Origin of the sequence: Arthrobacter sp. 49Tsu3.1M3 (assembly GCF_900168135.1) — a bacterium.
Classification (GTDB): Bacteria; Actinomycetota; Actinomycetes; order Actinomycetales; family Micrococcaceae; genus Arthrobacter.
In genome coordinates this window covers 1-57,189 of the sequence record NZ_FUZD01000005.1, presented here as the reverse complement: position 1 = coordinate 57,189, position 57,189 = coordinate 1, and the positions used below count along the sequence as shown (strand labels likewise).

General features: G+C 67.5%; 50 protein-coding genes (1 of these 50 only partly in view). 31 read left to right on the top strand and 19 right to left on the bottom strand.

What is annotated here, in order from left to right; all coding sequences use genetic code 11:
• A protein-coding gene (locus tag B5X90_RS08260) for a LacI family DNA-binding transcriptional regulator (protein WP_079551852.1) crosses the window boundary here: on the bottom strand, positions 1–203 show its beginning. It extends 793 nt beyond the left edge of the window; 203 of the gene's 996 nt are visible here — the first part of the coding sequence; its start codon is at positions 201–203; the stop codon falls past the left edge of the window.
• A 165-nt stretch (positions 204–368) separates the two neighbouring features.
• On the opposite strand from B5X90_RS08260, the gene B5X90_RS08255 reads away from it, so the two are divergent.
• The 5 genes from B5X90_RS08255 to B5X90_RS08235 all read left to right on the top strand — a co-directional run bounded on the left by B5X90_RS08255 (position 369) and on the right by B5X90_RS08235 (position 7,168).
• Positions 369–1,481, top strand: coding sequence for a substrate-binding domain-containing protein (locus tag B5X90_RS08255; RefSeq protein WP_079551850.1), 1,113 nt, complete (start codon positions 369–371; stop codon positions 1,479–1,481).
• 114 nt (positions 1,482–1,595) lie between these two features.
• On the top strand, positions 1,596–2,642 hold the full coding sequence (locus B5X90_RS08250; RefSeq protein ID WP_079551847.1) for an ABC transporter permease: 1,047 nt from the start codon (positions 1,596–1,598) through the stop codon (positions 2,640–2,642).
• Positions 2,639–3,433, top strand: a complete 795-nt coding sequence (locus tag B5X90_RS08245) for an ATP-binding cassette domain-containing protein (protein WP_079551845.1) — start codon at positions 2,639–2,641, stop codon at positions 3,431–3,433. The genes B5X90_RS08250 and B5X90_RS08245 overlap by 4 nt, the downstream gene beginning before the upstream one ends.
• Before the next feature lie 122 nt (positions 3,434–3,555).
• The gene (locus B5X90_RS08240) at positions 3,556–4,515 is read left to right on the top strand and encodes a carbohydrate kinase family protein (RefSeq protein ID WP_079551843.1); all 960 of its coding nucleotides are present in this window, start codon (positions 3,556–3,558) and stop codon (positions 4,513–4,515) included.
• Positions 4,516–5,215: 700 nt separating this feature from the next.
• Entirely contained in the window at positions 5,216–7,168 is a 1,953-nt protein-coding gene (locus tag B5X90_RS08235; protein WP_079551840.1) for a glycogen debranching N-terminal domain-containing protein, read from the top strand.
• Here B5X90_RS08235 and B5X90_RS08230 read toward each other — a convergent pair.
• Positions 7,121–7,903 carry a phosphatase PAP2 family protein gene (locus B5X90_RS08230; RefSeq protein ID WP_079551837.1) on the bottom strand — a complete coding sequence of 261 codons (783 nt, stop codon included), beginning with the start codon at positions 7,901–7,903 and terminating at the stop codon, positions 7,121–7,123. The genes B5X90_RS08235 and B5X90_RS08230 overlap by 48 nt on opposite strands.
• A 92-nt stretch (positions 7,904–7,995) precedes the next feature.
• Positions 7,996–8,595 (bottom strand): YdeI/OmpD-associated family protein, encoded by a 600-nt coding sequence (locus tag B5X90_RS08225; protein WP_079551834.1) that lies wholly within the window; start codon positions 8,593–8,595, stop codon positions 7,996–7,998.
• Positions 8,596–8,687: 92 nt separating this feature from the next.
• Between B5X90_RS08225 and B5X90_RS08220 the strand changes: the two genes are divergently transcribed.
• Positions 8,688–9,470, top strand: a complete 783-nt coding sequence (locus B5X90_RS08220; protein WP_079551831.1) for a hypothetical protein — start codon at positions 8,688–8,690, stop codon at positions 9,468–9,470.
• A 187-nt stretch (positions 9,471–9,657) separates the two neighbouring features.
• Here B5X90_RS08220 and B5X90_RS08215 read toward each other — a convergent pair whose 3' ends face one another.
• Positions 9,658–10,191 (bottom strand): GNAT family N-acetyltransferase, encoded by a 534-nt coding sequence (locus B5X90_RS08215; RefSeq protein ID WP_079551829.1) that lies wholly within the window; start codon positions 10,189–10,191, stop codon positions 9,658–9,660.
• Between the two features lie 101 nt (positions 10,192–10,292).
• On the bottom strand, positions 10,293–10,769 hold the full coding sequence (locus tag B5X90_RS08210) for a winged helix-turn-helix transcriptional regulator (RefSeq protein ID WP_079551826.1): 477 nt from the start codon (positions 10,767–10,769) through the stop codon (positions 10,293–10,295).
• Between the two features lie 127 nt (positions 10,770–10,896).
• On the opposite strand from B5X90_RS08210, the gene B5X90_RS08205 reads away from it, so the two are divergent.
• Both B5X90_RS08205 and B5X90_RS08200 read left to right on the top strand, forming a co-directional pair.
• Positions 10,897–11,613 carry an SDR family oxidoreductase gene (locus tag B5X90_RS08205; protein WP_079551823.1) on the top strand — a complete coding sequence of 239 codons (717 nt, stop codon included), beginning with the start codon at positions 10,897–10,899 and terminating at the stop codon, positions 11,611–11,613.
• A gap of 138 nt (positions 11,614–11,751) precedes the next feature.
• Complete coding sequence (locus B5X90_RS08200; RefSeq protein ID WP_079551820.1) at positions 11,752–12,750, top strand: SLAC1 family transporter; 999 nt, start codon at positions 11,752–11,754, stop codon at positions 12,748–12,750.
• A gap of 159 nt (positions 12,751–12,909) precedes the next feature.
• On the opposite strand, the gene B5X90_RS08195 is transcribed toward B5X90_RS08200, so the two are convergent.
• Genes B5X90_RS08195 through B5X90_RS08175 form a run of 5 tightly spaced genes read right to left on the bottom strand, consistent with a single transcriptional unit; the run spans position 12,910 to position 20,376 of the window.
• Complete coding sequence (locus tag B5X90_RS08195; RefSeq protein ID WP_079551818.1) at positions 12,910–14,172, bottom strand: M20 family metallo-hydrolase; 1,263 nt, start codon at positions 14,170–14,172, stop codon at positions 12,910–12,912.
• Positions 14,173–14,181: 9 nt separating this feature from the next.
• Positions 14,182–15,942: an amidohydrolase gene (locus B5X90_RS08190; RefSeq protein ID WP_079551815.1), complete on the bottom strand. Its 1,761-nt coding sequence runs from the start codon at positions 15,940–15,942 to the stop codon at positions 14,182–14,184.
• Positions 15,943–15,961: 19 nt separating this feature from the next.
• Entirely contained in the window at positions 15,962–17,389 is a 1,428-nt protein-coding gene (locus B5X90_RS08185; protein WP_079551813.1) for a gamma-aminobutyraldehyde dehydrogenase, read from the bottom strand.
• Positions 17,390–17,401: 12 nt separating this feature from the next.
• Positions 17,402–19,042 (bottom strand): thiamine pyrophosphate-dependent enzyme, encoded by a 1,641-nt coding sequence (locus tag B5X90_RS08180; RefSeq protein WP_079551810.1) that lies wholly within the window; start codon positions 19,040–19,042, stop codon positions 17,402–17,404.
• Entirely contained in the window at positions 19,039–20,376 is a 1,338-nt protein-coding gene (locus B5X90_RS08175) for an MFS transporter (RefSeq protein WP_079551807.1), read from the bottom strand. Before B5X90_RS08175 ends, B5X90_RS08180 begins: the two co-directional genes overlap by 4 nt.
• A gap of 223 nt (positions 20,377–20,599) precedes the next feature.
• Here B5X90_RS08175 and B5X90_RS08170 point away from each other — a divergent pair, with 223 nt between their 5' ends.
• From B5X90_RS08170 to tgt, 8 genes are all read left to right on the top strand, one after another.
• Complete coding sequence (locus tag B5X90_RS08170) at positions 20,600–21,793, top strand: PucR family transcriptional regulator (protein ID WP_079551804.1); 1,194 nt, start codon at positions 20,600–20,602, stop codon at positions 21,791–21,793.
• Positions 21,794–21,871: 78 nt separating this feature from the next.
• The gene (locus tag B5X90_RS08165; protein WP_256860123.1) at positions 21,872–23,110 is read left to right on the top strand and encodes an MFS transporter; all 1,239 of its coding nucleotides are present in this window, start codon (positions 21,872–21,874) and stop codon (positions 23,108–23,110) included.
• Positions 23,107–23,577: a RidA family protein gene (locus B5X90_RS08160; protein WP_079551802.1), complete on the top strand. Its 471-nt coding sequence runs from the start codon at positions 23,107–23,109 to the stop codon at positions 23,575–23,577. Before B5X90_RS08165 ends, B5X90_RS08160 begins: the two co-directional genes overlap by 4 nt.
• Positions 23,574–24,212 carry an RraA family protein gene (locus B5X90_RS08155; RefSeq protein WP_256860122.1) on the top strand — a complete coding sequence of 213 codons (639 nt, stop codon included), beginning with the start codon at positions 23,574–23,576 and terminating at the stop codon, positions 24,210–24,212. The genes B5X90_RS08160 and B5X90_RS08155 overlap by 4 nt, the downstream gene beginning before the upstream one ends.
• A 44-nt stretch (positions 24,213–24,256) precedes the next feature.
• Positions 24,257–24,796, top strand: a complete 540-nt coding sequence (locus B5X90_RS08150; protein WP_079551800.1) for an NUDIX hydrolase family protein — start codon at positions 24,257–24,259, stop codon at positions 24,794–24,796.
• Between the two features lie 120 nt (positions 24,797–24,916).
• Positions 24,917–26,038: a DUF6707 family protein gene (locus B5X90_RS08145; protein ID WP_079551798.1), complete on the top strand. Its 1,122-nt coding sequence runs from the start codon at positions 24,917–24,919 to the stop codon at positions 26,036–26,038.
• A gap of 52 nt (positions 26,039–26,090) precedes the next feature.
• A complete protein-coding gene (locus tag B5X90_RS08140; RefSeq protein ID WP_079551795.1) occupies positions 26,091–26,816 on the top strand; it encodes a hypothetical protein in 726 nt (241 codons plus the stop codon).
• 33 nt (positions 26,817–26,849) lie between these two features.
• A complete protein-coding gene (gene tgt, locus B5X90_RS08135) occupies positions 26,850–28,160 on the top strand; it encodes a tRNA guanosine(34) transglycosylase Tgt (RefSeq protein WP_079551793.1) in 1,311 nt (436 codons plus the stop codon).
• A gap of 182 nt (positions 28,161–28,342) precedes the next feature.
• Here tgt and B5X90_RS08130 read toward each other — a convergent pair whose 3' ends face one another.
• Together B5X90_RS08130 and B5X90_RS08125 are read right to left on the bottom strand one after the other, a co-directional pair.
• Entirely contained in the window at positions 28,343–29,362 is a 1,020-nt protein-coding gene (locus B5X90_RS08130; RefSeq protein WP_079551791.1) for a sugar phosphate isomerase/epimerase family protein, read from the bottom strand.
• Positions 29,359–30,537, bottom strand: a complete 1,179-nt coding sequence (locus tag B5X90_RS08125; protein ID WP_079551789.1) for a Gfo/Idh/MocA family protein — start codon at positions 30,535–30,537, stop codon at positions 29,359–29,361. The genes B5X90_RS08130 and B5X90_RS08125 overlap by 4 nt, the downstream gene beginning before the upstream one ends.
• 154 nt (positions 30,538–30,691) lie before the next feature.
• Here B5X90_RS08125 and B5X90_RS08120 point away from each other — a divergent pair, with 154 nt between their 5' ends.
• Both B5X90_RS08120 and B5X90_RS08115 read left to right on the top strand, forming a co-directional pair.
• Positions 30,692–31,705, top strand: coding sequence for a LacI family DNA-binding transcriptional regulator (locus B5X90_RS08120; RefSeq protein ID WP_079551787.1), 1,014 nt, complete (start codon positions 30,692–30,694; stop codon positions 31,703–31,705).
• A gap of 290 nt (positions 31,706–31,995) precedes the next feature.
• Positions 31,996–32,937: a type IV toxin-antitoxin system AbiEi family antitoxin domain-containing protein gene (locus tag B5X90_RS08115; protein WP_079551784.1), complete on the top strand. Its 942-nt coding sequence runs from the start codon at positions 31,996–31,998 to the stop codon at positions 32,935–32,937.
• Between the two features lie 199 nt (positions 32,938–33,136).
• Here the strand turns inward: B5X90_RS08115 and B5X90_RS08110 are convergent, their stop codons facing one another.
• Together B5X90_RS08110 and B5X90_RS08105 are read right to left on the bottom strand one after the other, a co-directional pair.
• Entirely contained in the window at positions 33,137–33,832 is a 696-nt protein-coding gene (locus B5X90_RS08110) for a queuosine precursor transporter (RefSeq protein WP_079551781.1), read from the bottom strand.
• Between the two features lie 268 nt (positions 33,833–34,100).
• Positions 34,101–35,549, bottom strand: coding sequence for an MFS transporter (locus tag B5X90_RS08105; RefSeq protein WP_079551779.1), 1,449 nt, complete (start codon positions 35,547–35,549; stop codon positions 34,101–34,103).
• 165 nt (positions 35,550–35,714) lie between these two features.
• Here B5X90_RS08105 and B5X90_RS08100 point away from each other — a divergent pair, with 165 nt between their 5' ends.
• Both B5X90_RS08100 and B5X90_RS08095 read left to right on the top strand, forming a co-directional pair.
• Positions 35,715–36,611, top strand: coding sequence for a hydroxymethylpyrimidine/phosphomethylpyrimidine kinase (locus B5X90_RS08100; protein ID WP_079551777.1), 897 nt, complete (start codon positions 35,715–35,717; stop codon positions 36,609–36,611).
• A 31-nt stretch (positions 36,612–36,642) separates the two neighbouring features.
• Positions 36,643–37,005 (top strand): iron chaperone, encoded by a 363-nt coding sequence (locus B5X90_RS08095; RefSeq protein WP_079551775.1) that lies wholly within the window; start codon positions 36,643–36,645, stop codon positions 37,003–37,005.
• A gap of 145 nt (positions 37,006–37,150) precedes the next feature.
• Here B5X90_RS08095 and B5X90_RS08090 read toward each other — a convergent pair whose 3' ends face one another.
• From B5X90_RS08090 to B5X90_RS08080, 3 genes are all read right to left on the bottom strand, one after another.
• On the bottom strand, positions 37,151–38,422 hold the full coding sequence (locus B5X90_RS08090) for a serpin family protein (RefSeq protein WP_256860120.1): 1,272 nt from the start codon (positions 38,420–38,422) through the stop codon (positions 37,151–37,153).
• 116 nt (positions 38,423–38,538) lie between these two features.
• Complete coding sequence (locus B5X90_RS08085; RefSeq protein ID WP_079551771.1) at positions 38,539–40,287, bottom strand: pyruvate dehydrogenase; 1,749 nt, start codon at positions 40,285–40,287, stop codon at positions 38,539–38,541.
• 172 nt (positions 40,288–40,459) lie between these two features.
• The gene (locus B5X90_RS08080) at positions 40,460–41,944 is read right to left on the bottom strand and encodes a helix-turn-helix transcriptional regulator (protein ID WP_026266594.1); all 1,485 of its coding nucleotides are present in this window, start codon (positions 41,942–41,944) and stop codon (positions 40,460–40,462) included.
• A gap of 169 nt (positions 41,945–42,113) precedes the next feature.
• Here B5X90_RS08080 and aceA point away from each other — a divergent pair, with 169 nt between their 5' ends.
• Both aceA and aceB read left to right on the top strand, forming a co-directional pair.
• Positions 42,114–43,445, top strand: a complete 1,332-nt coding sequence (gene aceA / locus B5X90_RS08075) for an isocitrate lyase (protein ID WP_018774359.1) — start codon at positions 42,114–42,116, stop codon at positions 43,443–43,445.
• A gap of 215 nt (positions 43,446–43,660) precedes the next feature.
• Positions 43,661–45,325, top strand: coding sequence for a malate synthase A (gene aceB / locus B5X90_RS08070; protein WP_079551769.1), 1,665 nt, complete (start codon positions 43,661–43,663; stop codon positions 45,323–45,325).
• Between the two features lie 212 nt (positions 45,326–45,537).
• Here the strand turns inward: aceB and B5X90_RS08065 are convergent, their stop codons facing one another.
• On the bottom strand, positions 45,538–46,722 hold the full coding sequence (locus B5X90_RS08065) for an MFS transporter (protein ID WP_079551766.1): 1,185 nt from the start codon (positions 46,720–46,722) through the stop codon (positions 45,538–45,540).
• 137 nt (positions 46,723–46,859) lie between these two features.
• A complete protein-coding gene (locus B5X90_RS08060; RefSeq protein WP_079551764.1) occupies positions 46,860–48,071 on the bottom strand; it encodes an ROK family transcriptional regulator in 1,212 nt (403 codons plus the stop codon).
• 182 nt (positions 48,072–48,253) lie between these two features.
• Between B5X90_RS08060 and B5X90_RS08055 the strand changes: the two genes are divergently transcribed.
• The 9 genes from B5X90_RS08055 to B5X90_RS08015 all read left to right on the top strand — a co-directional run.
• Positions 48,254–49,351 (top strand): Gfo/Idh/MocA family protein, encoded by a 1,098-nt coding sequence (locus B5X90_RS08055; RefSeq protein WP_079551761.1) that lies wholly within the window; start codon positions 48,254–48,256, stop codon positions 49,349–49,351.
• A complete protein-coding gene (locus tag B5X90_RS08050) occupies positions 49,348–50,199 on the top strand; it encodes a hypothetical protein (protein ID WP_256860119.1) in 852 nt (283 codons plus the stop codon). Before B5X90_RS08055 ends, B5X90_RS08050 begins: the two co-directional genes overlap by 4 nt.
• Before the next feature lie 114 nt (positions 50,200–50,313).
• Positions 50,314–51,639, top strand: coding sequence for an ABC transporter substrate-binding protein (locus tag B5X90_RS08045; protein ID WP_018774365.1), 1,326 nt, complete (start codon positions 50,314–50,316; stop codon positions 51,637–51,639).
• Positions 51,640–51,650: 11 nt separating this feature from the next.
• Entirely contained in the window at positions 51,651–52,610 is a 960-nt protein-coding gene (locus B5X90_RS08040; protein ID WP_079551759.1) for a carbohydrate ABC transporter permease, read from the top strand.
• Positions 52,610–53,503 (top strand): carbohydrate ABC transporter permease, encoded by an 894-nt coding sequence (locus tag B5X90_RS08035; RefSeq protein ID WP_079551757.1) that lies wholly within the window; start codon positions 52,610–52,612, stop codon positions 53,501–53,503. The genes B5X90_RS08040 and B5X90_RS08035 overlap by 1 nt, the downstream gene beginning before the upstream one ends.
• Positions 53,504–53,590: 87 nt before the next feature.
• Entirely contained in the window at positions 53,591–54,346 is a 756-nt protein-coding gene (locus tag B5X90_RS08030; protein ID WP_079551755.1) for a sugar phosphate isomerase/epimerase family protein, read from the top strand.
• Positions 54,343–55,485, top strand: coding sequence for a Gfo/Idh/MocA family protein (locus tag B5X90_RS08025; protein WP_079551753.1), 1,143 nt, complete (start codon positions 54,343–54,345; stop codon positions 55,483–55,485). Before B5X90_RS08030 ends, B5X90_RS08025 begins: the two co-directional genes overlap by 4 nt.
• A 9-nt stretch (positions 55,486–55,494) precedes the next feature.
• Complete coding sequence (locus B5X90_RS08020; protein ID WP_079551751.1) at positions 55,495–56,679, top strand: Gfo/Idh/MocA family protein; 1,185 nt, start codon at positions 55,495–55,497, stop codon at positions 56,677–56,679.
• A gap of 1 nt (position 56,680) precedes the next feature.
• Positions 56,681–57,189 (top strand): sugar phosphate isomerase/epimerase family protein (locus B5X90_RS08015; RefSeq protein WP_143264687.1); only part of this gene is annotated, 509 nt, incomplete at its 3' end.

Here is a 57,189-nt window from a genome sequence, read left to right as displayed (position 1 = left end):
ACGCTGGGCAGCAGGAGGCCGATCGAAAGCGTCTGCCGCCCGGCCCGCCGGAGACTCCCGGCCGCCATGTCCAGCTGGTAGTTGAGCTGCTGGGACGCGCCCAGCACGCGCTGCCGGGTGGCTTCGGAGACGCCCGGCTCGTCGTTCATCACGCGGGAAACCGTCTTGATGCCCACTCCTGCCAATGCTGCGACGTGGCGCATCGTGGGGCGATTCTTCCCGGGGTCCGCTTGGTAACGATTAGACATCGTTGTCATCACATCGTCCTTCATCATCGAATTTTCATTGACTCTACCTTGTGACGCTGATTACATGATGCCTGACATCGTTGTCAGGCATTGGAAAGTGCCACGAAAACAGGAGATTCAATGTTGAGTTCCAAAGCACCGCGCACCATGACCCACCGCCTGCTCGCCATGGGCGCAGTTCTGACCCTCGGCACCCTCAGCCTTGCCGCCTGCGGCGGAACCCCCGCGGCCAACCCCGGCAGCTCGGCCGCCGAAAAAGTCGGTGTCTCCCTGATCGTGAAGACGACGACCAACCCGTTCTTCGTCGCCATGGAGGACGGGGCGAAGAAGGCGGCCGCGGACGGAGGCGTGGACCTGAAGCTCGCGGCCGGCAAGGCTGACGGCGACGAGGATACCCAGATCCAGGCCATCGAGAACGCCATCTCCAAGGGCGACAAGGGCATCCTGATCACCCCCAACGGCCCCTCCGTAGTGGACGCACTGAAGAAGGCCAAGGACGCCGGGCTCTTCGTCATCGCCCTGGACACCCCGCCGGATCCCGCCGACGCCGCCGACATCACGTTCGCCACGGACAACTTCGCCGCCGGGGAACTGATCGGCAAATGGACGGCAGCCCAGCTGGACGGGAAGAAAGCGACCATTGCCCTCGTCGATCTCTTTGACGACAAGGTCGTCTCAGTTGACTACAACCGGGACCAGGGCTTCCTGACCGGCCTCGGTATCGACACCGCGGACAAAAAGAAGAACGGCGATGAAGCCAAGACCGGCAAGTACACCGGCGGCAAGGGCGGCGACTACGAGATCGTCGGCAGCCAGGCCTCCCAGGGCGCCGAAGACGGCGGACGCACCGCCATGGAAACCCTCCTGGCCAAGAACCCGAACATCAACGTCGTCTACACCATCAACGAACCCGCAGCAGCGGGTGCCTTCGAGGCACTGAAGGCCGCCGGCAAGGAAAAGGACGTGCTGGTCGTCTCGGTGGACGGCGGCTGCACCGGCGTGAACAACGTCAAGTCCGGCGTCATCGGCGCCACGGCACAGCAGTACCCGGTCAAGATGGCCGAACTGGGCGTCAAGGCCATCGTTGACCTCGCCAAGACCGGCCAGAAGCCGGCGAACTCGCCGGGGCTGGACTTCTACAACACCGGCGTCGAGCTCGTCACGGACAAGCCGGCCGACGGCGTCAAGAGCATCACCACCACCCAAGCCTCCGACATCTGCTGGGGAAAGTAACCCCCCGGCTTCACTGCGGGGCGGGGAGTCCGGAGCCCGCTGCCGGCCTCCCCGTCCCGCACCTACCGAGCTAGGGCCGCCCCTAGCAACCATCACGGAAGATCAGGACCAATCGTGACCCAGCAACAGACCGCCGGCCCGCCCAGCGCCGGGCATGCCGACCTGGCGGAGGAATTCCTTGACCGCCAGACACCGCTCAGCCGGATACGCAATATCCTCCACCGCTACCCAGCCGTCAGCCCTGCCCTTGTACTTCTCATCGCCGTGGTGGTGTTCGGCCTCCTCAATGACAGGTTCCTGCGGGTTGAAAACCTCTCCCTGATTACCCAGCAGGTCTCCGTCGTCGGCACCCTGGCCATCGCCCAGACCCTCATCATCCTCACCGCCGGCATCGACCTCTCCGTCGGCGCCGTGATGATCCTCTCCTCCATGGTCATGGCCCAGCTTGCCGTCAACAACGGACTGCCCGCACCTATTGCCCTGCTCGCAGGCCTCGTTGTCGGACTCGCCGCCGGAGCCCTGAATGGGTTCCTGGTCACCAGGTTCCGTCTCCCGCCGTTCATCGTCACCCTCGGCACGTTGAACATCTTCATCGCCCTGACACTGCTCTATTCCAACGGAGCGACAGTGCGTGGCTCGGCCATGCCGCCCCTGCTGACCTGGACCGGCACCACCTTCCCGCTCGGCCCTGTGCGGATCTCCACCGGCGTCGTCATGATGCTCCTGCTCTACATTGTTGTTGCCTTCATTCTGGGCAAGACGGCCTGGGGCCGGCACGTCTACGCCGTGGGCGATGACAAGGAAGCCGCCCGCCTGGCCGGCATCCCTGTCAGCCGGGTGCTCATGAGCGTCTACCTCGCTGCCGGCGCCGTCCTGGCCGCCGGCGCCTGGATCCAGATCGGGCGGACCAACGCCGCCAGCCCCAACGCCGGCGTAGACCTGAACCTGGACTCCATCACCGCCGTCGTCATCGGCGGAACCAGCCTCTTCGGTGGCCGCGGCTCCATCTGGGGATCGCTCCTCGGGGCCCTGATCGTCGGCGTCTTCCGCAACGGTCTCTCCCTTGCCGGGCTCGACGTTTTGTACCAGACCCTCGCAGTGGGCGTCCTGATCATCCTCGCTGTGTCCATCGACCAGTGGATCCGAAAGGTCAAGTCATGACCATGACAGAATTTACAGCCCCGCACGTCACCACCCGCGAACCCATCCTGCGGGCCCGAAACCTCGTCAAGACCTTCGGCCGCGTCGTGGGCCTCGACGGAGTCAGCCTCGACCTCTACCCCGGCGAAGTCCTCGCGATCATCGGCGACAACGGTGCAGGTAAATCAACCCTGATCAAGTGCCTCACCGGCGCCGAAGTCCCGGACACCGGCGAACTCTTCGTCTCAGGACAGCAGGTGCACTTCAAGCGCCCCCAGGACGCCCGGGTCCACGGCATCGAAACCGTGTACCAGAACCTCGCCGTCTCACCGGCCCTCGACGTCGCCTCGAACTTGTTCCTGGGCCGGGAGGAAAGGCGTGCGGGACTCCTCGGGAGCGTGTTCCGGATGCTTGACACCAAAGGTATGCGCCGGAAGGCCAAGGAAGAGCTGACCCGGTTGGGCATCTCCACCCTGCAGGACGTGACAGTGCCGGTGGAGAACCTTTCCGGCGGCCAGCGCCAGGCTGTCGCCGTGGCCCGCGCCGCAGCGTTCGGTTCAAAGGTCGTTGTGCTGGACGAACCGACGGCGGCACTTGGCGTCCGGGAATCGAACCAGGTCCTCCAGCTGGTTCGGGACCTCCGCGACCGCGGCCTGCCGGTCATCTTGATCAGCCACAACATGCCCCACGTCTTTGACGTAGCGGACAGGATCCACATCCAACGCCTGGGCAAGTGCGCGGCCACCATCACCCCCCAATCACACACCATGACCGACGCCGTCGCGATCATGACCGGCGCAGCCACCGCCTGACGGCCGGCTGGTACCCTCCCGCTCTACCGGAGCCCCCTTTCTCCGTCCGCGGACCTCCCCAGGTCCGCGGACGGATCCACACCGGGGGTTCCCGTCATCAGCAAACCCACGAGAGACAGACCATGGATTACCTCACAACAGCCCGGCAGGACGCTCATCAGACACTCGACGTCATGGTCGTAGGCGAAGCGCTGATCGACGTGGTCACAACGTCGCACGACACGGTGGAGCACCCAGGCGGCTCACCGGCCAACGTCGCCTACGGACTTGGCCGCCTCGCCGTCACCACAGGTCTGCTCACCGCCATCGCCCCGGACGCGCGTGGGATTTCCATCGAAAACCACCTCCGCAGCGCAGGCGTCTTACTTTTGCCCGGATCAAAATCCCTCACCAGGACGGCATCGGCAACAGCAACCCTTGAACCCGACGGCTCCGCCAGGTACGACTTCGACATCTCTTGGGACCTTGCCCCGACAACCCCCGCCTACTTCCCAAAAATACTGCACACTGGATCCATCGCCACCTTCCTTAATCCCGGTGCCGGCGCCGTGAAATCCCTGCTCGAACAGGCCCACAGACACTGCATGATCACCTATGACCCGAATATCCGGCCAGCCCTGCTCGGCAGCCACAGGGAAGCCTTGGCCATCTTCGAAGAGCTCGTGCCCTTAACCGACGTCGTCAAACTCAGCGATGAAGACGCCCACTGGCTGTACCCCCAAAAAAGCCTGGACAAAACCGCAGCACACATCCTCGGGCTGGGCGCGGGACTTACCGTCATCACCAGAGGCGCCGACGGCTCACAATTCACCACCCCTGCCGCTAACATCAGCATTCCCGCTGTGAAGTCCAAAGTTGCTGACACTATCGGCGCCGGGGACTCATACATGTCCGCCCTGATCCTGGGCTTTCTCACCCGAGGAACCGAAGGCTTCGCCCCGGCTGTCCTGGAGCAGCTTGGGCACACCGCAGCTGCAGCCGCGGCCATTACCGTACAGCGCCCGGGAGCGAACCCCCCGAACCTGAAAGAACTCAACATGGCCATCGCGGCCCATTCCGGCGCCCAATACGTGGCTTCTTGACGCACTTCATCGATCGATTGGCGACACCTACTGGCCATAAGGAGACTGCCCTGACGTCGCTTTCACCAGTCACGTGCGCCGTACGGCAAGAACCGTCGTGCATTTTTCAGCAGTCGCCCAAACCAGACCCCACGGGCGCGCTACGTAAGGCGGTCCGGCCGGCACTCGATTGTGGGCGTCTCCCGGCATCTCAAATACGATCGCTTTCGGTGCATCTGCCCGGCACGGAATCTATACGTCTGCCCATGGGCACGACTGGCCTCCAGCCGTATGATGCGGCCATGTTCCGGCATCCACCGGCACCGTGCCAAGCGGTAGTGCCGCGCCCTGTCACGGCGCCTATGTTGCTGACGTTGACACGAGTGTTCCCGGAGAGCCAACCCCTGAAGCGGCCGCGGTGGCGTGGGCTAAGCCGGTAAACGCGCCTTCCGGCGCTCCAACCGATGGATGGAAAGCGGTCGATGAACGGACGGCGCGCAGTGGTGACTGGAATGCCGGTGTAAGCCGGACCATTCCCGGCGGCTGGGTAGTTTCTGGCCTCGGGTGCGGCGGCACCCGGAGCTAACTTGGGTGGTCCCCAACACCGCCCGGCCGCAGGCGGACCTTCTGGCCGCCGGCGGCCGGCGCCATGACCTCTTCGGCGGTCGGTAGCGGGCTGTGGCGCATTGAGACCGCCCAGTGCCCGGCATAGGGTAGGCGGATGACTGTTCAGCCAGGCCTGCACCGCCAACATTGCTCCGTTGCCGCCCCCACCCAGCTGTGGCTCGATCCTGACGGCCGCCTGGCCGGCGAGGTCAAACCGCCCGGCGCAGGCGACCCTGCTGAGCCGGCCGGGTTCACCGGGCTGCTCCACGGCGACACCCGGATGCTCTGCCGGGCCCTCGTGCGCGTCAACGGCCTGGAACCCGAACCGGCGGCCGTCGAGACGGAGCCCGGCGGCGTCCTGCGCGTCCGGGGCCTGGTCCGGGGCATCCCGGGACCCACGGAGGATCCCGCCGTCGAGCTCCTCCAGACCTGGACCGTGACGCCGGGCCTCGTGCGGCACACCCTGCAGCTGCGGACCTCACTGGATTCCCTCGACGTGGAAGTCGACGTCGAGCTCGCCGCCGACTTCACCGACATGGCCCAGATCCGCCTCAGCCGCTTCCGTGACGTCTCCGGGCCGGTCTCCGCCGATGAGTCCACGCTGCGCTGGCAGGAGGGCGGCAAGACCCTGGCGGTCGCTGCCCCCGGCGCCGTCACCCCGGAAGGCCACCTCGTCTGGCGCGGAACGCTGGGCCGGGGCCGGCCGTTCGAGGCCGAATGGCAGGCCGTCCTCTCCGATCATGACGACGCCGTGGTGGCGGCCCGCCCGTCCGCGGCCCGGCCCCCGCGGACCGGGCCGGTGGGGGCCCTTGGCCTGCTCCTGGATAACTCCCTCGATGATGTGGCCGGGCTCCGCCTGGCCACCCGCCAGCTGCCGGACGCCCCGTTCATCGCGGCCGGGGCGCCCTGGTACTTCACGCTGTTCGGGCGGGATTCGCTGTGGGCGGCGCGCCTGCTGCTGCCCCTGGACAGCGGGCCGGACAACGGGCTGGCGGCGGGCACCCTGCGCGCGCTGGCGGCTTTCCAGGGCACCCGGACGGACGCGGCGGCCGCCGAGGAACCCGGCAAGATCCTGCACGAGCTAAGGTCCAAGGAACTGTTGCTGGAGAGCCAGAACCTGCGCCTGCCGCCGGTGTACTTCGGGGCCGTGGATTCGACTCCGCTGTGGCTTTGCCTGCTCGGGGAACTTTGGCGCACCGGCCGGGACGAGGACGCCGTCCGGTCGCTGCTGCCGAACGCGGCACGCGCCGCGGCGTGGTTGCTCGCCGCCGGCGCCACCGGAACGGACGGCGCCGCGGACGGTTCAGCGGATGGCGCGCCCGGCAACGGCGGGTTCCTTAGCTACCGTGACTCCACGGGCCACGGCCTGAGCAACCAGGGCTGGAAGGATTCCCGGGACGCCATGCAGTTCCGCGACGGCCGGCAGGCCGAGGGGCCGATCGCCCTGTCCGAGGCGCAGGCTTACGCGTACCAGGCAGCCATGGGGACGGCGGAACTGTTCGACGTGTTCGGGGAACCGGGTGCTCAGGCGCTGCGCGACTTCGCCGCGGCCCTCCGGCTCAGGTTCCGGGAGCGCTTCTGGGTTGAGGACGACGGCGGGCCGTTCCCCGCCATGGCCCTGGACGGGCACGGGGTCCCCTTGGACGTCCCGGGCTCGAACATGGGACATCTGCTGGGCACGGGCATCCTGGACGCGACCGAAGCCCGGATCGTCGCGGACCGGCTGGTGGGCCCCGAGCTGTTCTCCGGCTACGGCGTGCACACGATTTCGCGGCGGGCCGCAGGGTTTTGGCCCTTCAGCTACCACTGCGGCTCGGTCTGGAGCCACGACACCGCCATCGCGATCCGCGGCCTCCTGGCCGACGGTTTCGTCGCCGAGGCACGCACCCTCGCCGACGGCCTGCTCGCGGCGGCGGCCTCCTTCGGGCACCGGTTGCCGGAGGTGTTCGCCGGGGTGCGGGCCGAGGACTCGGGCGTCGCGGTACCGTATCCGGCGTCGTGCCACCCGCAGGCGTGGTCCTCAGCCTCGGCGGTGGTGATCGCCCAGGCGATGGGCGTCGGGCTCTGACGGTCCCGCTGCCGTTGGGGGTTCCGCGGACGGGGCCGCGGCGGCGCGCAGCCCGTCGGCCAGGATGACGGCGCCGGTTACGGCGAGCGCCAGGCCCATGGAGGCGAGCACGTCGGTCAGCCAGTGGTACCCCAGGTACAGGCGGCTGAAGGCGACCACCAGTGTCCCGGCGGCCGCTGCCGCGAAGCCGAGCACCGACGTCGTCCGTTTGCCCGTCCGCGTGCCGCGGGCCGCCAGCAGCAGATAACTGAGGACGCACAGGAAGACGCCCGCCCCGAAGGTATGGCCGGAGGGAAAGGACAGGGCGTCGTCCGGTCCCAGCATGAAGCCGCTGGCGGCGGGCCGGCTCCGGCCGACGTCGTGCTTCACCAGCGTGGACACCGCGAAGGTGGCTGCCATGGCGCCGACCAGCAGGGCGGGACGCCAGACTTCACGCTTGAAGACCGCCCAGGCCAGTGCCACGGCGCAGCCGATCACCGTCATCCACAGCGGCGACGTCACCGTGGTCACGGCCGCCAGGATGGCGGTGGCCAGGGGGTTCCGGGACGCCACGAGTCCGTCGTGCACGGGTCCGTCCAGGTCGGCCACGCCGCTGTTCGTCTGCACGGCGGCGAGCACGGTCCAGAAGATCGTCTCGCCCGCGATTAACAGGCCCGCAGCCACGAAGAAGAGCCGCCGCTGGGATGGCAGCGGCAGGCTGGCGGGGGGTCGGGAGGCACGCTGGGCAAGGAGCATCGCCTCATTCTGCCACCGGCAGCTACCTGGAGCCCGGAGGGCCGCTGGGAATTCTCTGGGATGCGCGGCGGCGCGGCCGCTACGGTTCTCTGCTACGGTTTTCCGGGCCGCCTGGTCTGCGGGTACGGCGTTTCGAACCGAGCCAGCATCTCCACGAACCCGGCGATCTTCCGTTCCCGGGTCGAGGCCTGCTTGACCGAGTTGGTGCGGTAGATCAGGGCATACCGGTTCACGGACGTCAGGACCTCGAACATCGCCTGGGCCCGCGGGTCCGCCGCGATGGCGGCGGCGAGATCATCCGGGACCTCCGCCGTCGCCGAGCCCGAATAGGCGGCCTCCCAGCGCCCGTCCGCCTTGGCGGCGGCGACGGCCGCCTGCCCGGCGGGGGCCATCCGCCCCGCCGCCTCCAGGCGGTCAATCCGCTCCACGTTCCGGGCCGACCACACGCTCTTGGGTCCCCGCCGGGTCATCCGCTGGAACGAGCTTTCCTCGTCCCGGCGCCGTCCCTGCCCGTCGATCCAGCCGAAACACAGCGCCTCCTGCAGCGCCGCCTCGTAGTCCAGCTCCGTCACCGATCCGCCCTTCTTGTGCAGCACGAGCCAGACGCCGGGACTTTGGGCGTGGTGCTGCTCCAGCCAGGCGCGCCACTCGGCGGCGTCCTTCACCAGCAGTTCCTCCAGTTCAACAGCCATGGCCCCATTGTGCCCTGCTGTGCTGACCGGAAGGGTGCTTTGGTGGCACCATGTCAGGAGGAGCCAAAAACCGTCCTTCGCAAGGAGACCCCATGCTGCGCGTCCGCCCGATCCACTACACCTCCCGCATGGACCAGTGGGAGGGCCTGCTGTCCGCCCTCGGCATGGTGCGCACAGTCAACGACGGCGACTGGCAGGAGTTCGACGCCGGCTCGGGCCGCCTCGCGCTGCACCGGGTGGCGGCGGTCGCCGCCGGGGATGGTGCCGGGGACGGTGCCGGTGCCGGTGCCGGAATGGTCCTGGATGGAAAGACGGACTTCGGCGTCGAGGTCGGGGATCTGGCGGAGTTCGCCCGCCGCACCAACGCCGCCGCCGGGGAGGGCGGGAACACCCCGGCCGAGCTGGTCAGCGCCCGCCACGGCGACACCTGCCGCATCACGGGCGGGGACGGGTTCGCTTTCTTCGCGGACAAGGCAGCCCACGGCGCGCAGTGCGCGGACGCCGATCCGGCCCTCGCCGTCGTCGAAGTCTGGTTCACGCCGGACGCGACCGCCGCCGCGCAAACCCTGCGGAACATGGGCGCCCGGCTGCGGCCGGCCCCGGACGACGACGAAACCGCGGATTTTACGGCGAAGAACGGCGGCGTGCTGATGGTCCGGCCCGCCAGCGGCGCCGCCCGGACCGGCCTGGGGTTTGAATACACCGGCGACCTCGCCGCCCTGCGGGACCGCCTCGCGGCCGGCGGCCACCGGGTCAGCCTGACGGAAGAGGCCTTCGGGCGGACCCTGCACGTGGCCAACCCGGACGCGGCCGACCTGCCGGAGAACCCCCACGGGGCGATGCTCTGGATCTCGCAGAAGCCCGAAGGCGCCTGAGGCGGTCCCCCGCTGCGTCCGCGGCGGACCTATCGAGTTCAGCCCTGACACCGTAGGTGGATAGGGCAGCTGCTTGTTTTTGTTTCCGCACTCTCCTGCTGTCGCCGTCGAAGGCCCACTATCGTGGTTCGAGCGAGACTAGTAGCTCAAGTTAAAGATGGACCTTTTCTGCCCCACGGCCGGACCTCTATTCCTGGCCGAGAATGGACGGGAGTCGGTCCTCCATAGGCTGAAGCTCTTTTGCAAAGCAGATCGACGACGGGATGGAGTGCTCGTAAGGCGGATAAGTGGGTATCTGCCTGTATCCAAGTTTTCGATAAAAAGCTTCAGCTTCCGGCTGCTTACCCCCGGTTTGCAGGATAACGCGGCGGGCGCCGGCACTGGCGGCAATCCTCTCGAGTTCAGCCATGAGTACGGTCGCAGCGCCCATACCTCGGGCTGCAGGGTCTGAAATGACCCGCTTGACCTCCCATTCCCCATTCAACCGGCGGAGAGCGCCGTGCCCTATGGCTTCACCTACGGTATTAAGTACCAGGACGTTGGCGATGAAATCTTGCGGTGGTACGGAGAGCGCTTTCTGCGCTGCTTCGGAAAGATGAGGTTCTTCTGCGGTAGCGTATCGGGCGAGAAGCTCGTCTGTTAACAAATCCCGCAGACGGGCTGCTCTATGGTCTTCAAAGTCAACTATCTCCAGGGTCACTGCTGCCGGATTGCCGGACATTTATCTCCTGTTGATGCGTGTCTTATTGAAATTCCTTGGTTCGTGCGGCCGCTACAACGGACGACCGCGGGATGTCCCGTCGTCGCCCTTCCGGTTTGTCGTTACGGGTCGACAGGGATGGCGTCGGTCGTTGACACCAGCGGTCCCAGCATCAGACTGCCCACTCTGAATTCCTCGTCGCATTCCGCGCAGGTCAGCACCGGTTGCAGGTCGGCCCCGCAACTGTGCCGGTAGGAGGCGCGGGGTGTCTCGTCGCGCATCCAGGTGCTGCTCCACGCCGCGAGTGAGATGAGGATGGGAGCAACTTCGGCCCCGGAAGTTGTGAGGTGGTACTCATAGCGCGGGGGGCGCTCGGAATATTGGACGCGCTCAATAACGCCATGGCTTTCCAGTGTCCGCAGCCGGCCCGTCAGGATGTCGCGGGAGGCGCCCGTATTGCGGGCTATCTGGTCGAAACGATGAACGCCCAAGGACATCTCCCGAAGGGCCAGCAGTGCCCACCGCTCCCCCAGTACCTCAAGCCCTGCCGCGATGAAACATGCCCTGGGCGCATCCCTGGCCGTATCAGTTGGTGTCATGACTTACCTGCTTTCAGTGCGTTCTGTAAGTATACAAGTGAGTTGGAAAATCCAACCGACTCCGCTAACGTGACTTTCGGAGGCCGCGGCAACCTCGTCGCCGCCCTGTCTGAGATCAGGAGAATCCATGCCACAGCTGTCTGGCGCCGTCGTCCTTGTCACCGGCGCGAACGGAGGGCTGGGCCGCCACTTCGTGGAACAGGCCCTCGCCAGGGGCGCGGCCAAGGTGTACGCGGCAGCCCGGCGTCCTCAGGAGTGGAACGAATCCCGCGTCATCCCTCTCGCTCTGGATGTCACCGACCCTGCCTCGATCCGGGCCGCCGTGGCGCAGGCTCCGGACGTCACGGTCCTGATTAACAACGCCGGCATTGCCGTGGAATCGGACACACTCCTGGCACTGCCTGACGAGGAATTCCGAAACGTGATGGAGACCAATTTCTTCGGGCCGGTCGCCCTGACCAAGGCATTCGCGCCGGTGCTCGCGGCCAGCGGGACGTCAGCGGTCCTCAACATCCACTCGGCGCTCAGCTGGATCGCGCTCACCGGCGCCTACAGCGCCTCAAAGGCGGCGCTGTGGTCGGCGACCAACTCCTTCCGGGTCGAACTGGCTCCCCAAGGCACGCACGTCACGGGCGTGCACGTCGGCTACATCGACACGGCCATGGCGAAGGGCGTCGATGCCCCAAAAACCGCCCCCGAGGAAGTCGTGCGGAAGTCGTTCGATGCGCTCGAGCAGGGAGATTACGAGGTCATCGTGGATGACATCTCTGCCGGCGTGAAGCTTGGCCTCTCTGGTGCGATCTCCGATCTTTACCCGGCGCTGGCAGCCAACGCCCCGGCATGACCCGACAAAGCCTGAAAACCTCCTAAGAACTCCGAGAGATACATTCATGACAAGCAACACCTCCGCAGAGCGCTCGGAGACCTCCACCTGGATGGACCCGGCAATCGCGCTTCCCCACCAACCGGAAGCGCTGGCACCATGACACATAGTGCCACCGCTGTTGCCCTGGCACCTGCCGCTCACGAACCTGTCGAGCCTCTGAACGCCGCGCCAGGGATGCATGAGTTGAGCCGGTTCGGCGTGCCGCTGGGGCTTGCCGGTCTGGGCGGCGCCTGGTCCGCCGCAAGGAGCTCTCTCGGATCCCCGATCTGGCCGGAGGAAATTCTCTACGGAACAGCCACCGCCCTGTGGCTGGTCCTGACCGTCACGTACGTGTTCCGGGGCCTTCGGCGGAAAGGAACATTCCGCTCTGACCTCAAGCACGAGGTGGCAGGGCCTTTCGCATCCTTTATCCCACTCATTGGGATCCTGCTTTCCTCCCACTACAGCCAGTACCTGCCGCCCTGGGGTGCCGGGCTGTGTGGCGCGTTCATCGCCGCGCTGGCCATCGTCGCCGCACAACTCCTCGCCCACTGGGTCACCGGCGGGGTATCGATGCAGTCCATCCACCCTGGCTACCTGCTGCCTGTCGTAGCCGGATCCTTCGTCGCCAGCATCGGATTCTCAAGCATCCACGCCCATGATGCCGCCATAGCCACATTTGGCGCCGGCATGTTCTTTTGGCTTCTCGTTGGGACTGTCGTCACCGTCCGGCTCATGACGGGAGGTGCGCTGGCGCCAGCAGCCAAGACCGGACTATCCGCATACCTGGCTGCGCCTGCAACGGCCAACATCGCTTGGATGGTGTCACACCCCGGTCCAATGGGGGCCACGCAGCTTGGGCTCACTGGTGTGCTGGCAATCATGGCGCTACTGCAGGTCATGCTCCTCCCCGAGTACCGCAAGCTTCCCTTTACGCAATTATTTTGGGTGTTTACCTTTCCCGTGGGCGCAACCACCAACTACGCCGTCCGCTGGCTTGCCACCACTAGCCTCCCCGGCTGGGAAATTTACGCCTGGACGACACTCGGGCTCGCAACAGCCTTCACCCTCGCCATTGCCGCCCGTACTGCGACAACGGGAAGTGCCCGCGCATAGCGAGACGAGTCGGACAAGGTGCCCGAGCGACGATTTATGGATGGTCACGAGCACTCGTGGTCTAGCCGCGTCGCGTCCTCCCGGAAGGCGACACCCAGCGATCACAGAACGCCGCCAGAGAGCGATCAAATCCGCGGAGGAACCCCCCTGGGGCCGCGCTCAGTCCTCCAGCGCCCCGTTGCAGAGCCGGTTCACTACCTCGGTGAGCATCGCCAGGCCGGCCACGATGTCCTCGTCCGTGGTGTATTCGTGCTCGTTGTGGGAGATCCCGTCCACGCTGGGCACAAACAGCATCACCGTCGGGACGAGGTCCTTCATGTTGGTCGAATCGTGCCCGGCCAGGGTCATGACCTGCTTGTTCGCCAGGCCCAGGTCCGCGGCCACCTTGGCCGCGAGTTCCACGCCCTCGGGCTGGTAGGGGGTCACGGGCCAGGTGTGGGCGTGGTTGCGCTCCACCGTGACGTTCGCCAGCCGTTCGATCCCGGCGATCCGCTCGTCCAGCAGGGCGTCGGCCTCGGCAAGGACAGCTTCGTCGGCGCTGCGCAGGTCCAGCAGCAGGCTCACCCGGGACGGCACCACCACGGGCGAGTTGGGGTAGACGTTCAGTTGCCCCACAGAGGTGTGCAGCACGCCGGGGAAGGTGTCGGCGAGTTCCCGGGCGGCGACCACCATCATGGACGCCCCCAGCAGTGCGTCCTTCCGGTCGGCAATCACGGTGGAGCCGGTATGGGCCTGCTCGCCGTGGACCACGAACTCGTATTTGTTGGCCGCCCAGTTGGAGTTCACCAGGCCGATGGTGATGCCTTCGCGTTCCATGCTCCGGCCCTGTTCAATGTGGATTTCGGCGCAGTACGCGGCTTCGGGGCCCTCGTAGCTGCCCCGGCAGCCGATCGCGTCCAGGGCCTCGCGGACCGTGACTCCGGCCGCGTCCGTGGTGGCCAGCGCGGTTTCGAGTTCGAGCTTTCCGGTGTAAACGGAGGAGCCCATCATCGACGGCTTGAAGCGGGAGCCCTCCTCGTTGAACCAGTTGACCACCGCGATATTGAACCGGGGCTGCCCGGCGTCTCCGGCCGCGGCCCACTGCTCCACGAGGCGGAACGCCGCGTGGGCTGCGGCGAGCACACCGTACGCGCCGTCGTAGCGTCCCGCCGTCGGCTGGGAATCCATGTGAGAGCCCACCACGACGAAGGGAGCCCCCGGCACGGCCTCGTACAGGCCCCACTGGTTGCCGGCCCGGTCGAACCGGACGGTGAAGCCGTTGGCCTCCAGCAGGCCGGTGAGCCACTGCCGCTGCTGGCCGTCCGGCACGCTGGCCGCTTGGCGGTCCACGCCGCCGTTCTCGGTAGCACCGAATTCGCTCATGGTGTGGAAGTCCCGCACGAACGCGGCGTCGCGGGTGCTGAAAGTGGTGTGAGTAGTCACGGTGTTCCCCTATGAACGGTTGGTAGCTGGGTTAAAGAATGGACCGGTTGCGGCCGGCTGGGCCGCAACCGGGGTCATGATGCCGGCGGTCCGGAAGGTAAAGTTCCCCCCGACGGCGGTGGCCAGCACCTGGAGCCCAGCGATGCTGGCCGCGGTGAGCGGGGACCCGGACAGGACGGTGAAATCGGCGAGCTTCCCGGCGGTCAGCGAGCCTTTGACGCCGGAGGTGCCGGTGGCCGCGGCGGCTCCGGTGGTATACGCCGCCAGGGCCTGGAGCGGGCTGAGCCGCTCGTCCGGATTCCCGAAAACGGCCCCGGAGGCGGTGCGCCGGTCCACGAACGCCTGCATGCCGCGGAGCACGTTTCCGTCGGCCACGGGGCGGTCGGAGCTGCCGGCGAGCGTCACACCGGCGGACAGGAACGACGCCGCCCTGTAGGCCCAGCCGAGCCGTTCCGGGCCGAGGGACAGCGTCATGCCGTCCCCGCCGTCGGCGAAGAAGCTCGCCTGCGGGGTGACGGCGATGTCGGCGGCGGCCAGCCGCTGCAGCTGTTCCGGCCGGGTCATCGAGGCGTGTTCGATCCTGTTGGGCACGGCCCGGGGGCCGTATTTGGCGGCGCAGCCGGTGATGATGTCGATCGCGAGGTCAACGGCGCGGTCGCCGATGGCGTGCGCCGCGATCGACCACCCGGCCGCGTAGGCGGCCTCGATCTTTGCCCGCAGCGCGTCCGGTTCGGCCTGGAAATAGCCGGTGTTGCCGGTGTTGTCCGTCCCGCCGTGGCTGCAGTAGTCCTGGCTGACCGCGGCCGTTTCGCCGAGCAGTGACCCGTCCAGGAACACCTTCGCCGGGCCCAGGGACAGGAAGTCGCCACCGAAGCCGCTGGCGATGCCCAGATCGAGTCCGACCGGCGCGGTGCCCGGCGGGTGCTGCCCGCCGAGCGGGTGGAGCACATCCAGCACGGGCATCAGCTGCGCCCGGGCGTGGAGCCTGCCCGCGGAGGCCGCCCGCTGGTAGGCAGCCAGCTCCACGGGGCTGTGGCCGATCCAGCCGCCGCCGATCCCGGCCTCGGTGAAGCTCGTGATGCCCTCCGCAGCGTAGTAGGTGGTGGCCCGGTCCAATGCGGCTTCGATCGCCTCGGACGAGTACGGCAGGATCAGCTGCTGGATCAGCTGCTGCGCGGTTTCCTGGACCAGCCCAGTGGGGCGGCCGTCGGCGTCGCGGACAATCACGCCGCCGTCGGGGTCCGGAAACGACGCCGGTTCGGCGCCGGCCAGCCGGAGCGCGGCGGTGTTGACCACGGCCATGTGCCCGGAGTTGTGCCGCATGAACAGCGGCCGGTTCCCCGTGATCCGGTCCAGGACGGTGATGTCCGGGAACTCGCCGCCGTGCTGGGTCTGGCTGAAGCCGGTGGCCAGCAGCCATTCCGGCGCCGGTCCGGTCCCGGGCTCCGGCTCTGGCGCTGCCTCAGGCCGCGCGCTGTCTGCTGCCATGCCGGCCTCCACCAGGGCGTAGAGCTGCGTCAGGCCGCGCGCGGCGGAGACGTCCAGTTCGCCCAGGCCGAGCCCGAACCAGGTGGTGTGGCAGTGGGCGTCGATGAAGCCGGGGGTGACGGTGGCGCCGCCGAGGTCGAGGATTTCGGCCGCGTCCAGGCCGGCCAGGTCGTCGTCGAGGCCCACAATCCGGCCCTGCCAGACTCCCAGCGAGGTGGCATGCGGGCGGCGCTCATCCATGGTGATGATGTCCGCGTTGCGCAGCAGCAGATCGAGTTTCAAGGGTTACCTACGTGGTTCTTTAGCGGTGGGAGGTGGTGACTGACTTGATGCGGGTGTAGTCCTCCAGCCCAAAGACGGAGAGGTCCTTCCCGGTGCCGGAGTGCTTGAAACCGCCGTGCGGGGCCTCCGCCGGGATCACCTGGTGGCAGTTGATCCAGACGGCGCCGAAGTCCAGCTCATTGGAGATCCGGGTGACCACTCCGTGGTTGTTGGACCAGACGCTGGAGGCCAGCGCGTACTTGGTCCCGTTGGCAAGCTGCAGGGCTTCGGCCTCGTCCCGGAAGGGCTGGATGGTGACGACGGGTCCGAAGATTTCCTCGCAGACCACCTCGTCGGCCTGGAACACGCCGTCGATCACGGTGGGTTCGAAGTGGAAACCGGCGCCCGTCCGCTTGCCTCCGGCCAGGACCCTGGCGTTCGCGGGCAGCCGGGACATGAAGCCTTCCACCCGGTCCAGCTGGGCGGCGCTGTTCAGCGGGCCCAAGTCCGCGGCGTCGCCGCCGACCTGCAGCGCAGCGGCTGCCGCGGCGAGCGCGGCACCGAACTCCTGGTGGATGGATTCCTCAACGAGCACACGGGTCACGGCGGTGCAGTCCTGCCCGGCGTTGAAGAACGCACCGAGCGCAATCTCGATGGCCGCCACGTCAATGTCGGTGTCCGCGAAAACGATCGCCGGTGCCTTGCCGCCGAGTTCCAGGTGGACGTCCTTGAGGGTCTTCGACGCCGCGGACATCACCTGCGCCCCGGCCCGGGTGGAGCCGGTGATGGACACCATTTCCGGGATCTCGTGATCCACCATGGCGGCACCGGTCCCCCGGCCGCCGCAGATGACGTTGACGACGCCGGCCGGGTAGGCCTCCTGCGCCAGTTCGCCCAGCACCAGGGTGGACCAGGGCGTGGTGTCGGCCGGTTTCAGGACCAGCGTGTTGCCGGCGGCGAGCGCCGGTCCGATCTTCCAGATGGCCATCATGAACGGGTAGTTCCACGGGGTGATCTGGGCGACCACGCCGAGGGGTTCGCGCCGGACCGTGGAGGAAAAGCCGCGGACGTATTCGGTCTGCGCGGTCCCGGACACCACGCGGCAGGCGCCGGCGAAGAAGCGCAGCTGGTCGGCGCCGCGGAGGATCTCGATCTCGCGGGTGATCTGGCGGGGCTTGCCGGTGCAGGCCACCTCGGCGTCCAGGAGCCTGTCGACGTTGGCCTCGATGAGGTCGGCGAGTTTGAGCATCATGGCCTGGCGTTCGGCGGGGGTGGTCCGCTTGTAGCTCTGGAAGGCGGTGTGGGCGGCTTGGAAGGCGCGGTCCACGGTGGCGGCGTCGCTGTCCGGGGCGGTGCCGAGCTGGACTCCGGTGGCGGGGTCGAAGAACGGCAGGGTGGCCGCGTCCGAACCGTCGGCGGCACTGCCGGGGACGATCTCACCGTTGATGATGTTGTGCAGGGTGATCATGACTGGCTCCGGTCAGTTGCTGGCGGTCTTGGGTGAGCGGATGGTGGGGTCCTGCGGGAGGTGCAGGACTGCTGGCAGCCCGGAGTCGACGGCGCGGCGGAAAGCGGCGCCGAAGTCTTCTGCCTTCTCGACGCGTTCGCCATAGCCGCCGTAGGACCGGGCCAGTGCGGCGAAGTCCGGGTTGGTCATGTGCGTGCCCGAGGGCCGGCCCGGGTAGTGGCCTTCCTGGTGCTCACGGATCGTGGCGAAGATGCCGTTGTCCACCACGAGGGCGATGAACTTCCCGCCGTGGCCCATGGCCGTGGCCATTTCCTGGCCGTTCATCATGAAGCAGCCGTCACCGGCCACGGAAATCACCTGGCGGCCGGGGTAGGCCAGTGAGGCAGCCACCGCTGCCGGGATCCCCATGCCCATGGCCCCGTTGCGGGGTGCGGCGAGTGAGTTCGCGGTGTTGTGCCTCAGGTAGCGGGCCGGCCACAGCGAGTGGTTCCCTGCCCCGTAGGTGATGACGGCGTCGTCGTCCATTTCCTGCTTGAGGATTTCCATGACGACGTCGAGGTCCACATATGTCGAGTCCGCTCCGTTCGCGCTGTCCGGCTGCGCGGTGGAGAACTTCTCGTAGTCGGCGCGGGCCCCGGCCAGCCAGCCGGCCTCGGGATCCGCCGCGGAATCGGTGGCGGCGAGTGCCGTGGCGAAGGACGCGACGTGGGCCGGAATGTGCTGGTCCAGCCGGCCGAAGTGGCCCAGCAGATCGGCGCCTGGGTGGACGACGACGGTGACGGCATCCAGTCCGCGCTTGTAGCCGTCGGAGAGCACGTCGGCGCGGACGCAGCCGACGAAGACCAGCAGGTCGGCCTCGTCGAGGCGGCGGGCATTGGCGTCGCTGCGGGCGTAGCCGAGGTAGCCGGCGTAGGCGTCGCTGCTGTGCGGGACGGCGTCGTAGGCGCGGAAGTCCGCGAGCACGGGGACGCCGTGGCGGGCGGCCCAGCCGGCCAGCGCATCGGAGGACGCCTGGTCCCAGCCTTCGCCGCCCACCACGAGAAGGGGCTTCCTGGACGCGGCCAGGCGCGTCTCGAGGCCGGCGAGATCGGCTGCTGCAGGTTCGGTCCGGGCGACGGCCCGGGGCTCCACCGTGGCCGATTCGATGGCGTGGACGAGCACGTCTTCGGGCAGGCCGATCACCACGGGTCCCGGCCGGCCGCTGAGTGCGGTGAAGATGGCGTCGTCCACCACGCGGGCGGCGGAGGCGGCGTCGTCGAGCGTCACGACCTTCTTGGCGGTGCTGCCAAACCAGGCGTTGATGTCGAATTCCTGGAACGACTCCCGGCCGCGGTCCGCGACCGGGATGAGGCCCACGAACAGGATCATCGGAGTGGCGTCCTGGTGCGCGGTGTGGATGGCGATGAAGGCGTTGGCCGCGCCGGGGCCCCGGGTCACCATGGCCACGCCGGGCAGCTCCGTGAGCCGGCCTTCGGCGAGGGCCATGAATCCGGCGCCGCCCTCGTGGCGGGTCACCACCGTTTCAATGGAGGATCCGTGCAGGCCGTCCAGCACGTCCAGGAAGCTCTCCCCGGGGACGCCGTAGACGCGCTGGATACCGGCTCGTTCCAGCTGGGCAACAATCAGGTGCCCGGCGGTGGTTGTTGTGCTCAATGCTTCATTCCCTTTTCTTCGATGCTCAGTGCGGGGAGGAAAAGGCCGGACAGCGCGGTCAGCGCGGAGACCACCAGCAAGATGATGGCGCCGGGCCAGAACGAGTTGCCGTTGGCGGCCACGAGGGCCGTGGCGATCAGCGGCACGAAGCCGGAAATGACGCCGGCGCTGTTGGAGGTGATGGCGACGCCGGTGTACCTGACCTTCGTGGCGAAGAGTGCGGTCAAGGCCGTTCCGGACACCGCGTACGGGACGGACAGGGTGGATACGCCGACGATCATGGCGAGGATGACCAGGACGGGGTTGGCGGTGTCGATGGCCAGGAAGACGGGCACGGCGATGACGGCGGAGGCGACGCCGCCCCAGAGGATGACCTTGCTGGCGCCGAACTTCTCGCCCATGCGCCCGGCCCAGACCAGCGCGAAGATTTCCACGACGGCGGCCAGCAGCGAGCCGAGCAGCAGCGTTTCGTAGGGCATCTTGAGCACCTTGGTGCCATAGAAGACCACGAAGCTGGTGATGAGGTAGAAGCCGCCGATACCCAGCAGCGCGGAGCACATGCCCACCAGGATCTGGCGCCAGCTCTTGGTCAGGACTCCGCGGATGGGGGCGTGCTCGGTCTCGCCGGACTCCATGAGGGCTTCGAATTCCGGGGATTCGCTGAGCTTGCTGCGGATCCACATCGAAACGGCCAGCAGCGGGATCGCCGCGATGAACGGGATGCGCCAGCCCCAGGCGTCGAAGTTGGCCTGGCCCACCAGGTACAGCATTCCGAAGAACCCGCCGGAGGACAGGATGGTGCCGATCGGCGAGCCGAGCTGCGGGAGGGCGGCGTAGCGGGCGCGTTTGGCGACCGGGGCGTTTTCGACGGCGATAATGACGGCGCCGCTCCACTCGCCGCCGACGGCGAGGCCCTGCAGGATGCGCAGCGCGACCAGCAGGATGGGGGCGGCAACGCCGATCGTCATGTAGTTCGGCAGCAGGCCGATGAGCCCGGTCACGAGGCCGATACCCACGATGGTGACCATCAGGATCTTTTTGCGCCCCACCTTGTCGCCCAGGGCGCCGAAGATGAAGCCGCCGATCGGACGGGCCACGAAGCCCACGGCCAGGGTGGCGAAGGAGCTCATGGCCGAGACGAAGGGGTCTTGGGACACGAAGTATTGGGCGTTGAACACGAGCGCCGCGGCGGTGGTGAACAGGAAGAAGTCGTACCACTCCAACGCTGTCCCGACGAGGGCCGCGAGGGCGACTTTCTTGGCCACGCTCTCATCGACAACCCCGGGCAACTGCGGACTGGCGGTGGTAGTGGCGTTGCTTGCGCTGCTTGCCATGATTACTCCAAAGAAATGTGACTGGTCTTGACGGTGGCCCCTGTGCGGTCACCCCCATCCGGGGACAGTTCCGTCCGTGACGGTTCGGGCCGAGACGATTCGGGGGCCGACGCTTCCGGCGGGTGTGAGTGGGCTCACGCCTGGTGCTTCATTCCATTCTGCCAGTAGCTTTTTCCAAAATAACTAGCATTGCGCCACGCTTTGCAGACCCTAGAATGTGAGAATGCACAATTTTGAATCGCCGGGCGATGCTTTCCGCTGGAGTGAGCTGGTGGACCAGCTGGAAGGGCGGCTGGACGTCCTGGCCCAGGCATTCACCGCCCGGGTCCGGCAAATCCCGGAATACGGCGACAGCCAGGTGACTGTCCTGGAAATCCGGGACACGGCGCGGGAGACGTTCCGCCGGCTCATCCAGGGGCTGCGGGGCGGCCCGGCGGACACTGCACGGGACGGGCTGCTCGCCTTCGCCTCGGACCTCGGGTCCAAACGGGCGAGGGCCGGGATACCGCCGGAGTCCCTGACGTCGGCGGTGCGGCTGGACTTCAGCATCCTGTGGGCAGACCTCCTGGAGATCGCCGCGCCGGAGGATGCCGGCCTGCTGGCCTCCCGGGTGGACCAGGTCTGGCGGGTCGTCGACGAGTTCGCCACCCGCACCCACATGAGCTACCTGACCGAGCGCGTGCGCATGGCCCAGGAAGAGTCCAGCATCCAGCACGAATTTATCGCCCGGCTGTTCAACCAGAGCACGCCCTCGGCCGAGACGTCCGCGCAGGTTGGCTCCGCCCTGGGCATCGGGCCGGATGCCCGCTGCGGCCTCGTGGCTGCCAGCGGCGACGCCGGCGCCCGCCTTCGCGCGGCCGCTACCCAGTTCGGCGCCGCCCAGCGCCGCCAAAAGATCTTCCTGCACGAATCCGGCGGAAACAGCTACCTGTTTTGGCCGCTTTTGTCATGGACACCGTCGGCGAGGCCCGGCGAAACGCGGAACGTGCCGCAGCCGCCGCCGCTCGTGGCGGATATTCCCTCCGGCTATGTCCCGGAGGTGCACGGGCTGCGCGGCCTACCCGCCGCCGCCCGGACCGCAGAGAGCCTTGCTGCCCTGTTGCGCCCCAGCGACGCCGGCCCCCTGTCCGCGGATGCCGCATGGGCCCGGTTTGCCCAGCAAAACCTCCAGGACGCCGGGCTCGACCTCGCCGCCCAACTGGAGGAAGCCATGGAGGAATGCCGCGGCGGGGAACGGGATCGGCTCCGGGAAACAGTGCAGCACTATCTCTCCACGGGCAACATCACGGCCACGGCGGAACAGCTGTTCTGCCACCGGAACACCATCCTGAACCGGATCAACCGCTTCCAGGAACTGACCGGGATCGACCTGACCATTCCGGCCCAGGCCGCGCGGCTGGTGGTCGCCTGGGCCTGATAGTTGTGTGAACACACACTTCGAGGCCTTTATTGGTGGCGTTTTTGCCATTGAGCTGTGATCACCAACACAGAATAGTTGGCTACTACCTTGCACTGGACATTCATCGTGGGCACCATGCTCGACTTCGGAACCTTCGCCTCCGCCTACATTGCACGCATGGTCGGCGCCATCATCTTCGGCCACTTCGGGGACCGCCTGGGCCGCAAATCCATGCTCCTGATTTCACTGCTGACCATGGGCGCCGCCACCTTCGCCATCGGCCTGCTGCCGGACTACAACAGCATCGGGATCATGGCGCCGCTGCTGCTGCTGTTCCTGCGCGTCATCCAGGGCCTGGCCCTGGGCGGCGAATGGGGCGGAGCGGTCCTGATGACGGTGGAGCACGCTCCCGCGTCCAAGCGCGGGTTCTACGGTTCGCTGGTCCAGGTGGGCGTGCCCGCCGGAACCCTGATCGCCAACGTGGCGTTCCTCATTGTCGCCTCGACGGTCAGCACCGAAGAGCTCCTCGCCTGGGGCTGGCGCATCCCGTTCCTGGCCTCCGCGCTGCTCGTGGCCGTGGGCATCTACATCCGGCTGCACATCGAGGAAACCCCGTCCTTCCAGGCGGTCAAGGAAGCCGGCGCCAAGGCCAAGTTGCCGTTCGCCGCCCTCATGGCCAAGTACTGGAAGCAGGTCATCCTCGGCGGCGTTGCCACCCTGTCCACCGGCAGCACCTTCACCCTGCTCGTGGCCTCGGGCGTCTCCTACGGCAAAAAGGAACTGGGCCACTCGGAGGCCCTGATGCTATGGGTCGTGCTGGCCGCCTGCGCCCTGTGCTTTGTCCTGATTCCCTTCTTCGGCCGGCTCTCTGACAAGCACGGCCGCAAGCCGATCATCTACGCCGGAGTGGCCGCCGAGGCAGCCCTCGCGTTCCCGATGTTCTGGCTCATGGACACCAAGTCCGTGCCGCTTCTCTTCGTCGCGTACCTCGCCATGATGACGGCCTTCGCCGCAAACTACGGCCCGATCGCCACGTTCCTCGCCGAACTCTTCGGTTCCAAGGTCCGCTACTCGGGACTATCCGTGGCCTACATGCTCTCCGGACTCCTCGGCAGCGCCGCCACGCCGTTCATCACCACCTGGTTGCTGGGCATGACCCACCAGAGTTCCTCCATCGCGTGGTACATCATGGCCGCCGCCCTCGTCTCCCTCGGCGCCTTGTTTGTCCTGACCGAAACCCGGCACGGCAACATCGACGCCGTCGACACCGCGCCCACCGACGCAGCCATTGACGCGAGCACCGGCCCGGCCGCCGAAGCGGTGGCAGCCAAATGACAGCTCCCCAGGCCGTTCTCCCCGCTGTCGATCCCGCTGTTCAGCCCGCGGTCCTTCCCGTAACAGAGTCGGTCCGCCGGATCGCACAGATCCCGGGCGGCGCGGCCGCCGTCGGCCCGTTCTCCCAGGCGGTCGCCGCCAACGGGTTCGTGTTCACCGCCGGCCAGATCCCCGCGATCAGCGGGCTGGATGACCAGCCGGACACGTTCGAGGACCAGGTCCGCCAGACCATTATCAACCTCCGGTCTGTGCTCGAAGCGGCCGGATCCGGCCTGGAGCATGTGGTCAAGGTCAACGGCTACCTCACTGATCCCGGCCAGCTCGAGGCTTACAACCGGGTCTACTCGGCGTTCTTCAGCGGCGCCAAGCCGGCGCGGACCACTGTCTGCGTGAGCCTGTGGGGCGTCGCCCTGGAGATTGAGTGCGTGGCCGTGGTAGCCGGCGCCACGGCGCCGGACGCGCCGTGAACGCGGTGAACGCAGGGAACGCAGGGCTTGGCGAGGGGCTCCGCGTGGGGCTCGCCGCCGTCAGCTTCCCCACGATCGGGCACTTCCTGGAGGACGGATTCCTGGACCCGGCCATCCGGTCGCTGCTCGACGGCGTCAAGGTGGCCGGCCCCGCGGTGACGGTGCGCATTGCGGAAAATGACGCATACGCCATGAACCGTTCCCTGCTGGAGCTGTACCCCGGCGCGGTGCTGGTCGTGGACATGTCCGGGGACCACCGGCACGCGCCGGTGGGCTCGGTCACCGCCGCAGCGGCCACCGCGCAAGGCGCCGCCGCCGTCGTCGTCGACGGCGTGGCCACCGACATCCTGGAGCTCCGCGCGACCGGCCTGCCGGTCTTCGCCCGCGGGACCTCGTGCCTGACCACCAAACGGGTCCGCAGCGCCGGCTCCGCCGTCAATGTCCCGGTGCAGTGCGGCGGCGTCCAGGTCAATCCGGGCGACTGGGTGCTCGGTGACGACAACGGCGTGATCGTCCTGTCCGCGGAGGCGGCAGCCGACGTCCTGGGCCTGGCCCTGGACTCGGACGCCGCCGAGCCGGCGCTGCTGGCACGGATTGCCGCCGGCGAGCCGCTGGAATCGGCGCTGGCGATCTGAGTGACGGCGCGGGGTTCGGGTCAGGGATGGGGTAGAACTTAACCATGAATGTGCGCACCCCTGACCCGAATCCCGGCTGGCTCTCCGACGACGACCTGTTCGAAGCGCGGGGCAGGCTGCCGATGGTCTACGTCGAGGCCGTTCCGGTCCGGCTGGACCCCCTGGGGTTCGTGAACGAGGTCGGCACCCTCCTGCAGGCCGACGAGGACGGCACCATGGTCCGGTCCCTGGTGTCCGGCCGTGTTCTCTACCGCGAGACCATCCGTGCCGCGCTGCTCCGCCACATGGAGAAGGACCTGGGCCCGCTCGCCTTCCCGCAGCTTCCGGTCAGCCCGGTGCCGTTCACCGTGGCCGAGTACTTCCCGTCTCCGTCCCATACCGGCTTCACGGACGACCGCCAGCACGCCGTTGCCCTGGCGTACATCATTCCTGTGACCGGCGAATGCTCCCCGCGGCAGGACGCCCTTGAACTGACCTGGATGACCCCGCAGGAGGTCATGGGCACGGACGTGCAGCTCGAATTCAGCGGCGGCCGGGGGGCCCTGATCCGGCAGGCCCTCGCTTTCGCGGGAGTCGGCAACTAGCCGGTTCCCTGGGGCCCGGCGCCGGCCGGGGACTCTCGGGGGCTCCCCTGCGTCCCCGACTTCGCGCGGCCGATTTTGTAGACTGTTGGGCGGACCGCAAGAGAACTTTAAGGACTCCCGATGACCCACCCCCCAGCCTCCCGGAACTACAGCGAACAGCAGGCTGGATCTCTGCGGGCCGGTGACCACCTGATTCTGCCCGACGGAAACCGTTCCGCCGAGATCCATCGCGTGGATGTCGAAACCGACGATTTTGGGACTCCCGCCATGGTGTTGGCGACCCTCAGCGGCGGCGGTGTGCTGCGGATCGCGGCGGGATCACTGGTCCGCGTCACGGACGACGCCGGGGCCGGCACCCCGGCGTCCGACGGCGGCGAGACGGGCCCCGTCGCCCCCGAACTTCCGGCGTCCGGCCCGTCCCCCGCGCCGGAAGATGCTGAGCCGGTCGCAGCTAGGCCCGACGCCACTGGGACCGACGCAACTGCGTCCGACACGCCTGGGCCCGACACACCTGGGCCGGTCGCAACGGGGTCCGACGCTGCCGGGCCCGGCAACACGGCGGCCGCCGCCGTCGTCGTTCCTCCCCAGCCTGTTGCGCCGCCCGCGGTGAGCGGACCCAGCGAAGCGGACCTGGCGCTCATCCCGGCTCCCGACGGCACGCCGGAGTCGGTGGTGGAGGCCGCGGCCGAGGCCCATCCGGGCGCCGTCGGGGTGCTCCTGCTCAGTGAACGGCTCGCCAAGGGCATCAACACCAAGTCCGGGAGCTGCCTGAAGGATCTCAGCGACCTCGCACATGAACTCTTCGTCACCCTCAAGGACCCCGACAACGCCCTGGCGGTCGCGGACCTGCTCAACGTCCTGCCATTCGACGGCAACCCCGACCGCTGGGCTTCGGTGGAGGCATCCCTGGCGCTCTCCAGCTACATCTGCCGCCAGCTGGGGCAGGACCAGCGCGCCGGGATCTACGAGAAACTGCTCCGCGCGCCGGAGGCCATGGAAACAGACCCGTTCAAGGCCAGGATCAACGCCAAGGTGCGCCAGCGCTCGCTCAACGAGCCCAACCTGTACGACAAGGAAATCTTCCGCTCGATCGACAACGCGAACCCGGACGCGGAACGCGACTGGCGCCTGCTCCGCCTCGAGGCGCTCCTGTTCCTGCGCGCGCACGGCGGCTCCGAAACGATTGGCACCGCCGAGCTGGAACGCCGAATTGGCAACGAACTCGAATCAGTCCGCGCCTGAGGTCCGGCGTTGGGCCCTACCCGTCGCGGGCAGGGAGTTGTAGATTCACCCCATGACGAACAATCTGAGCGTTGTGATCAATTCCGACGCGCAGCAAGTTTGGACCATGCTGCGCGAACCCGCCAAGATCGCCCAATGGCACGGCTGGGTGGCCGATGACCAAGAGGCCGAAATCAACGAAATCTACTTCGGCCCCAATGTGGTCGAAGGCGCCGACCACACCTCCCTGGTGGTCGACGGCGGCGACGTTTTCACCTTGAAACCTGTCCCCACGGGCACGGAGGTCAGCGTCACCCGGGCGGCAATCGACCACAATTCCGAGTGGGCGGCCTGGGACGAGGACATCACCCAGGGCTGGCTGACGTTCCTCCACCAGTTGCGCTTCGCCCTGGAACGTCACCCGCACGGCAAGCGCCGGACCTTCTTCTTCTCCGTTCCCGGCTCCGGCGGCTCCGCGATCGACAGGCTGGGGCTGAGCGATGTGCCGGCGCCAGGGGAGCCGTATTCGCTCACCCTGCCCACCGGCGAGGAGATCTCCGGCAAAGTGTGGTTCCGCAGCAACCACCAGGTCGGCCTGACGGTCCACCACTACGCCGAGCACGGGGACGGCCTGCTGATCGTGGCGGACCAGCCCGCCATCAGTGATGTCCGGCCCGACGGCGGATCCCTCGCAATCGTCTCCACCTACGACCTCGGGGCCCACCAGTTGGAGGCGGTCCGCGACTACTGGGACAAGTGGCGGGCTGAGAACTACCCCACATCGGATCCCGTCCACTGAGTCCTGGGCTGCGTTAGCTGGCACACTTGAACCGTGCCAGCCAATCCCGACTTCGCGTCTTTGCCCGAGTCCTTGCCACCAGCGCCTGCCCGGCAGTCCGAGTTCTCCTTCCGCGTGGGCAAACGCCTGAGCGAGGCGTGCCCGCCGTCGGCCGAGCAGATTGCCGCCAACGGCGGTGAGTTCCTGGGCCGGACCGGCACCATCGCCACCCCGCACGGCGAGATCCAGACCCCGGCGTTCATCGCCGTCGGCACCAAGGCCACGGTCAAGTCCGTGCTGCCGGAATCCATTGCCGAACTCGGCGCGCAGGCGGTGCTGGCCAACGCCTACCACCTGTACCTGCAGCCGGGCGCGGACATCCTGGACGAGGCCGGAGGCCTGGGTGCGTTCATGAACTGGCGCGGTCCCACGTTCACCGATTCCGGCGGTTTCCAGGTGATGAGCCTGGGCTCGGGGTTCAAGAAGGTCATCGACATGAAGTCGGTGGACAATTCGGGCCCGGACGACGCCGTAGCCCCCGGCAAAGAACGCCTGGCCCACGTGGACGAGGAAGGCGTGTGGTTCAAAAGCCACCTCAACGGCGACCGGCACCGCTTCAGCCCCGAGATCTCCATGAACGTCCAGCACCAAATCGGCGCGGACATCATGTTCGCGTTCGACGAGCTCACCACACTGCAGAACTCCCGCGGCTACCAGGAGGAATCCCTGGAGCGCACCCGCCGCTGGGCCGAACGGTGCATCACCGAGCACTTCCGGCTCACGGACGAGCGCGCCGGCAAACCCTACCAGGCCCTGTTCGGGGTGATCCAGGGCGCCCAATACGAGGACCTGCGCCGCAAGGCCTGCCGCGACCTCGGCGCCATGAACTTCGACGGCTTCGGGATCGGCGGGGCGCTGGAGAAAGAGAACCTCGGCACGATCGTGCGCTGGTGCAACGAGGAGCTGCCGGAGAACAAGCCGCGGCATCTGCTGGGCATCTCCGAACCGGACGACATCTTCACGGCCATCGAAAACGGCGCGGACACCTTCGACTGCGTCTCCCCAACCCGGGTGGCCCGCAACTCCGCGTTCTACCACCCCACCGGCCGGTACAACCTCTCCGGCGCGAAGTACAAACGCGACTTCGGCCCGCTGCAGGAAGGCTGCGACTGCTACGCCTGCCTGAACTATTCGCGGGCCTACATCCACCACCTGTTCAAGGCCAAGGAGATGGTCTCGGCCACCCTGATCTCGATCCACAACGAACGCTTCGTGGTGAAGATGGTCGACGACGCCCGGCTCGCCATCGAGGCCGGCAACTTCTTCGAGTTCAAGGCCGAGACTCTGGCGAACTACTACTCCTAGCAGCGTCCGGGCGTCCCCGGCGTCGGCGTCGGCGTCGGGAGCACCGGCGTCGAGGTCGCCGGGGCGTCCCCGGCGTCGAGGTCGCCGGAACCGGCCAGATCGCCGGAAGTTTCCGGCGACCCCGCAGCGTTCCGGCGACTCGGCGCAGACCCCGGGCGCCGGGCCCTCGGGCAACTCGGCCGTCAGGTGGTGGGGTGCAGCGACGCCGCGAGTGCCGAATCGGCGTCGCGCAGGATCTTGGCCGCCACCTGGAGGCCCTCGATCCGGCCCAGGGAGACGTCCTCGTGCTCGATATTGACCAGCATGTCCGGGTCCACCTCGTACAGGGCGCGCAGGAACTCCGTCCAGTATGCCGTGTCGTGCCCGCGGCCCAGGGCAACGAAATCCCAGGCGGAGTCCTTGGGCCATTCGTTGGCCCACTCGTCGCCGCCGAGGTTGGTGCGGTTTTCGTCCGGGGAGAGCCGCCGGAAGCTGTTGTCGAGGACACCGTAGAGCGCTGCGTTGGCGGCATTGATGCGGACGTCCTTCGCCGCCGCCTGGAAGACCAGTGGGCCGAGTTCGCGGACCACCGCGACCGGATCCATCTGCTGCCAGAACAGGTGCGAGGCGTCCAGCTCGACGCCGACGTGGGTCGCGCCGGTGAGCTCGATGAGCTTGCGGACATCGGCGGTGTTGAACACGATGTTCTGCGGGTGCAGCTCGAGGGCCACCTTCACGCCATGGTCGGCGGCCAGGCGGTCGGTTTCCTTCCAGAAGTCGGCCGCGATGCCCCACTGGTAGTCGAGCACGTCCAGGGCCGCCGAGTTCCAGGCGTTGACCACCCAGTTGACTGTTGTGGCCCCGGGTTCGCCGCCGGGCAGACCGGACATGGTCACCACACGGTCCTGCCCCAGCCGCTGCGCCAGCCGGATGGAGCGGCGGATGTCCTCGGCATGCTTCCCGCCGATCTCACGCTTGGGGTGCAGTGGGTTGCCGTTGCAGTTCAGGCCGGCAATCGAGACGCCGGTGCCCTCGAAAATCGCGAGGTAGTCATCGCGGGCCGCATCGCTTTCCAGAATCTGGTCCATGGTGGGGACGTGGACGGCCGGCAGGAACCCGCCCGTGTTGATTTCGATGCCGGTCAGTCCCAGGTTGGCGATGACCCTGAGCGCCTCGGGAAGGGACCTGTCGTGCAGGACTGCGTTGTAGACGCCGAGTTTCATAGCGTGATTTTCTTTCCGTTGTTGAGGGCGGATTCGGTGACCGCGCCGAGCAGTTCCATGTTGCGCACGCCCTCGTCGAACGTGGCGCAGCGGGGCAGGGAGTCCGCCTCGCTGAGCCCGGCGACCTCTTCGAGGAAGGCCCGGGCCTGGTAGCCGAAAGCGTCGTTCTGGCCGAAGCCGACGCTGGGCGCGTCCATGGCCAGCCCGCCCGCGATGTAGGGGTGTCCAGGGCCGAGGATCACCTGGCGGTAGCCGTTCTCGTTGGCCGGCCCGTCGTTAAGGAACAACTCGATCTCCGCGGGGCGGCGCTGGTCGAACCGGGCGGCGCCGTTCTCACAAAAGACCTCGAAGATGAGGCTGTTGGCGTGCCCTGCGGCGACCCGGGAGACCTCGAAGCCGCCGGCACCGCTCTCGAATTCGGCGGAAAACACCGCGTAGTCGTCGTTCTCGACCGGCTCGAACGCGTCGCTGACCGCGGCGTGGTCGTGGCCCATGACGGCGCCCAGCGGCAGCGGGCGCTTGTCGATCACGGTGCTGAGGCGTCCGCCGCTGATGGACTTGATGTCGCCGCAGAGGAACTCAGCGACGTACGTCAGGTGGCTGCCGACGTCGGCCAGGGCGCCCGAACCCGGGCCGCCTTTGTAGCGCCAGCTCATGGGCGCCGACGGGCTGAACCCGTAGTCGGTCCAGTAGCGGCCGCTGAAGTGCAGGACGTTGCCCAAAACGCCACTGCGGATGAGGTCCCGGATGTAGGCGATGCCCGGCGTGCGGCGGAAGGTGAATCCGATGCGGGCAATCGAACTGGCGCTGCGGGCCGCCTCGGCCATGGCGCGGGCGTCCTCGATTGAGTCGCTCAGCGGCTTCTCGCACAGCACGTGCTTGCCGGCGGCCAGCAGGCCCTCCACGACTTCGCGGTGGAGGGAGTTCGCGATCACGACGCTCACGACGTCGATGTCATCGGCCTCGGCGATCGCCTGCCACGAGGTGTCATGGCGTTCGTAGCCGAAACGCTTCGCGGCCAGGGAGCCGAACTCGGCGTTGACGTCGCCGATGGAGACCAGCCGGATAGGAGGAAGAACCGGGCTGTAGAGCGCCGACGCCGTGCGGTACGCGGCCGCATGGGCTTTTCCTGCCATTCCGGCGCCGATTACGGCAACTCCCAAACTGTCAGCCATCGATTTCTCCTTTGAAATTCGGCCAGGCCGACGGCCCGACGCTAGAAAATTGGAGCGCTACAAAAACTGGCGCTGAACAAAAGCGTAGCTATGTGCATATGTCCTGTCAATGTTTGACCGGTTATCCTCGGATGAGACGTGAAAGGCCCTGCAGATGTCGTTGAATACCCCCAGAACCCGCCGTCCGACGATCTACGACGTCGCCAAGAGCGCCGGCGTCTCCCCGTCGCTGGTCTCGCTCGTGCTCCAAAACCCGTCAAAGGTCAGCGAGAAGCGTCGTGAGGCCGTCCGGGCGGCCATCTCGGAGCTCGGTTACCGACCCAGCCGGGCGGCGACCACGCTCGCCAGCAGCCAGACGAAAAGCATCGGGCTGGTCATTGACGACTTCCGGAACCCCTGGTTCGTGGACCTCCTGCGCGGCATGGAATCGGTATTCTCCCCCCGCGGTTACCAGGTCACCCTCGCGGATTCCCGCCCGGGCGAGAACCGCATCACGGAGGCCGTGGACGGCCTGCTGGCCATGCACGTGGAGGGACTCGTCATCGCCGCCGAGCCAAGCGAGTCCATGATGGCCGGCACTTGGGTTCCCGCCGTCGTCGCCGGTTGGCGGAACGGCGTTCCCGCCGGCGCCGGGCTCATCACCAACGACGACGACGGCGGCGGCCGCATGGCGGCGGAGCACCTGATCGGGCTCGGCCACACGCGCATCGGACATCTCTCGGGCTCCGGCGGCGCCGCAGCCCACCGGCGGGAGGGCTTCCGCCGCCGCATCCTGGAGGCTGGCGTCGAGGCCCGGATCGCCGGCGAATCCCGCGGCACCTCTGAGGAGGACGGCTATGCGGCCGCCTGCTGGGTACTTGACCACCACCCCGACACGACCGCCCTGTTCGCCGCCAATGACACCATGGCCCTGGGCGCCTTCGCCGCAGCCAAGGCCCGGGGCCTGTCCGTCCCGGAAGAGCTCTCTGTGATTGGCTACGACAACTCCCCGCTGGCCAAGTCGCGGTACCTGGACATGACCTCGGTGGACAACCGGAGCGACATTGTCGGGTCCGGCGTCGCAAACGCCCTGTTGGCACGGATCCAGGACCCCACCCTTGAGCCTGAGCGCCAGCTGATCGAGCCGGACCTCATCATCCGCGGCACCACGGCCCGCGTTCCCGGCTGACGTCCCGCCCGCCCGCCCGCCGTCGCCGCCGCCCGCCTGCCTGCCCGCCTCCCTGCCTGCCTGCCTGCCTGCCCGCCGTCGCCGCCGCCCGCCTGCCCGCCGTCGCCGCCGAATTCGCGGGAAACCACCGACTTCGCCGTAAATTTGCGGCGCCTCCGCCACGTTCCGGCGAAGTGGGCGGCGTCCAATGCCGCCGTCCCCCACAGAAGCCAAGGTGCGGCGCCGTCGTGTTTTCCACATAGCGACGGCGGGGACTCCCGCCTGCTCCTTTAGCGGCCGAAGCTGGTCGCATGACGCACAACCCCGTGCTGGAGCTGCCGCCGACCGGTAACCTCTGGCGCACCGAACAGCTCCTGGATCTCGGCTACAGCTCGCGCACCATCCGCTCGCTCCTCGATTCAGGCACCCTCGTCCGGCTCCGGCACGGCTGCTACATCCGCGCCAGCCTCTGGAATGCCCAGTCGCCTACTGTCCGGAGCCGGCAGCTCATTTATGCGCATGCCCACGGAACGCGTACGACGTCGACAGGCACCTTCCATTACAGCCACACGTCCGCAGCGCGCCTCCGCCTCCTCCACCTGTGGGACGTGGATGACGTGATCCATGTCCTCCAGAAGGTACGGCCCTCGAACGAGCGTCACGGCAGAGACGTCCGCTGCCACACGCGCCCCTTCGCCGACCATGACGTCGCCGTGGTGAACGGCCTCCGGACCACTTCCCTGGAGCGCACGACGGCCGACTGCGCCATGCTGCTGCCCTACAGGCAGGCGTTGATCCTCACCGACCACGCGCTTCGACTCGGCGCGGACCCGGGCGCCCTGCAGGCCATGGCACATGATCTGGACGGCCGCCGGGGCATTCGGACTTTCCGCCGCGTCCTGGCCGCAGCCGATCCGCGCTCCGAATCTCCCGGTGAGACCCTGACCCGCGACCTCATCCTGCGGCTGCGGATCCGACCGCCTGAGCCGCAGTTGGAAGTGTCGAGCCGCGCCGGGCGCCATCGCCTGGACTTTGCATGGAAGGAGGAAAAGGTCGCCCTCGAGTTCGATGGCAAAATCAAGTACTTCGACTACAGCCCGACGGCCGAAGTGCTCTTCGAGGAACGGCGCCGGGAGAAGGCCTTGGTTGAAGAGGGCTGGCGGTTCGTCCGTGTGGAGTGGAAGGACCTCTTTCACGAGCAGGAATTCAAGCACCGCCTGCTTCGTGCGCTGGCCGGCCGCCGGTACCCCTGAGCGTCGGCTGCGTTGCGGCCGGCACCCCACACCCCCGCCCCCGCGTCGAATTCGCCGGTAGCCCGCCACGTCGTCGGAAAAGTATGGCGACACCGAGGGTTTCCGGCGAATTGGGCGGCTGCTGGCTCCGAACCGGCTGGCTCCGAACTGTACGGCGGATGGCGGCAGCCGGCAGCCAGCAGCCGGAGGAGGATGAGTCCTAGGCGCCGTAGCTCGGTTCGCGCTTCTTGACCCAGCCGATGGCGAGCGAGGTCAGCGGGACGAAGGCGAACTCCACGAGGGTCTTGTAGAGGAAGCCCACGAGGACGTAGTTCACGAACATCGCGGCGTCGGTAATTCCGATCACGGATGCGGCGATGCTACAGAAAATCAGGGTGTCCACGAACTCACCCGCCACGGAGGAGCCCATGATGCGCGCCCACAGGGGCCTTTCCCCGGTCCGAGCCTTCATCCTCACCAGGATCCAGGAGTTGATGGTCTGGCCGGCGAGGAAGGCCAGCAGCGATGCCAGCACAATCTGCGGGACCGGTCCCAGTGCGCCTTCCAGGGCTGCCTGCTTCGAGGAACCGTATTCGTCGTCGAACCCAGGGAGGGCGATGATGACCCAGTAGCAGAGTGACGCGAAGACGGAGAGCGCAAAGCTGGTGATGATGGCCTTGCGCGCCACTTTGAAGCCGTAGACCTCGCTGATGACATCGCCCAGGATGTACGCCAGCGGGAAGAGGAAGAAACCGCCGTCGGTGATGACGGGGCCGATCGCCACGCCCTTGGATGCCCCGATGTTGGACAGGATCAGCACCACGGCCATGACAGCGAGCATGATGCCGAAGTGTGGGGAGCCGATCGAGGCGAATCTTGGCGCGGCCGGCGCCGGGAAGGTCTTGGCGGAAGTCATGGGCGTTCCATTCGTAGTGGTTCGCTCGGCGGCCCGCACCCGCAAGGGGGAACACGCTGGGCGGCCGGCTGTATTAGCACTGGACGGCCCCGGGTGACACATGCCGCCGGAACCGCCTCCATTCTCGCACCCGACGGTGCGGGCACGGCGGTCTGGCGGCAGGACGCGGGTTCGCCGGACACGCGCCGGGTCGCCGTAAACAAACGGCGACCCGGCGCGTTTCCGGCGAATTCGAGGACGAGCCCCCGACAGCGGCGAGGCCTCGGCCCTACCGGCGCGAGGCGTCGATGAGGTCCTTGTCCTCGTCCCTGCCGCCGTCGCCAGGACGAGCAGCCGCGCCGTCGCCCGGACCAGCAGCCGCGCCGTCGTCCGGCTCAGCAGCCGCCCAGGCGTGGCCCTGCTCGTGATCCAGGTGCGTGGACTTCTTGTTTTTCAGGGCGAAGATGTAGACCAGCAGGGAGATGCCGATGGCCACGGTGACGTAGGTGAAGAACAGCTCTTCCTGCCCGGCCTTCTGCAGAGCAGCGCCGATGAGCGGGACGGTGCCGCCGAAGAGCGAGTTGGCGATCGCGTAGCCCAGGCCCACCCCGAGGGCACGGATGGATGCAGGGAAGAGCTCGGCCTTCACCAGGGCGTTGATGGAGGTGTAGCCGCCCACGATCAGCAGGCCGCCCATCATCAGGAGGAACGCGGTGACCGGATCCTTGGTCCCGGCGAGCGCGGACAGGAGCGGCCAGGTGAACAGGACGCCGGTGATGCCGAACCACAGCAGCAGTGGTTTGCGGCCGACTTTGTCCGAGATGATGCCGTAGACCGGCTGGAGCAGCATGAAGATGAACAGTGCCCAGAAGTTGATGACCGACGTGTCGGTCTTGGCGATGCCGGAGGTATCGTTCATGAACTTCAGGATGAAGTTGGTGTACGTGTAGAACGCCACTGTGCCGCCAAGGGTGATTCCGATGCAGATCATGAGCGGTTTCCAGTAGCTGGTGAACAGCAGCCTCATGGTCCCCGGCTGCGCCTGGCCTCCCACGGCAGGGGCCCTTGCGGCCTCGAGCTGTTCGGCCGAGACGGTTTCCTCCATGGAGCGCCGCAGCCACAGGACCACCAAGGCTGCCACGCCGCCCACCGCGAACGGGATGCGCCAGCCCCACTCGGTCAGCTCGGCCTTGGGCATGGCGTTCTGCAGGACCACGAGGACCAGCAGGGCCAGCATCTGCCCGCCGATCAGGGTGACGTACTGGAAGCTGGAGAAGAAGCCGCGGCGTTTGGAGGTGGCAGCCTCGGACATGTATGTGGCGCTGGTGCCGTACTCACCGCCCACGGAGAAGCCCTGGATCACGCGGATGAGGACCAGCAGGATCAGGGCCCACAGGCCGATCACGTCCTGGGTTGGCAGCACCGCGATCGCGAAAGAGCCCGCGGACATCATGGTGACGCTCAGCGTCAGCGCGGCTTTGCGGCCCTTGCGGTCGGCGTACCGGCCGAAGAACCAGGCACCGATCGGGCGCATCAGGAACGACGTCGAGAAGACGGCCATCGCCTCGAGGCCGGCCTGGAGCTCGTCCTTGGAGTTGAAGAAGTGCGCTTGGAAGTAGGCCGCGAACACTGTGTAGACGTAGAGGTCGTACCACTCAACAAGGTTGCCGGCCGAGCCTTTGAGAATGTTGCCGACGGCTTTCCGGGTCTGGGCCGCCTCGGTCAGTTGGGTGCTCATCAATGAACCTTCCTGGATCCGGCGCCGCCTGTAAGCAACACCGTCCGCCACCCTAGTCCGCGTGATCCGGAACACCCGGGTTTTGTTCATACTGTTCACGGAATGCTTGTTCATCAGCACAATGCGGGTGGTTTTGGCGGGATGGCGGGATGGCAGGATGGGACCATGACTTCTACCGCATTCGATTCCGCCGTCTTGACTGCTTCCGACACAGTTCCCGAGCCCGCCTCCGATGCCGCCTCCTCCCCCGCCGTCGCGCTGACCATCGCAGGCTCCGAAGCGACCGGCGGCGCCGGCGCGCAGGCTGACCTGAAGACGTTCCAGGAACTCGGCGTGTTCGGGATCGCGAACCTGACCTGCATTGTGTCCTTCGACCCCAAGGACAACTGGAACCACCGCTTTGTCCCGGTGGACCAGCAGGTCATCGCGGACCAGCTGGAAGCGACGACGGCGGCTTACGGTGCCGCGTCCGGCGCACCGGCCGTGCTGGACACTGTCAAGATCGGCATGCTGGGCAGCCCGGCGACGATTTCGACCGTGGCCGCGGCGCTGGCCGGCGGGCAGTTCTCCAACGTGGTGCTGGATCCGGTGCTGATCTGCAAGGGCCAGGAGCCGGGCCACGCCTTGGACACCGACCAGGCGCTCAAGTCCCACATCCTGCCGCTGGCCACCTTCGTCACGCCCAACCACTTCGAGGCCGAGTCGCTCTCCGGGCTGGAGATCACCGACGTCGAGTCCCTCAAGGCCGCCGCGGTCCGCATCCACGAGCTCAGCGGCGCCGCGGTGCTCGCCAAGGGCGGCGTGCGGCTCGAAGGCCCCGACGCCGTCGACGTCTACTACGACGGCGAAACCCTGGAAGTCCTGTCCGCCCCGAAGGTGGGCGACGTGGCGGTGTCGGGCGCCGGGTGCTCATTGGCCGCGGCGGTGACGGCCGAGCTCGCCAAGGGTGCGACGCCGTTGGCCGCCGCCCGGACGGCGAAGGCGTTTGTGACCGCCGGTATCCGGAACCGCGTGGCCTCGGGCGCCCCGTTCGATGCCTTGTGGCAGGGCGGCCCGCGCTAACTCGTAGCTGGGATCGCTGGAGGGAACGGCAATGGCACAGCACTTTGAGTCAGTGGAGGAATACATCGCCTCGTTTCCTGCTGACGTGCAGGAGGCGATGCAGGAGATCCGGCGGCACTGCCATGCCGCGGTACCCGGATCAGGGGAGACGATCAGTTACGGCATCCCGACGATCACGCTCGGGGGCAAATGCGTCGTATATTTCGCGGCCTGGGCACACCACATCTCCGTCTACCCCATGCCCGACGGCGACGAATCGCTGGCCACGGAACTCGCCCCCTACTGTGCAGCGAAGGGCACCCTGAAGTTCCCGTTGCGGAAGCCTGTCCCGTACGAGCTGATTGGAAAAGTGGCGGGGGCCCTGGCCCAAGAGCGCCGGAGCGGGACGCCCTAAGCCGCCGATTTCGCCGGAGTCCCTCCAATTCGCCGGATGTTTGCGGCGAATTGGAGAGCTTCCGGCGACGTGGGTCCCGGGAGGCCGGCCGTCAGTGTGGGTCCGGGTGGGCCGCCTTTCAGCGTGGGTCCCGGGAGGCCGCCCGTCAGCGCGGGTCCGCGACCTTCCCCATGAAGATCGGGAGCCCGGTTTCGGTGTGCACGATCTGGTAGAGGAACGGCCGGTCGAAGTCGATGGTCTGGTCCGGCTCCGGCGGCACCCCGGTCACGGCACCGTCAATCTGCGTCACGGCCGCGGCCACCGTTCCCTTCTCGGCAACGGTGATGCTGGCGGCCTGGGCGGCCTGAGTGATGATGAGCCCGCTCTGGATGGCGTCGAAGTCTTCGGCGGTGGCCAGGGTCCTGACGAGCCCCAGCGACGAGAGTACTCTCCGCAGGTCGAAGCTGCTCGTGTGGTCCCACTTGGGCAGGGAGATCAGGGCGGAGACCTCCGGGGCCGTGTCCAGGGCCCCCGCAATCTCGGCCAGTTGGGCGGCTGTCAGGGTCTCCGGCCCTTCGCCGGACGCGGGCAGCACCAGCCGCATGGCAAAACCTTCTGCGTAGGGCAGCTCGACCGCCCGCCAGCCGGGGCCCTCCGCATAGGCCAGCTGCAGCATCTGGTGCATCATTGGCACGCTGATTTCCTCGCCATCTGGCGTGGAGAAGGGCTCGCCCGAGGTGTTGTTCGGGTCGAAGGGCGACTCCCACGCCGCGGCGAAGTACAGGGCGTTGAGGAGGCTGAACGTGTTGTCGCGATCGTACTCCGCGGGTGCCTTCTTGATCCGGCCGCCCGTGTTCCGGTCCACCCAGGCATCCAGGGCCGGCCTCGTGGCGGCCTCATCCCGGAAATCCACGGGGTAGACCCCGGTGCCGTAGTGCCGGGCAAGGGTTGCCAGGTAGTTCTTCCCGGTTGGTACGTCCTTGTCCACAAACAGACCGTTAGCCGCATGCAGGACCGGTTTCCGGGGCGGATCCTTTTCGTCGACCGAGCCGGGATCACCGTCGTACGCCGCCAGGGACTCGAGCAGGGCGTTCATCGCCTCATCCCGGTTGCGGTCCGGGAGCCCCAGCACCTGGTCCATTTCGACGGCGGTCTCCCCAGATGCCCCTGCCCGCAGCATCGCGAGCGCGATCAGCAGACCGCCGGGGGATGACACCACGTTCCCTTCGGCCCCTTCACCGCCGTCGGCCAGCAGCGCGGCTCCCAGCGTCAGGGCGGAGGCCCGGAATGCCTGAAGCTCGGCAGCGTACGCGGCACGGTCCACCGGAACCCATTCGACGCCGTCGGCCTTCACAAGCCCTGGTACCGGGGGCGCACAAGCCGTGAGCACCGCGATGGTTCCGGCCGCCACAATTTTCGCCATGCGGTGATCTTTCATGGCCACCCCCTTCGCCTCGATTGGTGCCCAGTTCGCCGGAATGTCTCCAGTTCGCCGGAAATGTTCGGCGAACCGGGCAGCTTCCGGCGAACTCGCCGGGTTTCAGCGCCGGGCCCCTAGCGCCGCGGGACGTTCCGCAGGTTGCTCCGTGCCATGCTGACGGCCTCGCCGGCGCCCCGGTTCAGGACCACTTTGGACATGGCCGTGGCGAAGCCCAGGACCTGCGCGCCCTTGATCTTCGGCGGGAGGGACAGCGCCTTGGGGTCCGTGATGAGCTCCACCAGCGACGGGCCGGGGTGGGCGAAGGCTTCCCGGTACGCGGCCTCGATGCGGGACGGATCCGTGACGCGCTCGGCGTGGAAGCCCAGGGCCCGCGCAACGTCCGCGTAGTTGGCGTCCGGGACGTCGACGCCGAAGTCCGGGAGCCCGTCCACCAGCATTTCGAGTTTCACCATGCCCAGGGTGGAGTTGTTGAAGACCACCACGTTCACGGGCAGCCGGTGCGCCGCGACCGTGATGAGCTCGCCCAGCAGCATCGACAGGCCGCCGTCGCCGGAGACCGAAACCACCTGCCGGCCGGGGTAGGCCAGCTGGGCGCCGATCGCGTGTGGCAGCGCATTGGCCATGGACCCGTGCAGGTACGAGCCGATCAGCCGGCGGGTGCCCAGCGGGTTGATGTACCGGGCGGTCCAGACATTGCACATGCCGGTGTCCGCCGTGAAAATCGCGTCCCTCGCCGCCACCTGGTCCAGCAGCGAGGCCGCATATTCCGGGTGGATCGGCTGTTTCGTCCCGACGTTGCGGGTGTACGCCCCCACGGCCTTGTTCATGAGCCGGTCGTGCTTCTTCAGCATCGCATCCAGGAAACGGCGGCTCTTCTTGGCCGTGACCAAGGGCATGAGGGCGGCAAGGGTGGGGAGGACGTCGCCGTGCACTGCAATGTCGACGTCGGTCCGCCGCCCCAGTTTGTGCGCGGCCCGGTCCACCTGCGCCGTCCGGGTTCCGGGGAGGAACTGGTCGTACGGGAAGTCCGTACCCAGCAGGATCAGCAGGTCCGCGTCCTCGATGCCCTCGGCCGCGGCGCCGTAACCCAGCAGCCCGGTCATGCCGATGTCATAGGCGTTGTCGTACTGCATGAAGTCCTTGCCGCGGAGGCTGTGGCCGATCGGCGCCGCGATCAGCCCGGCGAGCGCAATCACCTCGTCGTGCGCGCCCTCGACGCCGGCACCGGCAAAGATGGCCACCTTGCCGGCGGCGTTGATGGCGTCGGCCAGTTCCTGCACACTCGCGGGATCCGGCACCAGCGTCGCCGGCCGGAAGGTCGCCGGGGCCGGCGTCTCGGCCGTCGCCTCCAGGCCTGCGATGTCACCGGGTAGGGTCACGACGGCGACGCCCCTGAGGCCGACGGCGTGCTGGATGGCGCTGTGCATGACGCGGGGCGCCTGCTCCGCGGTGCTGATCAGCTCGGAGTAGACCGAGCACTCGTTGAAGAGCCGGTCGGGGTGGGTTTCCTGGAAGAAACTGCTGCCGATCTGCTTGCTGGGGATGTGCGAGGCGATGGCCAGCACCGGCGCCCCGGAACGGTTGGCGTCGTACAGGCCGTTGATCAGGTGCAGGTTGCCGGGCCCGCAGGAGCCGGCGCACACCGCGAGCCGGCCGGTCAGCTGGGCTTCCGCCGCCGCGGCGAAGGCGGCAGCCTCCTCATGCCGGACATGGATCCAGTCAATACCGCCTTGTTGCGAGCCGCCGGTCTTGCGGACGGCGTCGACGATCGGGTTGAGGCTGTCCCCCACAATCCCGTAGATCCGCTGCACGCCGGCAGCCTGGAGTTGTTCGATGAGCTGGGTGGCAAGTTCCTTGGCCATGGGCGCACGCTCCCGCGAGATGGATCGATGAGCTGACACAGGCCAATATAGTCCGCGCTCCTGTCAGCCACATCCAGGGAACGCCGCCTCGCCGGATCTGAGGGAGCGTCCCGCCAGAAACCGCAGGACCTGAGGGAGCGTCCGGGGAAAACATGCAGAAGCTGAGGGAGGGTCAGTTCCCCGAGTGCGCCTGCAGGAAGGAGTAGACCTCGGTCTCGTCCACGCCCGGGAAGGCGCCCGGCGGCATGGCGGCCAGCAGGTGGGAGTGGGCCCGGGCAGAAGGCCAGGCGTTCCCGGCCCATTCGGCGGTCAGCGACGCCGGCGGGCGGCGGCAGCAGCTTTCGTCCGGGCAGGTGGACTTGGACCGCTCCGTCGTGTCCCGGCCGCGGAACCACTTCACGTGCGCATACGGGACACCCACGGAGAGCGAGAACTCCCCGTTCGCGGAGCGTTCCGTCCGGGCCGTGCACCAATATGTCCCGGCCGGGGTGTCGGTGTACTGGTTGTAGGCGCTGAATTTGTCCGCGACGTCGAACACCACCCGGGACGTCCAGTTCCGGCACGAGAACTGGCCCTCGATCGCGCCGGTGTGGTCCTGCGGGAACGTCACGCCGTCGTTTTCGTAGGCCTTGTAGATGATGCCGCTCTTGTGGGTCTTCTGGAAGTGCGTGCGGATGCCCAGATGCTGCGTGGCGAGGTTGGTGAAGCGGTGGGCGGCGGTCTCATAGGACACGGCAAAGGCGTCCCGGATGTCCTCGACCGCGATTTCCTTGGCCTGCTTGGCCTCCTGCAGGAATGCCACGGTGGCCTGCTCGGGCAGCATCAGTGCCGCGGCGAAGTAGTTTGTGGCCACCCGCTGCATCAGGAAGTCCCCGTAGTTGTTGGGGGTCTGGTGGCCCAGGACGTAGTGGCCCAGCGCCTGCAGCAGCACCGAACGGGGGTCGTGGTCGCTGCGTGCGTTCTGCGTGAGATAAATTCGGCGGTTTTTAAGATCCGTCACCGAACGCGTGGAATGGGGGAGGTCACCCACATGGTGGAGGCTGAATCCGAGGTGTCCGGCAATGTCCGAGATGACGTGATGTGACAGCGGACCGCTCGTGTGGCCCACCGAGGCCAGGACCTTCTGCGCTTCAGCCTCATACTCGGGGAAATAGTTGTTCCGCTCACGCATCATCGCCCGCAGTTCACCGTTCGCGCGGCGGGCCTCCTCCGGCGTCGCCACCTGCTCGTTGAGCCGGCGTTCGAGCTCGTGCTGCAGCCCCACCATCGACTCCAGCACATCCATCGGAAGCCGTGAGCTGATGCGGATTTTCGGCAGGTTCAGGGACTCGTAGATGGGGCTGCGCTGGTATCTTTCCAGCTCGATTTCCAGCGCCGCGCGGCGGTTGGGCGGCTCCGCACCGAGCAGTTCGTCGATGCTCACCCCGAGCGCGGCCGCCAGTTGCTGGAGCAGGCCCAGCTTGGGTTCGCGTTTGCCGTTTTCGATCAGGCTCAGCTGGCTCGGGGCGGTCCCGACGGCGGCGCTCAGGTCATCGAGCGTGAGACCTGCAGCCTTGCGCAGATGGCGGACGCGGCGGCCCATGCTGATGACGTCCACCTCCGGCGCTGCGGGCGCGGACGGAGAAAGAGCTTGGCGGTTCCAGCTGGTTGAGTGCATTTCTTGAGAATACGCGAAGAAGTGCGTTTCTTTCCATGGTTTTAGTCTAGTAACCCCTTGGAAAGTGCAGAAAAGTAGATCTCACGGAAAGATTCACCATCCGGGAACGACCGGCCAGGCTCTGCAGGGACGCAGACTGGCCGGGCCGGCCCCCACCAAGGAGACAAAGATGACTGCAGCATTTGAGCCCACCCAGCAGACGCCCGAGCAGCAGGCCGCCGCACTGGAGCTCGAGTGGGCCGCCAACCCCCGCTGGGAAGGTGTGACCCGGGACTACAAGGCAACGGATGTCATCCGCCTTCGCGGCCGCGTCTCCGAAGAACACACCCTCGCCCGCCGCGGCTCCGAAAAGCTGTGGAAGCAGCTCACCGAAGAGCACAAGACCGGCGGCTACACCAACGCCCTGGGCGCGCTGACCGGCAACCAGGCCGTGCAGCAGGTCAAGGCCGGCCTCCGCGCCATCTACCTCTCCGGCTGGCAGGTCGCCGCGGACGCCAACAACTCCGGCCACACCTACCCGGACCAGTCGCTCTACCCGGCCAACTCCGTCCCCACGGTGGTCCGCCGCATCAACAACGCCCTGCTCCGCGCGGACCAGATCGAGTTCTCCGAAGGCATCCAGACGGTCGAGGACTGGATGGTCCCGATCGTGGCCGACGCCGAGGCAGGCTTCGGCGGCCCGCTGAACGCCTACGAGCTCATGAAGTCCATGATCCAGGCCGGCGCCGCGGGCGTGCACTGGGAAGACCAGCTCGCCTCGGAAAAGAAGTGCGGCCACCTCGGCGGCAAGGTCCTGATCCCCACCCAGCAGCACGTCCGGACGCTGAACGCGGCCCGGCTCGCCGCCGACGTCGCCGGTACCCCGTCGGTCATCATCGCCCGCACCGACGCCGAGGCGGCAACCCTGATCACCTCCGACGTCGACGAGCGTGACCAGGAATTCATCCTTCGCGAAGGCGGCCAGCCGGTCCGCACCCCGGAGGGCTTCTACAAGGTCCGCAACGGGATCGAACCCTGCATCGCCCGCGCCAAGGCCTACGCCCCGTACTCCGACCTCATCTGGATGGAGACGGGCACCCCGGACCTGGAACTGGCCCGCAAATTCGCCGAATCCGTCAAGGCCGAGTTCCCGGACCAGATGCTCTCCTACAACTGCTCGCCCTCGTTCAACTGGCGCAAGCACCTCGATGACGCCACGATCGCGAAGTTCCAGCGCGAACTCGGCGCCATGGGCTTCACCTTCCAGTTCATCACCCTGGCCGGCTTCCACGCCCTGAACTACTCGATGTTCGACCTCGCCCACGGCTACGCCCGGGAAGGCATGAGCGCGTACGTCGAGCTGCAGGAGAAGGAATTCGCCTCCGAGTCCCGCGGCTACACCGCCACCAAGCACCAGCGCGAAGTCGGCACCGGCTACTTCGACGACATCGCCACCGCGCTCAACCCGAACGCATCCACTTTGGCCCTGGTGGGATCCACCGAAGAAGGCCAGTTCCACTAATACTCACGACGGCGGTCCTCGCCGCCGGCCTTCGGTCCGGCATTGCTCCGCCTGCTATTCCCGGTGTCCGGGCCCGACCTCGCTGAGCGAGGACAGGCCCGGACACAGGGCCCCTTTTACGCAGGCTTCGCAATACCGGCACCTTTGGCCTCGGGGGCACCGCGCCTGACGCACGGGCCGCCGTCGAACTTGCTTCTTCTCTAAGGAGATTTGAAATGAACAGCTTCACTGACAACTTCACTATCAACGGGATCACGTTGACCGCGCAGCCGATTTGCCGGCAGAGCGAGGTCCTCACGCCGGACGCGCTGGCGTTTGTTGCCAAGCTGCACAAGGCCACGGCAGGGCGCCGTCGGGAGCTGCTGCAGGCACGGCAGGAACGCCGCCAGCAGATCTCCAAGGGCCAGGACCCGCGGTTCCTGCGCGAGACAGAGTCCGTCCGCAACGACCCGAACTGGCGCGTCGCTCCCCCGGCCCCGGGCCTGGAGGACCGCCGCGTGGAAATCACCGGGCCGGTCGATAAGAAGATGACCATCAACGCGCTGAACTCCGGCGCCAAGGTGTGGCTCGCGGACATGGAGGACTCCTCCACCCCCTCCTGGCGCAACGTGATCCAGGGCCAGCTGAACCTGACGGACGCGCTGGAGCGCAGGATCGACTTCACCTCACCGGAGGGCAAGGAGTACAAGCTGCGCCCGGCCGGGGAACTGCCCACCATCGTGGTCCGCCCCCGGGGCTGGCACCTGCCGGAAAAGCACATGCTCATCGATGGCACGCCTATCGCCGGCGGGATCGTGGACTTCGGCCTGTACTTCTTCCACAACGCCCGCCGCCTGATCGCCCAGGGCAAAGGCCCGTACTTCTACCTGCCGAAGATCGAGAGCCACCTCGAGGCCCGGCTGTGGAACGACATCTTCATCCTGGCGCAGGACCTGCTAGGCATCCCGCAGGGCACCATCCGCGCCACCGTGCTGATCGAGACCATCACCGCGGCGTTCGAAATGGAGGAGATCCTCTACGAACTCCGGGACCACGCCGCGGGCCTGAACGCCGGCCGCTGGGACTACATCTTCTCCCTGATCAAGAACTTCCGCACCCGGGGACCGCGCTTCGTGCTCCCGGACCGCGGCCAGGTCACCATGACCCAGCCGTTCATGCGCGCCTACACCGAACAGCTGGTCAGGGCCTGCCACAAACGCGGCGCCATGGCGATCGGCGGCATGGCCGCGGCTGTCCCCAACCGCAAGGACCAGGATGCCAACGCGATCGCCTTCGAAAAGGTCCGCGCGGACAAGACCCGTGAGGCGAACGACGGCTTCGACGGCTCCTGGGTGGCACACCCCGACCTGGTGCCGGTCTGCCGCGAGGTGTTCGACGCCGTCCTCGGCGAGCGTCCGAACCAGCTCGAGCGCCTCCGCGAGGACGTCACCGCGGACGACCGTGCCCTCCTGGACATCTCCACGACCACCGGAACCATCACAGAACAGGGCATCCGGAACAACATCGAAGTGGGGATCCGCTACATCGAGTCGTGGCTGCGCGGCAACGGCGCGGTGGCCATCCACAACCTGATGGAGGACGCCGCCACCGCGGAAATCTCCCGCTCGCAGTTGTGGCAGTGGATCTTCGCCCGGGCCATCACTGACCACGGCGACGTGGTCACCCGGGAGTGGGTGGAGGACATGCTGGACGAGGAATTCGCCAAGCTGGAGCGCTTCGAAGGAGACCGTTTCGCCGACGCGCGGGACATCTTCGAAGAAGTCACCCTCAGCAGCGAGTTCCCGGCCTTCCTGACGCTGCCGGCCTACGACCGCTTCCTGCACGAAGCGCGCGACGGCGCCGACGTCGCCAGCGGGGACCCCGCACTGGTTCCGGCCTAGGACTCCGGGTCCCGGGCAACCGCGGCCCGCACAGATTTCCGTTGGCTGGGCTGCCAGGCCCTTCGCAACAGGCACCCCGAAATCCGGGCGGCAGTCCAGCAACGGAAAATCCCCACGTACTCGACAACGGCGTCGGGACGCAGGTAAGGACCATGTTCCCCGCGGACATGGGCCTTATCCGTCGTCCCGATTGAAATCCCCCGCGCAGAGAATCAGTGCGGCTTCGGCACCCGCCGCAGTGACAGCGAGGTGCCCAGGATGAACGCGGCCACCGAGCACAGGATCATCAGCAGCGGTCCGGTCCAGGCGCCGGTGGTCCCGTGGACATAGCCCAGCAGGGTCGGCGCCACTGCCCCGAAGGAGTATCCCGTCCCCTGGACGACGGCGGACATCCGGGCCGCCGAGGCCTGGTCCCGCGCCAGCCGGATAATGGCCAGGAAGATCAGCGTGATGCCGCCGCCCTGGGCCACACCGCCGAAGGAACACCACAGCCACCACAGCTCCGGTGCGAGCAGCAGGCCCACGGGCACGGTGAGCCACAGCAGCCCAAGGGCGAGGCCTACCGCCGTCGTGCTGGCGAACCGGGCCGCCAGCGGCACGCCCAGTCCGCCCACAATGGCCAGGATCTGGAAGAGCGAGGACCCAGCCCCGGCGGCCGCGGGCGCCATGCCGAGTTCGTCCGAGAGCAGGCTCGGCAGCCAGGCGGTCACTCCGTAGTAGGAGAATGCCTGCCCGGCGAACCCGAAGGTCAGCGCTGCCGTGATCCACCGGGAGGTGAGCTTGCCGGGCCGCCGCGGGTCCGCTGCGGTGACGGCGGCCGGAATGAAGGCCCGCCGGCCAACCGCGATCACCCACACGGCGGCGGCCGCCACCGCGAAGAGGCCACTGGCGGCAATCGCGGGCCGCCAGCCCAGGAGTTCAGCCAGCGGTGCCGACACCATGGAGGTCAGGAAGGAGCCGATATTGAGCGCCGCGGTGTAGGTGCCCATTGCCGCGCCTTGCCGGGCGGGGGTGAAGTCACGGCGGATGATCAGCGGGACCACGATGTTGCCGATCGTGATGGCGACGCCGAGGATCACGGTGCCCAGCATGACCAGCGCACCCCCTCCGGCCGAGCGGACCACGACGCCGAAGAGCACGCCGAGCAGGGTCAGGGTGATGGCGAATTCGGGTCCCAGCTTGCGCCCGGCCAGCGAGGCCAGGGGCGCGGCCAGGGCAAAGCACAGGACCGGGATGCCGGTCAGGAATCCCAATTCCACCGGGGTGAAGCCGAGATCGTCCTCCAGTTGCGCGATCACCGGCGCCACGGCCACCAACGGGCCGCGCATGTTCAGCGCGATGAGACCGATCGCGAGCATGAGGAGCCAGCCGCGCGGCGCCCGGGCCACGCTGCTCATGGGGCGGGCCGTTGCCCGGCGGCCGGGCAGAAATAGGATTTCATCAGTCCCATTGCTATCACGGGCCCCTGCCGTGCCTTCGGAATGTGACGCTTTGCGGGACACTCCTGCCGGGCGCGCCGCTTTCCCGGGCACCCCTAGCCCGTGGCCTGCAGGGTCGCCTCAATGACCGCGGGTGAGAGCACGTGCTGCGTGACCATCTGGCTGGCGCCGAGGATCGCGGCCTGGTCCCCGGCCCGGGACACGCCGATCCGCAGGTGCGTCGTGGCCAGCGGCAGCGAGCGCCGGTAGACCACCTCGCGGACGCCGGCCATCAGATGCTCCCCGGCCTGGCCGAGGCTTCCGCCGATCACAATCACCGAGGGGTTCAGCAGGTTCACCACCGTGGAGAGGACGTCGCCGAGGTCCCTGCCGGCCTGCCGCAGCGCCTGGATGGCCTGCAGGTTCCCCTCGGCGACCAGGCGCAGCACATCGCCGCCGTCGTGCGCCGGCAGGCCCTGCCGCGTCAGCGCCTGAGCGACGGCGGGCCCGGACGCCAGGGCTTCGAGGCACCCGTAGTTCCCGCACCGGCACAGCACGTCATCGCCACGCGGAACCCGGACGTGACCGAGGTCGCCGGCCGTCCCGTTCGCTCCGCGCTGGAGCTGGCCGCTGCTGATGATGCCCGCCCCGATGCCGGTGGCCACCTTGATGAACAGGAAGTTTTCGTCGTCGGGCCAGTGCGCCGTGCGCTCCCCCAGCGCCATGATGTTGACGTCGTTGTCCACCAGGACCGGCACCGGAAGGGACCGCTGGACATGGCGGACGACGTCGAACCCGTCCCAGCCGGGCATGATTGGCGGCTTCACCGGCATGCCGGTGGCGTGTTCCACCGGCCCCGGGAGCCCGATCCCGGCGCCGGCCAGGTCCCCAACGCCCCGGCCGGCCCCGCCGAGCAGCTGCAGCCCTTCCTCGATCACCCGGTCCAGGACAACCACCGGACCGTCGGCGACATCCTGTGCCAACCGGCGCTCCGCGAGCACCGTCCCGCCGAGGTCCGTGACGGCGATGATCACGTGGGTGGCCCCCACATCCACCGCCAGGACGACGCGGGCGGCCGGGTTGAAGGCAAAGCGCGACGGCGGGCGGCCGCCGCTGGAGCTCGCCTCCCCGGCTGGGCCGACGAGCCCGGAGACCATCAGCGCGTCGATGCGGGAAGCGACAGTGGACCGGGCCAGCCCGGTGGTCAGGGCCAGCTCCGCGCGGGTCCGGGCCTTGCCGTCGCGCAGGAGTTGGAAGAGATCTCCGGCGCGGGACAGGCTGCCGCTGGCCTCGGGGGCTGCGGGCTCGGTGCCGGTGGGCGTACTCATGAGTAAGTGATAGCACGAAGACCTTCTGCATGTCACGCTTCACAAAGATTGACACGCAGTTTACAACTTTTGCTTGACGCCCGACAAAAGTGTCTCTAGCTTTGGCTGTGAGCCAGATCACCGGCCCGGGCAGCCTGGCTGCCGACGGACGGTCCCGGGACTACGAAGGGGTATGAACGAACTTGTCGAGCCAAGAACATGCGGCGCCGTCGCCGCTGGGCGTGGGGATCCTGGGTGCCGGACCGGTCACACAGGCGATCCACCTGCCGTCCCTCGCCAGGCTGCGGGACATCCTGGAAGTCCGGCACATCATGGACATCGACCCGGCGGTCGCCGAATCCGTGGCCGCCCGGGTTGGGGCCAGCTTCAGTACCAGCACGGAAGAGCTCCTGGCGGATCCCGCGGTCCAGATCGTCGCGATCTGCAGCCCGCACCAGTTCCACGCCGTCCAGGTGATCGCCGCCTGCCGCGCCGGCAAGAAGGCCGTCCTGTGTGAAAAGCCCTTCGCCATGAACGGCGGGGAGGCCGCGGCCATCGCCGCCGTGTCCGCCGAAACGGGAGTGCCGATCGTCGTCGGTGCCATGCACACCTTTGATCCGGGCTGGCTGGCGGCCGAAGCCGCGTGGAGCGGCCTGCCGGAGCAGGTCCACACGGTCCGGTCCTCGATCGTCCTGCCGCCCAACCCCCGCTTCGAGGACTTCGCGACCGAGATCGTGGGCCGCGCCCCGGCGGCGCCCTCCGCCACTGGCAAGGCCTCCGGTCCTGAGTCCGCCGCTGTGAAAGCCATGCTGACCGGCGGCGTCATGGGCCTGGCCATCCACGACCTCCCCCTGGTCCGCCGGTTCGCCCCGGATTTCCGGGATGTCGAGGTCCTGTACGCCCGGACCGTTCTGCCCTTCGGCTACGTCATCTCACTGCGGGCCGGCGCGGTGACCATCGAACTCCGCGCCGCGATGAACGGCACCTGGGAGCCGTCCTGGACGTTCGAGGCCATCGGCGACGACGCCTCCTTGTCTATCGACTTCACTCCGTCCTACGTCCACGCCGGCTCGGCAACCGCCCGGATCCGGACCGCGGCCAGCACGAAAGTCCTGGGCCCCTTCGGCCACAACGGCTACGAGGGCGAATGGCGCAAGCTCGCGGACATCGCCAACGGCACCGGAACGGCCCCCAGCCCGGAGACGCTGATCCACGATCTGGAATTCGCCCTCGCGATCGCCGACGCCGCCGCCGCTTGCGTCGATGCCGGCGACGCCGCCTTTGAGGCGGCCAGCGCATGAGCACCCCGCTGATGACACCGCCGCTCCTGGTCCAGGCCGGCCCTGACGTCGAACAGGCCGGCACCGTCGGCGCCGTCGTCGCGTCCCTGCCGGTGTCCTTCGCCCCGGCCGACGGCGTTCCCGACGTCGTCGCCCTCACCGGAACCGCCGGCTGGACCGCTGCCGCCACCGAGGCGGTCCGCAGCGGCGTCCGCGGCGTCGTCATCGTTGATCCTGTGGCGGAAGACCCCGCAGCGCTGACCGCGGCAGCGGCCGAAGCGGGCACCGCGGTGGTCCTGGACCAGACATGGGCGGGAAACCCCGCCCTCGCGGAGTCCCAGGCCGCGGTCCGGACCGCCATCGCCACCGCCCTGGCCGACGCCGTGCTGCTGGACTCCGTGGCCAGGGGCGTCCCCGGAACCGACCCGGAGGTGCTGCTCACCCGCCACCTTGGCGCGGTCCTGGCCTGCGGTGTCGAACTGAAAGACCTGCAGGTCATCCAGCGCAACGCCAACGGCTACACCGTGATCGGCAGCCTCCCGGGCGGGGCGCCGGCGGCCCTGCAGGGCATCACCACGTCCTCGCTCCCCGCGACGGCCACAGTTTCGGTCCTGACCTCGACCGGACGGGCGGACATCACCCTCCCGGACGCCTCCGCCGGCTGGCCGGCGAAGGTCCGCTCGGTCACCGCCGCCGGGGCCGCCACGTTCCCCACCATCTACGAATCGGCCCACCGGCACAGCTGGAGGCGGCTCCGCGCCGCGATCGCCGCCGGCGCCCCGGAAACCGATCTGGAACGGTTTGCCGCCGTGACCGAACTCGTCGGACGGCTCCCCGACTCACCGCATTCACCGCAACACCCGCACTAACTGCCCCATCTGCACTGCCAGCCCCATCTGCACTGCCAGCAAGTCCTTCCGCATCAACTCACTGTCGAGAAGACCGTCCGCGACGCCGCGGGCCGGTCATGAAAGGAAATCATCGTGACGATCAAGTCCTCTGTTACCTCCACCGCATTCTCCCGCCGGGGATTCCTGGGCTTTGCCGCAGCCGCGGCCAGCGCACCGCTCCTCGCAGCGTGCGGCGGCGGCTCCGCGTCCCAGTCCGGGGGCGGCAGCGGTGTCATCAAGTTCTGGGACATGCCGTGGGCCACGCCGGCTTACAACGACGCCGCCAAGAAGATCGCAGAGGGCTACGCGCCGGCGTCGGGCAACCTCAAGGCCAGCTACCAGACCATCCAGTGGAACAACTTCTACCAGACGTTCTCCTCGGCCATCGCCTCCAAGACCGGACCGGCAGTGTCCACCGGCGGCGGTTTCCAGGCCTTCCAGTTTGAGCAGCAGGGCCAGATCGCCTACGCGGACAAGGTAGTGGAGGAACTGAAGAAGAACGGCATGTACGACGACTTCCTGCCGGGCGTCCTGGATCCCTTCAAGTCGGACAAGGGCTACGTGGCAGTCCCGTGGCAGCTGGACATGCGCGTGTTCTGGTACCGGAAGTCGCTTTTCGAGAAGGCCGGCGTTGCCCTCCCCACCGACTGGCCGACCCTGCTGGAGGCGGGCAAGGCACTGAAGAAGATCGGCGCCTTCGGCTTCACCACCGGCTCCGGCGCCGGAAACAACTACGGCAACCACTCCATGATCATGATGATGGTGAACAACGGCGGCGGCGTGTTCAATAAGGACGGCGAACTGGACGTCATGAACGACCGCAACGTCGAGGCCATCGAGTTCGTCTCGGAACTCGTCTCCAACGGCATCGTGGACCCCGCCGCAGTCAGCTACACCACCGACAACATGTCCGCCCAGTGGAAGGACAAAAAGGCAGGCTTCGGCCTGTTCCAGGTCAATGTCCCGCAGCGCGTCGGCGACACCTCGGGAGACCTTCTTGTCGCGGACCCCATCACGGGTCCGCACGGGGACAAAGCCACAATTGTCTTCCCCAACAACATCATGATGTACACAAACACGCCGTCGCAGGCATCGTCCGAGGCCTTCCTGGTCGCCTACCTGGGGCAGTTGAAGCAGCTGTGGCAGCAGAAGCTGATGTCTGCCCTGCCTGTGTTCAAGTCCATCACCGAGCTCCCCGAGTTTGCCAACGACCCCAACAACGTCAAGATCGTCAAGGAATGGCAGCCCATCGCCAAGACGTTCGCCTCGCAGGGCAACACGCTCAACGCCAACCTTGCCGTGCTCGACGGCGGCCAGGCCCTCAACCAGTTCACGCAGACCATCCTCACGGGCAAGACCGACGCCAAGTCCGCACTGCAGACGTTCCAGTCCGGACTGCAATCCGTCCTGAAGAAGTAAGCGGACCTTCCATGGCATTGACCACAGCCCAGACCGGCCTGAGCCGGGCCCGCCGGGGCGTCGCCCCCGGCGGGCCCGGCAAGCCCGCAAACCGCAAGAGCAAACTCAGCTCGCAGACCCGCAAGACCTTTTTCTGGCTCCTGCTGCCCTCCGTCGTCCTGCTCGTCCTGATCCACGGCTACCCGCTCGTGTACGCCGGGGTGCAGGCCACGCATGACGGGTCCCTGATCGAGACCGGCGAATTCGTCGGCCTGGAAAACTTCGCCAACGTCCTGGCCTCCGACGCCTTCTGGAAGGCGGCCCGCTTCACGCTCCTGTTCACGATCGTGGGAGTCTTCGGCTCCTGGCTCCTCGGGCTGGGCCTGGCCCTGCTGCTGCGCACCAAGATCCCGGCCGGCGGACTCTTCAAGATCCTCCTGCTCCTGCCGTGGGTGGTCCCGATCGTGGTGTCCTCCACCGCCTGGAACTGGCTGGTGGGCACCCCGGACAGCCTGGTCCCGAGCATGTTCCGGAACCTCGGGCTGGGAACCCCGCTGTTCCTGGCGGATCCGACCCTTGCGGCCATCACCGTCATGGTGTTCAAGGTCTGGATCAGCTTCCCGTTCATGATGATGATGACCTCGGCGGCCCTGGCGTCCGTGGACACCACCGTCTACGAGGCCGCCAGCATGGACGGTGCCAGCCGCTGGCAGCAGTTCAGCCAGATCACGCTGCCCCTGATCGCCCGGTCCACGTACATCAGCTGGATCCTCATGACGATCTTCTGTGTGAACGACTTCCCCACCATCTACCTGCTCACCGGCGGCGGACCCGTGGACGCCACCACTTCCCTCGTGGTGTTGGCCTACCGGACCGTGTTCCAGGACTTCCAGACCGGACCCGGCGTCGCGATCGCCTTCCTTATGACAATTACCCTCGTGGTGGTCTCGGTCATGCTGTACCGCCAGATCCGAAAGTCGAGCGTCGAATAATGAGCGCAGTAGTCCATGCCCACCCCCAGTCCGGCCCTGTCCTCGGCGTCGCCGATACCGGCAAGCCCAACCGCTCCCTGTCCGACGCCGGCCTGCGCGGCCGCTGGTGGCGTTTCGCCCTGATCCTGGCCATCACCGCCGTCGTACTCGTTCCCATCATGGTCACGGTCGTACTCGCCTTCACCCCCGGGCCCACCAGCACAGCCTCCGGTTTCACGCTGGAGAACTTTGGCTCCGTGTTCTCCGAGACGCTCGCCTCGACCTGGCTGCAGAACAGCCTCATCACCACGCTCAGCACGGTGGTGGTCGCGGTGGCCGTCGCCGCCCCGGCAGGCTATGTCCTCTCCCGCGGCCGCAGCAAGGCAGTCTCCGGCTACTCGCTGCTCCTGTTCGTCATGCAGTCGCTGCCCATCATCACCTCGGTGGTGCCGCTGTTCATCCTGTTCGCCGGGATGGGCCTGGTGGACAACCTGATGGGCCTGACGATCATCTACGTCGGTTCGACCATGACCGTGGCCACCTGGATGATGGCCGCCTACTTCGATTCCATCCCCATCAGCCTGGAAGAAGCCTCCTGGATCGACGGTTGTTCGGTGTTCGGCAGCTTCACCAAGGTGGTGCTGCGGAACTCCCTCCCGGGCGTGCTCTCCACCGCGATCTTCGCCTTCCTGCTGGCCTGGAACGACTATCTGGTTGCCATCGTGTTCCTGCGCTCCACAGAAATCTTCACCCTGCCCATGGGCGTGCAGTCCTTCTTCCAGCAGAATCAGACTGACTGGACATCCGTCATGGCCCTGGCTGTGATCATGATGCTCCCGCCCATCATCGTCTTCGCCGCCCTGAACAAGTACTTCAGCGTCGGCGGCATCGGCGGATCCCTCGCCGGCCGCTAGGCACCGAACCCCGACCCCGACGCCGGCCGGCTGACCGCCGGTCCGCCCACCTCCTTGAGAACCACCGACTCCCCGCAAAGGAACGCAATGTCTTACTCAATCCAGCTGTACACCCTCCGCAACGCCCTCCAGGAAGACCTGCCCGGCACCATCAAGAAGGTCGCCGGGCTCGGCTTCACCCAGGTTGAGCCCTACAACTTCGTCGCCACGGCCGCTGAGCTCGGCGCCGCCCTGAAGGAAAACGGCCTGACCGCCCCGTCCGGCCACGCCCCGCTGCTGAGCCAGGACCAGGACGCAATCTTCGCCGCGGCCAAGGAACTGGGCATCACCACGGTGATCGACCCCTACCTCCCGGCCGAGCACTGGCAGTCCGCCGGGGACATCCAGGCCACCGCCGCGAAGCTCAACGCCGCCGCCAAGAAAGGCGCCGGGTACGGCATCCGCGTCGGCTACCACAACCACGCCTGGGAGCTGGAGTCCAGCATCGAGGGCCAGACCGCCCTGGAATACTTCGCCGGACTCCTGGACCCGGAACTGGTCCTGGAAGTGGACACCTACTGGGCAGCCGTCGGCGGCCAGGACCCGGTGCAGCTGCTGCAGCGCCTCGGCGACCGGGTGAAGTTCATCCACATCAAGGACGGCCCCGTCTCCACGGACACCAAGGCGCAGCAGCCCGCCGGGCAGGGCAAGATCGCGGTGTGGGACGTCATCGCCGCGGCGCAGTCCCTGGAAGTCGGCGTCGTGGAATTCGACGACTACTCCGGCGACATCTTCGACGGCATCGCCCAGAGCCTGAGCTACCTGCAGAGCGGTTCCGACAGCGCGCAGGGCGTGAACGCATGAGCGCCGCAGCGAACAGTGCAGCAGCGAACCGTGCCACCGGCCGCGGCCCGGTGGGCGTCGCGTTCATCGGCGCCGGCAACATCAGCAAGCAGTACCTGGACAACCTGACCGTCTTCCCCGACCTTAGGGTCCACGTGATCGCCGACCTCTTCGAGGAGGCCGCCGAGGCACGGGCCAAGGAATACGGCATCCCGGAGTGGGGCGCGGTGGACGCCGCCCTGAACCACCCCGACGTCGAAATCATCGTCAACCTGACCATCCCGGCCGCGCACGTGGAAGTGGCCACGGCCGCCGTCAATGCCGGCAAACACGTCTGGACGGAAAAGCCGTTCTCGCTGGACCGCGAATCGGGGCTGGGCCTGCTGAAAACGGCCGACGCCGCGGAGCTGCGGCTGGGCTGCGCCCCGGACACGTTCCTGGGCGCCGGGCTGCAGACTGCCCGGCGGCTGATCGAACGCGGCGACATCGGCACCCCGCTGACGGCCATGACCACGTTCCAGACGCCCGGGCCGGAATCGTGGCACCCCAACCCCGCGTTCCTCTTCCAGCACGGCGCCGGGCCGCTGTTCGACATGGGCCCGTACTACCTCACGGCCCTGGTGCAGACGTTCGGCTCCGTGCGCCGCGTGGCCGCGACCGGTTCCAAGGCCAAGGCGGTCCGGGTCATCGGTTCCGGGCCCAAGGCCGGCGAGGAATTCACGGTCGAGGTCCCCACTCACGTTTCCGCCATGGCCCAGTTCGAGTCCGGCGCGTCCTCCCACAGCGTGTTCAGCTTCGAGTCCCCGCGGCTGCGGATGGGCTTCGTGGAGATCACCGGGACCGAGGCCACCATCTCGCTGCCGGATCCGAACTACTTCGACGGCGACATCAGGCTCTGGCGCGCCGGCGACGAGGAGTGGACCGTCATTCCGGCCACCGGCCCCAGCCAGGGCCGCGGCATGGGCGTGCTGGACATGGCCCGCTCCATCCGCGCCGGCGTCCCGCACCGCGCCACCGGCAACCTCGCCTACCACGTCCTGGACACCATGGTCTCGATCTCCGAGTCGGTCGATTCCGGCACGTTCATCGATGTGGAAAGCTCCGCCCCCACCTCCGCAGCCCTCCCCGAGGACTGGGACCCCACCGCCTCCACACTCTAGGAACCAGCAATGAATTCCCAAGAAACCAGCCCCGGCCCTCCCCCTTTGGGTGTGGCCATGATCGGGTACGCGTTCATGGGCAAGGCCCACTCGAACGCCTGGCGGAATGTTGCCAGCTACTTCGATGTCCCGGCGTTCGAACGGCGCGTCCTGGTCGGCCGCGACCGGGACGGCGTCGCCGAGGCGGCCGCGAAGTACGGCTGGGCCGAGTCCGCCACGGACTGGCGTGCAGTGGTCGCCCGGGATGACATCCACATCGTCGATATCTGCGCGCCGGGGTTCATGCACGCGGAAATCGCCATCGCCGCGCTGGCCGCCGGCAAGCACGTCCTGGTCGAGAAGCCGCTGGCCAACACCCTGGCCGAGGCTGAGGCCATGGCGGAGGCGGCCCGGACCGCGCGGGAGGAAGGCGTGCAGTCCATGATCGGCTTCAACTACCGCCGGGTCCCGGCGCTGGCGCTGGCCCGGGAGCTGATCGCGGAGGGCCGGCTCGGCGCCGTCCGGCACGTCCGCGCGGCCTACCTGCAGGACTGGCTCGTGGACCCGGAGGCGCCCATGACCTGGCGGCTGAACAAGGAAACCGCCGGGTCCGGGGCGCTGGGCGACATCGCCAGCCATGCGATCGACCAGGTGTTGTTCCTCCTGGGCGAGCAGGTCACCGAGGTCTCCGGCCGACTGCACACCTTCACCCCGCGGCGCCCGGGCGCTGCCGGGCTCGAGGAGGTGACGGTCGACGACGCCGCCTGGGCCACGCTGACCCTCGCCTCCGGGGCCATCGCCTCCGTCGAGGTTTCCCGGGTGGCCACCGGGCGGAAGAACTCGCTCACGCTGGAGATCTATGGCGACAAGGGAGCCCTGCTGTTCGATCTGGAGGAGCTGAACGAGCTCGGCTTCCTGGACGCCACACTGCCGGTCCGCGAACAGGGCTTCCGCCGGATCCTGGTCAACGAACCCGAGCACCCCTACCTTGAAGCATGGTGGCCGCAGGGCCACGTGATCGGCTGGGAACACACGTTCACGCACGAGATCCGCGACTTCCTCGTCGCGGTGGGCACCGGAACCCAGCCTTCGCCGTCGTTCGAGGACGGACTGAACGTCCAGCGAATCCTCGCCGCCGTGGAGGAAAGCGCCGCAGCCAAGAGTTCGCTCATCCAGCTCGCCCCGTCCACCCAGCCCCCTACCGAAAGAGCCTGACATGCCCCGCCCGTACACCCTGTTCACCGGCCAGTGGGCCGACCTGCCCTTCGAGGAAGTCGCCCGCCTGGCCTCCGGCTGGGGCTACGACGGCCTGGAAATCGCGGTCTCCGGCGACCACCTGGACGCCTGGCGCTGGGACGAGCCCGGCTACGTCGAATCCAAGCTCGCCGTGCTGGAAAAGTACAACCTCAAGGTCTGGGCCATCTCCAACCACCTCAAGGGCCAGGCGGTGTGCGATGACCCGATCGACTTCCGGCACGAGGCCATCGTCGGGGCGCGCGTGTGGGGCGACGGCGAGCCGGAAGGCGTCCGCCAGCGCGCGGCCGAGGAAATGAAACACACCGCCCGGCTCGCCAGGGCCCTCGGCGTCGACACCGTGGTCGGGTTCACCGGATCCTCCATCTGGCAGTACGTCGCGATGTTCCCGCCCGTGCCGGAGAAGGTCATCGAGGCCGGCTACCAGGACTTCGCGGACCGCTGGAACCCCATCCTGGACGTCTTCGACGA

What these genes read in the sequence shown, in the direction of transcription:
- B5X90_RS08030 (WP_079551755.1), top strand. Translation starts at nt 53,591, where the DNA reads ATGTCTTACTCAATCCAGCTGTACACCCTCCGCAACGCCCTCCAGGAA.
- B5X90_RS08060 (WP_079551764.1), bottom strand. Translation starts at nt 48,071, where the DNA reads ATGAGTACGCCCACCGGCACCGAGCCCGCAGCCCCCGAGGCCAGCGGC.
- B5X90_RS08130 (WP_079551791.1), bottom strand. Translation starts at nt 29,362, where the DNA reads ATGAAACTCGGCGTCTACAACGCAGTCCTGCACGACAGGTCCCTTCCC.
- B5X90_RS08245 (WP_079551845.1), top strand. Translation starts at nt 2,639, where the DNA reads ATGACCATGACAGAATTTACAGCCCCGCACGTCACCACCCGCGAACCC.
- B5X90_RS08050 (WP_256860119.1), top strand. Translation starts at nt 49,348, where the DNA reads ATGAGCACCCCGCTGATGACACCGCCGCTCCTGGTCCAGGCCGGCCCT.
- B5X90_RS08175 (WP_079551807.1), bottom strand. Translation starts at nt 20,376, where the DNA reads ATGGCAAGCAGCGCAAGCAACGCCACTACCACCGCCAGTCCGCAGTTG.
- B5X90_RS08035 (WP_079551757.1), top strand. Translation starts at nt 52,610, where the DNA reads ATGAGCGCAGTAGTCCATGCCCACCCCCAGTCCGGCCCTGTCCTCGGC.
- B5X90_RS08140 (WP_079551795.1), top strand. Translation starts at nt 26,091, where the DNA reads ATGACGAACAATCTGAGCGTTGTGATCAATTCCGACGCGCAGCAAGTT.
- aceB (WP_079551769.1), top strand. Translation starts at nt 43,661, where the DNA reads ATGAACAGCTTCACTGACAACTTCACTATCAACGGGATCACGTTGACC.
- aceA (WP_018774359.1), top strand. Translation starts at nt 42,114, where the DNA reads ATGACTGCAGCATTTGAGCCCACCCAGCAGACGCCCGAGCAGCAGGCC.
- B5X90_RS08105 (WP_079551779.1), bottom strand. Translation starts at nt 35,549, where the DNA reads ATGAGCACCCAACTGACCGAGGCGGCCCAGACCCGGAAAGCCGTCGGC.
- B5X90_RS08085 (WP_079551771.1), bottom strand. Translation starts at nt 40,287, where the DNA reads ATGGCCAAGGAACTTGCCACCCAGCTCATCGAACAACTCCAGGCTGCC.
- B5X90_RS08255 (WP_079551850.1), top strand. Translation starts at nt 369, where the DNA reads ATGTTGAGTTCCAAAGCACCGCGCACCATGACCCACCGCCTGCTCGCC.
- B5X90_RS08225 (WP_079551834.1), bottom strand. Translation starts at nt 8,595, where the DNA reads ATGGCTGTTGAACTGGAGGAACTGCTGGTGAAGGACGCCGCCGAGTGG.
- B5X90_RS08080 (WP_026266594.1), bottom strand. Translation starts at nt 41,944, where the DNA reads ATGCACTCAACCAGCTGGAACCGCCAAGCTCTTTCTCCGTCCGCGCCC.
- B5X90_RS08090 (WP_256860120.1), bottom strand. Translation starts at nt 38,422, where the DNA reads ATGAAAGATCACCGCATGGCGAAAATTGTGGCGGCCGGAACCATCGCG.
- B5X90_RS08110 (WP_079551781.1), bottom strand. Translation starts at nt 33,832, where the DNA reads ATGACTTCCGCCAAGACCTTCCCGGCGCCGGCCGCGCCAAGATTCGCC.
- B5X90_RS08210 (WP_079551826.1), bottom strand. Translation starts at nt 10,769, where the DNA reads ATGACACCAACTGATACGGCCAGGGATGCGCCCAGGGCATGTTTCATC.
- B5X90_RS08025 (WP_079551753.1), top strand. Translation starts at nt 54,343, where the DNA reads ATGAGCGCCGCAGCGAACAGTGCAGCAGCGAACCGTGCCACCGGCCGC.
- B5X90_RS08065 (WP_079551766.1), bottom strand. Translation starts at nt 46,722, where the DNA reads ATGAGCAGCGTGGCCCGGGCGCCGCGCGGCTGGCTCCTCATGCTCGCG.
- B5X90_RS08200 (WP_079551820.1), top strand. Translation starts at nt 11,752, where the DNA reads ATGACACATAGTGCCACCGCTGTTGCCCTGGCACCTGCCGCTCACGAA.
- B5X90_RS08125 (WP_079551789.1), bottom strand. Translation starts at nt 30,537, where the DNA reads ATGGCTGACAGTTTGGGAGTTGCCGTAATCGGCGCCGGAATGGCAGGA.
- B5X90_RS08020 (WP_079551751.1), top strand. Translation starts at nt 55,495, where the DNA reads ATGAATTCCCAAGAAACCAGCCCCGGCCCTCCCCCTTTGGGTGTGGCC.
- B5X90_RS08115 (WP_079551784.1), top strand. Translation starts at nt 31,996, where the DNA reads ATGACGCACAACCCCGTGCTGGAGCTGCCGCCGACCGGTAACCTCTGG.
- B5X90_RS08220 (WP_079551831.1), top strand. Translation starts at nt 8,688, where the DNA reads ATGCTGCGCGTCCGCCCGATCCACTACACCTCCCGCATGGACCAGTGG.
- B5X90_RS08160 (WP_079551802.1), top strand. Translation starts at nt 23,107, where the DNA reads ATGACAGCTCCCCAGGCCGTTCTCCCCGCTGTCGATCCCGCTGTTCAG.
- B5X90_RS08040 (WP_079551759.1), top strand. Translation starts at nt 51,651, where the DNA reads ATGGCATTGACCACAGCCCAGACCGGCCTGAGCCGGGCCCGCCGGGGC.
- B5X90_RS08120 (WP_079551787.1), top strand. Translation starts at nt 30,692, where the DNA reads ATGTCGTTGAATACCCCCAGAACCCGCCGTCCGACGATCTACGACGTC.
- B5X90_RS08150 (WP_079551800.1), top strand. Translation starts at nt 24,257, where the DNA reads ATGAATGTGCGCACCCCTGACCCGAATCCCGGCTGGCTCTCCGACGAC.
- B5X90_RS08230 (WP_079551837.1), bottom strand. Translation starts at nt 7,903, where the DNA reads ATGCTCCTTGCCCAGCGTGCCTCCCGACCCCCCGCCAGCCTGCCGCTG.
- B5X90_RS08100 (WP_079551777.1), top strand. Translation starts at nt 35,715, where the DNA reads ATGACTTCTACCGCATTCGATTCCGCCGTCTTGACTGCTTCCGACACA.
- B5X90_RS08235 (WP_079551840.1), top strand. Translation starts at nt 5,216, where the DNA reads ATGACTGTTCAGCCAGGCCTGCACCGCCAACATTGCTCCGTTGCCGCC.
- B5X90_RS08185 (WP_079551813.1), bottom strand. Translation starts at nt 17,389, where the DNA reads ATGATCACCCTGCACAACATCATCAACGGTGAGATCGTCCCCGGCAGT.
- B5X90_RS08240 (WP_079551843.1), top strand. Translation starts at nt 3,556, where the DNA reads ATGGATTACCTCACAACAGCCCGGCAGGACGCTCATCAGACACTCGAC.
- B5X90_RS08205 (WP_079551823.1), top strand. Translation starts at nt 10,897, where the DNA reads ATGCCACAGCTGTCTGGCGCCGTCGTCCTTGTCACCGGCGCGAACGGA.
- B5X90_RS08170 (WP_079551804.1), top strand. Translation starts at nt 20,600, where the DNA reads ATGCACAATTTTGAATCGCCGGGCGATGCTTTCCGCTGGAGTGAGCTG.
- B5X90_RS08095 (WP_079551775.1), top strand. Translation starts at nt 36,643, where the DNA reads ATGGCACAGCACTTTGAGTCAGTGGAGGAATACATCGCCTCGTTTCCT.
- B5X90_RS08145 (WP_079551798.1), top strand. Translation starts at nt 24,917, where the DNA reads ATGACCCACCCCCCAGCCTCCCGGAACTACAGCGAACAGCAGGCTGGA.
- B5X90_RS08215 (WP_079551829.1), bottom strand. Translation starts at nt 10,191, where the DNA reads ATGTCCGGCAATCCGGCAGCAGTGACCCTGGAGATAGTTGACTTTGAA.